The sequence below is a fragment of the Bacillus altitudinis 41KF2b genome (genome assembly GCF_000691145.1).
Taxonomy (GTDB): Bacteria; Bacillota; Bacilli; order Bacillales; family Bacillaceae; genus Bacillus; species Bacillus altitudinis.
On sequence record NZ_ASJC01000014.1, the window covers coordinates 1 to 55,639 of the forward strand.

A 55,639-nucleotide genomic window follows, 5' to 3' on the forward strand; every position below is an offset into this window, starting at 1 on the left:
CTCTCCGAAAAAGTTCAAAACCGAAGTTTTGTTTTTCGCCAGTTTGACTGACTACCTATGAAATATCATAGGATTTTTTTATAAAAACTCGAATTAACAGGTACGTTTTGTCTTGTTTAGTTTTCAAAGATCATTTTCTTTATCGCTCGTAAGCGACTTTAATATCTTAACATTTCGCTTCGGTTGAAGTCAAGAACTTTTTTCATTTTCTTTTTTCAACCTCGTTGCTGTTTTGCGGCAACGAATAATAATATACCATCTGGATTCTTTCCTTGCAATAGTTTTTTTAAAAAAAGTTTCATTTTATGAAAAATAGAAAGCGCCATAAATAAAATGGCGCTTTGGTTGATGTATTAGCGGTTTCTCATTTGTGGGAAAAGCAGTACATCTCTGATTGATGGAGAATTTGTTAAAAGCATGATTAATCGGTCGATTCCGATTCCTAGACCACCTGTTGGAGGCATACCGTATTCTAACGCTTCAACAAAATCGTCATCCATTAGATGTGCTTCGTCGTTTCCTTCTTCACGTTCTTTTAATTGAGCTTCAAAGCGTTCTCTTTGATCGATCGGATCGTTTAGCTCTGTGAATGCATTTGCATGCTCGCGGCGTACGATAAACAGCTCAAAGCGATCAGTAAAGCGCGGGTCTTCAGGATTTTTCTTAGCTAATGGAGAAATCTCCACTGGGTGTCCGTAAATGAATGTAGGCTGAACCAATGTTTCTTCTACTTTTTGCTCGAAGAACTCATTGATAATATGACCTACTGTCATATTTTTCGTGATTTCAACACCATGATCAGCCGCATGCTGTTTTGCTTCTTCAACAGACATCTCCTGCCAGAAGTCTACACCTGTTGCTTCTTTGACCGCTTCAACCATATGAAGTCTCTTCCATTCAGGTTTGAGATCAATTTCATCTTCTCCATATTGAATGGTTGTTGTCCCTAGCACCTCTTGGGCAATATGAGCAATCAGGTTTTCTGTCAGATTCATGATGTCTTTGTAGTCTGCGTATGCTTCATACAGCTCGATCATAGTGAATTCTGGGTTGTGACGAGTCGATACACCTTCATTACGGAATACACGGCCAATCTCATATACTTTCTCTAGACCACCGACAATCAGACGTTTTAAATGCAGCTCGATCGCAATACGCATATAAAGCGGCATATCAAGTGCATTGTGATGAGTAATGAAAGGACGCGCTGATGCACCACCAGGGATGCTATGCATTGTTGGTGTTTCAACTTCTAGGTATCCTTTTGAATCTAAGTATCTTCTCATTGATTGAATGATTTTGCTTCGCATGATGAACGTCTGCTTACTTTCTGGATTGACAATCAAGTCAAGGTAACGCTGACGATAGCGTTGTTCTACATCTTTTAGTCCGTGATATTTATCAGGGAGCGGGCGAAGTGCTTTTGTAAGAACCTCAAAGCTAGTCGCTTTAATTGAAAGTTCTCCTACATTCGTTTTAAATACGGTTCCCGTCACACCGATAATATCGCCTAGGTCCGAGCTTTTAAATAATTCGTAAGCTTCTTCTCCTACACTATCTTTACGTACATAGATTTGAATTTGTCCTTCTAAGTCTTGGATGTGTGCAAAGCCAGCTTTCCCTTTTCCACGCTTTGTCATCATACGGCCAGCAATTGTTACTTGAGCTGCTTTTTCTTCTAAGTCTTCTTTTGAAAACTCGTCATATTCAGCAATAATTTGTGCAGATTGATGAGAACGGTCATATCGTTCACCGAATGGATCGATACCCTCTTCTCTCATTTTATTCATTTTGTCACGTCTTACTTGGAATTGATCATTTAATTCTTCGTTATTAAGCCCTTCATTACTCATTTATATCACTCCAATAATGTATTTTGCAGAGAAAAGCAGAAAAACTGCCAGTACGTGCACTAGCAGTGAGCTACAAAAAGAAAGATAGTCTTATCCTACTTTTATTCTTTGAAGCTCTTTTGCCTCGGCTTCGATCGTAAAGTCATCTAGAACTTTTACAAGCTCCGCTCTCGTTTCACTTTGATTGATTTGGTTTCTTACATCTGCATTGCCTCGGACACCTTTTAAGTACCATGCTGCATGTTTTCTCATTTCTCTGACAGCCACATGCTCGCCTTTCAGGTCTATGAGTCTGTCTAAGTGAAGTTTGCACACAGACATTTTCTCACGCACATTAGGCTCTTCTTTTAGTTCACCCGTTTCTAAATAATGAACCGTCCGGTAAATCATCCACGGGTTTCCTAGTGCGGCTCTTCCGATCATGACAGCATCTGCACCCGTTTCATCAAGCATACGTTTTGCATCCTGAGGGGTTTTGACATCTCCATTGCCGATGACTGGAATGGAAACAGATTGTTTGACCTCTTTTATAATATCCCAATTCGCTGTTCCTTCGTACATCTGCACACGTGTCCGTCCGTGAAGCGCAACCGCTTGTCCACCTGCTCGTTCAACAGCACGGGCATTTTCGATAGCGAAAATATGGTCTTCGTCCCAACCCATTCTCATTTTCACCGTAACAGGTTTATCTACAGCTTCTACGACTGCGGATACCATTTCGTAAATCTTGTTTGGATCCAGCAGCCATTTCGCTCCTGCGTCACATTTCGTGATCTTTGGTACAGGACACCCCATATTAATATCAATAATGTCCGCCGTTGTATTCTGGTCTACAAACTTGGCCGCTTCTACGAGCGTGTCCTTTTCTCCCCCAAATATCTGAAGGCTCAACGGTTTTTCACGTTCATCAATGTACAGCATGCCCATCGTTCTGGCATTATTAATCAAGATCGCTTTGTCACTGACCATTTCAGCGCAGACTAAGCCCGCTCCAAACTCTTTCACCGTGAGTCTAAAAGCAGAGTTACACACACCAGCCATTGGTGCGAGCACTACTTTGTTTTTAATTTCGATATCTCCGATTTTAAACATCTAGTCCCCTCCTTTCCTCTTCAAGTATTGGTGAAAGTTCTTCCACCGTTATATTTAAAGCATCTGCTATTTGACCAACCATTTGGTTTGTTGGTAATCGATTGCCTCGCTCAATTTCCCCTAAGACAGAGACAGAGATGCCTAGTCTTTTGGCGAACCCTTCCTGAGTATACCCTTTTAGCTTTCGGTATGCACGAATTCTTCTACCCCACATGTCTTTTTCCATATGCTTACACCTTCTTGGTCTGTTACGGCGTTTATCTGGGCTTCGCCGATTTCTGGGCAAATCTCACTCATCGGAACAAGAACGAATAAACGTTCGTACATTCTAGGATGCGGCACTACAAGTTGTTCTGTTTCAATATTTTCACGATTATAAAGTAAAATGTCAAGGTCAGCTGTCCGTGGACCCCACCTCACTTCTCTTGTTCTGCCTAACTCCTGCTCAATGTTCTGAGTCAGTGATAGAAGTTCTTCAGGACGAAGCGAGGTGGAAATCTTCACAGCCATGTTCAAGAAGTCATCCTGATTCTCGTAGCCTACAGGTGTTGTCTCATATATAGATGAAATGGATTCAACTTGAACACCTGGATGTTCGTGAAGTTTTTTGACAGCTTCTTTTAAGTAGGTTTCCTTTTTTCCTATGTTTGAGCCTAAAGCGATATATGCTGTATTGTTCATGCGCGTGATCTCGTCATTTCAATGGCAACGGACTGATAGTGTCCTGGAATTGGCGGATCTGGTTTGATTACTTTTACTGTACATTCTTGAACTGTCGAAAAGTCCTTTAACACTTGATTTGCAATTCTTTCCGTCAGCGTTTCAACGAGGTTCACTGGGTCTCCTTCTACAATATTTTTGCAGATGTTGTAGAGCTCAGCATAGTTGATGGTCTCATTTAGGTCATCCGTTTGTCCTGCCTTACTTAAATCAAGTGAAGCTGTTAGGTCCACACGAAAGCGCTGGCCTAGTTTATTCTCTTCTGCAAATACACCGTGATAGCCGTAAAATTCCATTCCGTTTACATATACTTTATCGATGATAAGCGCCTCCTTTATTCAGCATGGCATCCATCATTTTTGCCATTCTTGCGATTTCTTTTACATCGTGCACTCGGACCATCGCGCTGCCCTTTTGAATCCCAAGACAGACCGTCGCACCCGTTCCTTCAGTACGTTCTTCAGGCGGCAGGTCTAAAACTGCACCGATGAATCGTTTGCGGGATGTTGCTAGAAGCAGCGGATATCCAAGGTGGCAAAAATGTTCAAGTTCATTCATGACCATGAGGTTGTCAGTTTTATTTTTCGCAAATCCTACACCAGGGTCTAATATAATCATGTCATCACGGACACCCGCTTGTTTTACAATTTGAACACTTTCTTTCAGATCTGCAATCATATCTGAAATCAGATGGGTGTAATTCCGCTCTGGTCGATTGTGCATTAAGATAATTGGCACGTTGTGCTTCGCTGCCACATGCGCCATTTGAGGATCAGCTTTCGCCCCCCATACATCATTAATGATTGAGGCTCCCGCTTTCACTGCCTCATCTGCGACATGGGCTTTATACGTATCAATAGAAATAGGTATGTCCAATTCTTTTGTGATCTTCTCAATGACAGGAATGACCCTTGAAAGCTCCTCTTGCTCTGAGACAAGTGCCGCTCCCGGCCGAGTCGATTCACCGCCAATATCAATAATATGCGCCCCATCTTCTATGAGCTGCGCTGCATGAGCCAGCGCTTTATCCATTTGATTGAATTTTCCTCCATCTGAAAAAGAGTCCGGTGTGACATTTAAAATGCCCATGACCAATGTCTTTTCTTCATAACTAAGGGTATGGTGCTTGGCTTGTATGATTTTAGGCTGTTTTATCAATTGTTGTGTCATTGTGTCCACCTACTCTTTATAGTCTAGACGTGCTTTTGTATATTCTGTTCTCAGCTTGGTCGAAATCGTTCGGTTGTGGTTTTGCAGGACGGTGTCTCCGATATTTTTAAAAGGCACAATTCCCTGAACCGAATTGGTCATCCACGCCTCATCAGCTGAGAGCAAGTGTGAAAGTGGATATCTTCCTTCTATTAGTGGGATCCCCGAAGCTTGCAGCGTTTCGATACAATATCGACGGGTAACCCCGTTTAAAATACCGGTATCAAGTGAAGGTGTATAGATCACATCTTTTTTTCGCCAAAATAGATTTGACGTAATTCCTTCTGCCACATCGTCTTCTTTTGTTAAAAAGATCCCTTCTACCGACGGGTCGTTCCCTACTTCTCTTTTCGCCAGCAGGTTGTTCATGTAATGATGCGACTTGAGCCGTCTTGGACCTTCCGGTGTGTTTCTTCTTGTATCAAGAATGATTCCCTGTTTTTCATCTACTATTGATTCAGGCCGGAATGGGGAGATCATCACAAAAACAACAGGCTCCTCATAAGGGTCTGCAGAAAATCCATTGCCTCTGCCCGCAGAAACATTGAAGCGGATCCTCGCATGACCGCCCGTTATTTGATTTTGTTTGAATAATGTATGAATGATGTCGAGTACAAATGGTTTCTCTATTGTGGATTCGATGCAAAGGTCACGCAATGATTGATTGAGCCTTTCAAGATGCCAGTCTAACAAGAAGACTTGTCCTGCTAGAGAGGTAAATGTTTCGAATACACCGATGCCATATAGAAAACCATGATCAAAAGGAGAAAGAGTCGCGTCTTTCTCCTCTATATACTGACCGTTCAGGTAAATGATCATGCGTTTACTTCATTCCCCTTTTTACGATAGGTTTCAATGAAATTTCTGAGCATTTCTTTACCGAAGGACGTCATAATCGATTCTGGATGGAATTGAACACTTTCAATCGGAAGTTCTTTATGGCGAATGGCCATGAGTTCGCCTTCCTTTGTGCTCGCTGTTCTGACAAAGCACTCCGGCAGCGTCTCGTCTTTAACAATTAATGAATGATACCTCGTTGCGACGAGCGGATTTTGGAGTCCCGTGAAGACACCTTTGCCGTCATGTTCAATCTCTGATGTTTTCCCATGCATTAACCGCTCCGCACGAATGACATCTCCACCAAATACTTGTGCAATGGATTGATGACCTAAACAGACACCGAAGATCGGAATCTTCCCAGCAAAATGTTTGATCGCTTCCATACTAATTCCTGCTTCATCCGGACTGCAAGGTCCTGGAGAAATCATCAGGAAGTCTGGCTTGAGCTCTTCGATTTCTTGAATGGTGACTTGATCGTTTCGTTTTACAATCAGTTCTTCCCCAAGCTCACCTAAATACTGGACCAGGTTGTACGTAAATGAATCGTAATTATCAATCATTAATATCATACTCTGCTCACCTCTAACTCAAAATAGTCTCTTCTTTGCTCAACTGTAATGCTTTTTTCACTGCATAGGCTTTTTTAATCGATTCTTTGTATTCGTGCTTTGGTACAGAATCGATGACAATGCCTGCACCTGACTGCATGAAGGCTCTGCCCCCTGTACAATAAGCCGTACGAATAACGATATTAAAATGCATATCTTGATTGAATCCAAACCAGCCTATAGATCCAGTATAAAGCCCACGCCTTGTCGGCTCAAGTTCTTCTATGATTTCCATTGTTCTCACTTTTGGCGCACCTGTAATCGTGCCGCCTGGGAATACAGCTCTCATGACATCTACTGCATCACAATCATCACGCAGCTCCCCTTGGACATTTGATACAATGTGCATCACGTGTGAATATTTCTCAATGGCCATAAATTCGTTCACCTTGACTGAGCCATAAGTAGACACTCGTCCAAGATCATTCCGCTCAAGATCAACGAGCATCACATGTTCTGCGCGTTCTTTTTCATCTTCAATGAGTTCTTTTGCCAGCGCTTGATCTTCCGCATCATCCTTGCCTCTTGATCTTGTGCCAGCGATCGGTCTTGTTTCGAGCTGAATGCCTTTTTTCTTAATAAGCAGCTCTGGAGATCCACAGACAATTTGGAAATCTGGCGTGTGCAGATATGACATATATGGAGATGGATTCACGTGACGTAATGTTTTGTATAAATGATATGGGTGGGTATGAAGCTGTCCATCTTGTCTAATCGATAGGTTCACTTGGAACACATCACCGTTCGCGATATATTGTTTAATCGTTTCTACAGCTTCCCCGAAAGCTTCTTCAGTAAAAGGTGCAGCAGGTACACATTCCGAAGAAGACACGTTGACAGGTGAATGTGCTAATTCTTCTGATGTGCTTGTCCAGCTTTGCTTTAATTCTTCGAGTCTTTGATGAACTTCACTGACAGGTTCGTCTCCTTCTGTATGAGTCATCAGCCAGAGGACGTCTTCTTTATGATCAAAGACAGCGACATCATTGAATACGAGGAAATACAAATCAGGCGTCTTCAAATCATCGATGGACAGCATTTTAAAATGCTCGATATATCTTGCGTAATCATAGCTTAAAAATCCAATCGCTCCACCTTGGAAGTCAGGGTATTCGTCGTTCGTTTCGGTTTGAAGGGTTTGAAACCAATCAGCAAATGCCCTGAAAGGATCTCCCTCTTTGAAAAACACCTCACCCTGATAATGGATGGTGGTCATCCCGTCCTTCCCTTTCGCTTTAGCGATCGGATGAATGCCGGCAATACTGTATTCTCCGCCACGTGCACTTTCAAGAAGGACGTGATGTGATTCATGAGCCGTTAATTGTTCGTATCGTTTCAAGAATGCATCTTTCGTAAAAGGAATTTTGATGCCCATCGGCCTACGTTGTGTCATGTAATCATCCTTTTTTATTTTCATTAATCTTATTGTAATGCAATCCATTTTAATTAGAAAATAGTATTTGCTTTCCATCTTCAGAATTCATGAAAAAACCCCAGCAAATGCTGGGGTGTATTGTTTAATCAAATTGATAAAGCGGCGTACTAAGGTAACGTTCACCATTACTTGGAATAATCGCTAGAACCTTTTTCCCTTTACCAAGCTTCTTCGCTGTTTGAAGCGCTGCATAAATGGCTGCTCCTGAAGATATACCACCAAGGATTCCTTCTTCTTTCGCTGCCTTTCTTGCAAGTTCAAATGCATCTTCGTTTTTCACTTGGATAATGCCGTCATATACTTCTGTGTTTAAGATAGACGGAACAAACCCTGCTCCGATGCCTTGAATTTTATGCGGACCTGGTTTCCCGCCTGATAGTACAGGAGAATCTGTTGGTTCTACCGCATAAAGCTGAATAGATGGGATGGCTTCTTTCAGGACTTCACCAGCACCTGTAATCGTACCGCCCGTACCAACTCCTGCAATAAATGCATCAAGGTCGCCGTCAAACTGTTCAAGAATCTCTTTCCCTGTTGTGCGGCGGTGAATCTCAGCATTGGCTTCATTGCTGAACTGCTGAGGCATGAAGTATCCGTGCTCTTCTGCTAATTCTTCTGCTTTTTTGATGGCACCTTTCATTCCTTCTGCACCCGGTGTTAATACAAGCTCTGCACCGTAAGCGCGTAAAAGGTTGCGGCGCTCCTGACTCATTGTATCCGGCATAACTAAAATCGCATTGATTCCTTTTGCAGCCGCGACCATCGCAAGACCGATTCCTGTGTTTCCACTTGTTGGCTCAATGAGTGTGTCACCAGCTTTTAATGTACCTTTTGCTTCAGCATCTTCGATCATCGCTAACGCAATACGATCTTTTACACTGCTGCCTGGGTTCATATATTCAAGTTTCAAGTAGACATCCGCACTGTCTTCATCTACTAAACGGTTTAATTTAACGACTGGTGTATTTCCTATTAGTTCAAAAACTGAATTTGCAATACGAGCCATCACTAACACCTCTATCTCCGAGTAATTTTATTGTATTAATATTAAATTATCAATTTCGAAAAATTTTGTCAATGCTTTTAGTCCTGCTCTCCATCGTAAAACCATGTGACTTTTGCTTCTTTCCACAGGGTTTTGACATTCGCCTTTTCACCCAGATCTTCCATGGCGATCTGCCTTTTGATCTGATCTTTGACTTCTTCATAAGAGAAGGAGCGGCCATTTAATTTTTCTTTTAATTGTATGATGGCATAACCATTTTTGATCTCGATCGGCTCTTTCGTCCATTCATCTGGCTTAAGCTTTTGGGCTTCTTGTATGTATAGGGCTGGAATGCTTTCTTGCTCTTCTGTGACAAATCCAAGATCTCCGCCGTAAGGAGAGGTATATCGATCGGTGGATCGTTCAGCTGCTACAGCTTCGAAACTAGATCCGCCCTTTAAATCTTTTAATACACTTTGTGCCTCGTCTTTTGTTTTCACAACAATGTGGCGAATTCGGTATGAGTCATCATATTGATACAAGTCTTTGTTTTTTTCATAAAAGGATTTGGCTTCTTTTTCAGAAACGACCGCATCTCTCGTTAGAAGCTGTTCTAATAAAATTTGATAACGAATCTGCTCTTTCCATTCCTTTTCACTTGTATGACCGTCTTCATAGAAATTATTAGATACCGCTTTCAGCATCAGCAGCTCACGATTGATCTCTTTTGAAGATACCTCCAGCTTGTTTTCTTTCGCAAGCTGATTGACTACCTTCTGATTGATCATTTGTTCAAGTGTTGCCTTTCCGTAGCGGTCTTCCATTTTCTTTAACCATTCTTGACGTGTGACTTTCTCTTTCCCAATAGAAGCAATTTCTTCACCGCTCTTCCCATTTGAAGAAGCCTGCGACATTTGTGACTTTGTTAATACATATGCAATGACAACGGCATTAATCATGAGCAGAACGAGGATAAATGTCCACACCACTCTTGCTTTCAGTCTCATCTTTCGTCTCCTTTCCATTCTAAAAAGAAAACCCGCTGCTTAGAGCTTAGCGGGTTATTTCTTCACGTAGCTCTTCTAGCTCTTCTTTTGTAAATACATACGTTTCGTTACAAAAATGGCATTGAGCTTCTGCTTGTCCGTCTTGTTCAATCATATCCTCAATTTCGGCTTTCCCTAGGCTGATAATACCGTTGGCAAACCGTTCTTTTGAGCAGTTACAAGAAAATTCGACAGGTACAGTTTCTAAGATTTGAGGTTTTTCACCGAGCACTTCTTCTAAAATTTCTTCAGGAGTCATCCCTTTTTCAATCAGTTTAGAGATCGGTTCAATGGTTGATAATCTCTTTTCGAGTCTTTCGATGACTGCATCTTCAGTTCCAGGCAGCAATTGAATGATGAAACCGCCTGCTGCAAGGATCGAGTTGTCTGGATTGACAAGAACACCCACACCTACAGAGGATGGCACTTGTTCAGAGGAGACCAGGTAATAAGTAAAGTCATCTCCAATTTCACCTGAGACAATTTCCGTTTGCCCTGTAAAGTGGTCTTTCAGTCCGATATCTTTGACAACACTTAACGTTCCCGATGTTCCAACAGCACGTCTAACGTCCAGCTTCCCATGTTCATTTAAATCAAAGTGAACTTGTGGGTTTGAGACATATCCGCGCACCTGACCTTTTGCGTTTCCATCTGCAATGATGGCTCCGATCGGCCCACCGCCTTCAATTTTGACAGTTAATTTATTCTCGCCTTTCAGCATGGCTCCCATCATGACAGTCGCTGTCATTGTTCTGCCGATTGCAGCTGAAGCAGTTGGCCACGTATGGTGTCTTCTCTGCGCTTCGTTGATTGTATCTGTTGTGTTCGCAGCATACGCACGGACTTTCCCGTCATATGCTAACGCTTTAACTAAATAATCCATTTTGATTAAACCCTCCTATAATACACCGACACGATTGCGTTCATAAATTAATTGGAGTCCTTTTAATGTGAGGAACGGATCGACAATATCAATACAGTCTGATTCATTTCCAATCAATGTAGACAAACCGCCTGTTGCAATGACTTTCGGTGTTTGTTTGGCTTGCTGCTTCATCCGTTTCACTATTCCCTCGACTTGACCAACATATCCATACAGGATACCTGATTGCATCGCACTAATCGTGTTTTTCCCTACGATATGATCCGGACGAACAATTTCAATCCTTGGCAGCTTAGCCGCTCTTGTATATAAAGCCTCTGTTGAGATGGTAATACCCGGTGCAATTGCGCCACCCATGTATTGTTTTTGTTCATTGATATAGCAGTAGGTTGTGGCTGTTCCAAAGTCTACCACAATGAGAGGGGCCCCATACAGGTGAATGGCCGCCACTGCGTTTACAATTCGATCAGCGCCGACTTCCTTTGGATTATCACACATAATGTTTAATCCAGTCTTCATGCCAGGCCCAACGATTTGAGGAGTAATGTGAAAATACTTTTCGCACATTCTTTCCAGAGCAAACATCATTGGCGGGACAACAGAAGAAATGATAATCCCTTCTATCTGGTCAAACATCAGCCCTACATAGTCAAATAAGGATCGGATTGCCATACCAAATTCATCTTCTGTTTTATGACGGCTTGTTTCAATCCGCCAATGGTAGTTCAAATCGCCATTATGATAAACACCTAAAACGGTATTTGTGTTTCCTACATCTATCACGAGTAACAACTTCATCACCACTTTGAATAGTGTCTCAAAAAGAGCATTTTTCGACTTTCTATCATACCATACACGAATTGAGTTCCATTTGTAAACAATTCGAAACCGATCCATTCATGATTCGAAATAAAAAAAGCTGCCGGTGAGCCCGACAGCTTTTTATAGAAGGAGATTAAATCTCCTCGTCTTCTTCTTTTTTCTTGATGTTCACTTTCACATCATCGTTTTTCTCTTCGTCATCTGCGTATACACGCTCTGGAAGCTTTCCAGTTTCGTAAAGAGATTTGATTTGTTCAGCATCTAATGTTTCCACTTCTAGAAGAGCTTGTGCGATGATTTCTAGCTTATCTTTATTCTCAGTGAGAATTTGTTTCGCACGTTCGTAGCTTTCTTTGATGAAGCGCTGAACTTCTTGGTCAATTTCGTAAGCGATCGCTTCACTATAATTCGGCTCATTGTTGAAATCACGGCCAAGGAATACTTGACCTCCTTGTGATTGACCGAATTGAAGTGGACCAAGTTTATCAGACATACCGAACTCTGTGACCATTCTTCTTGCAATGCCTGTTGCACGCTGGAAGTCGTTGTGAGCGCCTGTACTTACTTCACCAAACGTAATTTCCTCTGCAACACGACCGCCGAGCAAGCCGACGATTTTATCAAGAAGCTCTGGCTTCGTTTGGAAATAACGGTCTTCTCTTGGAAGCATGACCGCATAACCGCCTGCCTGACCACGAGGAACGATCGTTACTTTATGCACCATGTCAGCTTCGTCAAGGACAAGTCCAATGACGGTATGACCTGCTTCATGGTACGCCACGATATTGCGTTCTTTCTTCGAAATGACACGGCTTTTCTTAGCCGGTCCAGCAATGACACGGTCAGTTGCTTCGTCGATATCACGCATATCAATTTTCTTTTTGTTTTGACGGGCAGCAACAAGTGCTGCTTCGTTTAGTAAGTTCTCAAGATCTGCCCCAGAGAACCCTGGTGTTCTGCTTGCGATGGCTTTCAAGTTGACTGTATCATCAAGCGGTTTGTTTTTCGCATGAACCTTCAGTACTTCTTCACGGCCAATGACATCTGGGCGGTCAACCGTAATTTGACGGTCAAAACGTCCCGGACGCAGCAATGCAGGATCTAGGATATCTGCCCGGTTCGTTGCAGCAATGATAATAATCCCTTCGTTGGCACTAAAACCATCCATTTCAACAAGAAGCTGGTTAAGCGTTTGTTCACGCTCATCATGACCACCGCCAAGACCTGCTCCACGCTGACGACCCACTGCATCAATCTCATCAATAAAGATTAAGCAAGGTGCATTCTTTTTCGCATTTTCAAACAAATCACGTACACGTGATGCACCGACACCGACGAACATCTCGACGAAGTCAGAACCACTGATGCTGAAGAAAGGAACGCCTGCTTCTCCTGCAGATGCTCTCGCAAGCAATGTTTTACCTGTACCTGGAGGTCCTACTAGTAAAACCCCTTTAGGGATTCTTGCGCCAAGCTCCGCAAATTTACGTGGATCTTTTAAGAATTCAACCACTTCTACGAGCTCTTGTTTTTCTTCATCCGCACCGGCAACATCTTTAAATTTCACACGTTTCTTCTCTTCTGTGTAAAGCTTCGCCTTACTCTTACCAAAGTTCATGACACGGCTTCCACCGCCTTGAGCTTGATTCAATAAGAAGAAGAACAGGATAAAGATGATGATGAATGGAATGATGGTTGTCAGAACTTGCAGCCATCCATTTGTTTCAGGTGCTGGTTCTACTTTTACATCTGTATTCTTCAGTGCACTGTAAATTTGGTCAACTCCTTGACCGTCTGGAACGTGGGTAATGAAGTATTCATCTTTCTTCGCGCCATCTAATTGACCACGAATTTCATAAACCCCTCTTACAGGCTGGATGGAGATACTCTCCACTTTTCCCGCACTTAAATTTTGCGAAAATTTGCTGTAAGACATGTTCTCAGGCTTTTGATTAGGGGATCCTAACCAACTGACAACCCCTATCACAAGTAATAAAATAAGTATATAAAAAATCGTATTACGAAAAACCCGATTCATTCCTTACCTCCTCCCACAGTAAGCACAACTATGTTCAATAGTATCATAGAAAATCATTCCAACACAACCAATAACCTCATGTAAACGTGTGCTCATTAGCCTTCGTAAACAGATGGTTTTAACACTCCAATATACGGGAGGTTTCGGTAACGTTCGGCAAAATCCAATCCATAGCCAACAACAAATGCATCTGGTACTTCAAACCCAACATAATCTGCTTTGATGTCTGCTTTGCGGCCGCTTGGTTTATCAAGCAATGTCACAATTTTAATGGAGTTTGCTTTACGGTATCGGAAAAGCTCTACCAGATAACTCAAAGTTAACCCACTGTCGATGATATCTTCCATAATTAGAATATCTCTTCCTTCAACAGAAGTATCTAGATCTTTGATGATCTTCACTTCTCCAGAAGATACGGTAGACTTTCCGTAGCTAGATACATCCATAAAATCAAGCTCTAAATATGTATCAATGTGTTTGATCAGGTCTGCCATGAATGGAAGAGCCCCTTTCAAAACACCAATAGCCAGGGGAAATTTACCATCATAATCGCTGGTTAATGTTGCACCCAGTTCCTTCACTTTTAGCTGGATCTCTTCTTCTGAGATCAAAATCTTTTCAATATCTTGTTTCATGCTTTTGCTTGCCCCCTACAAATTTTCGTGCTGTCTATATTGTAATACAATGAGATCGCTGTTTGTCATATCAATTTCTTCAAAAACGGATTTTTTCAGACCTGGGATCCAGATGATTTGATGATCCGAGTCAGTGACGATCGGCCAGCTGTCTCTTTCTGCAAGAGGCACTTTTTTATCAATAAATATATCTTTCACCTTTTTTGATCCATTCATCCCTTTAAGTTTGATTCGATCACCGTTTTTTCGTGAGCGAATGATCAAAGGAAGACGAACATGATCTTTTTGAAGCAAGAAAAAATAGTTTCCGTTCCGTGCATCCTTCGGAACATGATTTGATACCAAGATAGACTGTCCATTCGGGAGAAAAAGTTCCTCGCCAAGCTCACCTTGTAAATGATGAGTATATGACTGATCTATGACAAGCGATCGTTCAAAGGTAAACATACAGTGATCATAAGATTTGACAGCTTGTAAACCTTTTGGCAAATCTAATGATCCAGACGGTTGATCAGTATGAGATAACCAGTCCAAAGTCCCTAGAATATGCTGGTTTGAAAACGCTGATTGAGTGTTTTCATAAAGATAGTTTAATATTAGTTGAATGCCTCTTCTTTGTAAAGGCAAAGGCAGGTCAAGCAAAGGCTTCGTTTTGATCTCAATTTGCTTAGGCGTTTGATTCGTAATGACTTGATGCATTTGATCCTTTGTTAATGCCTGCAAGTACTGCTCATCCTCAGTCAGCATGTCACTTACAAACTGAAAGCTTTCATGCACATGAGGTGCCTCTTCTTTTAACACGGGAAGAACGTGTCTTCTGATCCGGTTTCTCAAGTAGTCATCGGTGTGATTGCTTTGATCAATGACATAAGGAACTTGTTCTTTTTCGCAAGCAGTGAGTACATCATCCTTAGAATATCCAATCAGCGGACGAATCAGCCACCCTTCATGAAAAGGGCGCTTTGCTTGCATACCTGCAAGTCCTATTCCAACAGTCCCCCTTGTCAGCCTCATCACCATTGTTTCTACTTGATCGTCTCCATGATGTGCAAGCGCTATAAATTGAGCGTTGTACTGTTCCATCAATTGACGAAAGAAAGCATATCTGCACTCTCTTGCAGCTGCCTGTTTGTTTAAGCGGTTTTCTTTTGCATATTGGGTGACCTGTATACGAGCCGATTCAAAAAGGATCTCATGCTCTTTACAGTACGCTTCAACAAATGCCAAATCAGCAAAGGATTCTTCTCCTCTGAACATGTGATCTACATGGGCTGCAATCAGCTGAAAGGAACCTTTTCGACGTTTGTTTAGTTCATGCAGCAAGAGCATAGAATCTGGTCCGCCAGATACCCCGACAATGACTGTCGTATTTTCAAGGAAAACATCATGTTTTTTCAAAAAAGATTCAATTCTATTCACAACTTCCTCCTCACAAAGAGCAGGTAATTTAAAGATATACATATCCTATCACTTTCATTAGCTCCAAGCAAAGAAGAAGCCTGCTTTTTTACAGCTCTATAATAGGAATAAAACCACATAGGCACAGTAAAGAGCGAGCACACTGCATAAGATGAGAATGGTTTCAAAAAGACCGCCTGATTTTTTGCGTACCGATGTTCTTTTCGCAGCAGCAACTCTTGATCGTGAAGGTGCGACCTGTTGATGTTGGGGAACAGCTGGCTTTTGCCTATTTTGCTGTGATGGCTTCTTTTGTCGTGATTTTCTTGAAGCAAGCAATTGTCCTTCTTTCAGCATCGCGCTTTTCATGTCTGCCGCTGATTGATATTTGCCTTGGAGAGCCGCTTTTAACACCCTCTCATATCGCTTTAATAAAGGATGTCCTTCAATCGCTCGATAAAGCTGTTTTTCTGGTTCTGCCCCTTTTTTAAATTCTTTTTTATAGGCACAGTTCACCATGACCATACTTAAAGCAAATAAATCATAAGAAGGTTCTGCTTTTCTTGTACCGAAGCCCCAGTAGCCGCGGTCAAAAAACTCGGTGTATTCCTTAATCGCCCTTCCTGCCTTCGTTGTTCCTCCAACATCAATACATCGAATCGTAGCTGGGGGGCCTGAAACGATGAGATTATCAGGCTTCAAGTCACCGAAGATCCAGCCTTCCTTATGTAAGTGAGCAAGGTTAGACAACAGTTGAATCATGAGAACGACGATCCATTCATCGCCTTTTTGTTTCACAAATTCAAGCAGCAATGGTCCTCTGACATACTCCATGACATAAAACGACCGTTTCTCTGACATACCAGGATAAAGAGCATCATCCATATCATAAAAAGAAGGCCCCATGGTTTTCACAGGAGCCTTTGAAAAGGATTTTAATACATTGACTTCAGATGCAATGAGCATACTGTCATCACTCACTTTAAGGGCCACTTGCCCCTTTGGCGATTCGGCCAGATAGACCACACCGTTCGCCCCTTTTCCCAGCTCTTTTACAATGCGGTAATGTTGGTGATGCCATTTTCCTTTTATCATTGTACCTAATGGGATGTTAGAAGCCGAATTCATCATGTTCTTCCTTCGCTTCAAGCAGCCCTTTTCGTGAACGAACTGATTTGAAATGCTGGAGTGCTTCTCGAATTGCTGGTCCAGTCGGTGTAATTCCTCCTGTTGTCAGCTTCGGGAAAATCGATGATAACGAATCGAACCGAGGCGTCCAGTTCAACACAATTTCTGCATCTGAGTTTTTCCCGGGAAATACACACATCCCAAACTGATTTTCACCAATTCTCGAATTTAGACTAATAGATAGATCGATGAGTGCTTCTTTGACCGTTGGCAACTTCGGTTTCATACTTGCACTCGTATCCACAAGCACAAGCACTTGAAGATGAACCGTCTCACCAAGCTCGTCCACAACCTCCATCACTTCTCCACGCTTATCTGGGGGAAGCTCTTCAATTTCAGTATCTTTGCCAAGAATTTGCTGCAATTCTTTATTCACAACACCTTGTAACGTTTGCGTCATCGCCTTTTTTGTCACCATTTGTACGGTTTGAGACAATTGCTGAACGTAGACAACCTGATGAATGCCTCCGCCTGCTAGAGCAATCCCCTCTACTTCTTTCATCGCTTCATGATCGTGTCTGTTCTCTTCCATAATGCCAATGACATTGACTGTGATCCCTTGCTCCTTTGCCAATGCGGCAATCGCAAGTGGGTCTTCCCCATGATTTGAGCAGCCATCTGTAATCAGTAAGATTTGGTTTACGTGACCTTTTCGCATCTTCATTCCTCCTGGGATTGTAACTGAATGCTTATATCCCCATCATCGCCAGAAGAAATTCATATTATACGATATTTCAAGAAATCTCTTGTTTCTGAAGATAGAATGTACCTGTCGGAATGGATGCCCATTTTGGTGTATTGTGGTCGATCCTAATGACGACAACCGTCATATCGTCATCAATTTGACCTGCTCTTGTGCGAATGACCTCCTCCATTAATAAATCAGCAATCTCTTGCGGATCTTCTGTTTTAAAGCTCTTCATTTTTCGTTTGACCCACAAATCATGATTTTCGATATGCTTTGGTCCTTCAAAGATACCGTCGCTCATCATGATAAGGAGATCTCCTGCCTTCATCTGTTCACTCACCACTTCTACTTCAAATTCATCAATAATGCCAATAGGCAAGTTGCTGGCCTGTACCTTCATCACTTGATCACCACGTTTAATAAAACTTGGAGTGGAGCCAATCTTGAGGAACTTACAGCTCGCATCCTGTAAATCAATGATGGATAAGTCTAATGTGGAATAGATTTCATCTGTTGTCCGTAAAGATAAAATGCTATTAATTGTTTTAATCGCTACTTTTTCATCAATACCAGACGCCAAAATTTTTTCTAACAACTTGATCGTTTCATTGCTTTCAAAATGGGCTCTTGCTCCATTTCCCATCCCATCACTAATAGCTGCGGCATATTTACCTGCACCCAGCTCCATCATGCTGTAGCTGTCTCCAGATACTAATCCTCCACCTTTCGCTGCATGTGCTACACCTGTAGACACTCGATACGATTTTGCAGAACCGAATACAACATGACAATAACCTGTTGGATGCTCCGCACACTGCTCTGCTTTGACTAAAACTTGTTCTTCTAAAATATCCGAGAGCATTGGAGCGATGATTTTTTCGCATTCCCCATGACCTTGGCAATAGGGAATTCTCATCTCTATATCAACATTTCCCTGTTCTAAGCTATAAATTTCAACTTGCTGAATTTCAATTCCAAAGTTCTGAAGTGCTTCTATCATCTGCTCTTCCTGAATAAAATGCTGCTCTCTTTCTCGTTTTATTTCCCGGGAAAAATCCTCCATGACTTGTGAGACACCCATAAGTTGTTCGGCCACAAGGCGCCTGCTGTCTTGGACCTTTTTCTTTAAGGTCTGGTTTGCTTTATAGTAAGCTATCTCCTCTTCAATCAATTCTTCTACATGCTTTGATTTTGAGCAGTGCTGACTGAACTTCTTTTTCAACTTCCGGTTATGCTCGTACGTTTTTTCATCAGATTCATGCATAACTTGTTTCATGAGTTCATAGGTTGTATCAAAGTTCTGCACCCAGCATTTATTTTTCTTATAGCACGTTTGACAGGAACGTTCTGTGATCGTACTTAAAAAAAGATCTACATCCTCTTCCTGCTTCTTCTCCTCAGGAATGGATTCGTAAAATGTCGCAAAACTCTCAGACAGCGCATGAAATACATTAGAGAATTGATCTACCTTTTTTGCTGTCACGTCTCGTACTTTTCTGGCATATTGCTGCTGTTCCTGTACATGCTCTACCGTACCAGGAATATATTTTGCCACCTTGGACGTTACTGACTGTGGCGTGAGCAAAAACAGTGCAACTGCGATGAGTGATTCATATAGCGTGGTCATTAGCCCTGCTGACCCTTCACCGTAGAGGGAGATTAGTAAAGAACCCACAATCAAGCCGATGGCGGCTCCTGCTTTTTTCCCCTCTTTTAGTAATCCGCCTAATAAGCCCGAAAAGGCAAGCAGACTCATCTGATAAAGGTTGCCGATGTTGGCGAGACCAAGAATTAATCCAGTTACAACACCCACTGTACAACCAATACTCGCTCCTCCAATAAAGGCAAAGCTCAGCACTACATATCGTGACAAAATATGCTCTGCCTGCATTCCTTGAAATGTGATCCCAGCCAGACCTGTTAAAACTGAAGCGATTAATATCATAAAGCAAATAATTTCTTCAACCTTTAAGGAGTGTTTGATTTTCCTGACTGTAAAAATCGGCAAACTTTGAAGAAAAATCAGTGTCAAAATGAAGGCAAGTCCAGCTTCAACCCCTGCCATCACATAGTCATAGCTTTGAACCGCACCCTGCTCGAGGTATACAAAAGCTCCCCTCGTCATCAGCATTGAGAGCACAATCACAACCGGTAATGTTTTCACCGGGTCTTTGATGATAAAAGAAACGACCTTTGACATGAGGAGGAACACGATCAATGACGCAAATACGAATAATGCATTTTGAGGTGATATCGTCATCGCCCCAGCGAGTAAAGCAAGACAAGCAAGCATCGCTTTATCCCTTTTAATGAGCAGCATGGACCCAAAGAAAGGCAATGCAAACGGCATAATTTCAGATAAGATAAAGGCTCGTCCCAATAAAAAGCCCAGAACAACATAAATAAACCCTTTATAGAAAAAAAGAGAATGCGTATGATGAAGAAACAGGTTTTTCATCTTTTTTAACCCTGCACTGATTCTTTCAAACCCGGCTCCCGTTAAATCAGTTCTTCTTTCTAGTTTTTCCATCTTTTCATCCCCCACCTGATATTCGTTGCTTGTCATTATAGCGAAGGTGAAAAAGAAATTTTGTCAAAAGAAGTTGTCGTTTCCATAAAACGTTCGACGCTTTATTTACCAAAAAGGCATACTTTCTTGAAAGTCGATGTCTTTCATCAGAATTTTACGAAAGCACAAAAAAACAGCTTTCCTGTAGAAAGCTGTTTTGAAGATGACCCGTACGGGATTCGAACCCGTGTTACCTGATATCATTTTTTAAAAATATGGCGGAGGAAGAGGGATTCGAACCCCCGCGGGCTTTGACACCCCTGTCAGTTTTCAAGACCGATCCCTTCAGCCGGACTTGGGTATTCCTCCGTATAGATGGTGGACCTTGTAGGACTCGAACCTACGACCGGACGGTTATGAGCCGTCTGCTCTAACCAACTGAGCTAAAGGTCCTTTATAGCGGCGGAGGGGATCGAACCCCCGACCTCACGGGTATGAACCGTACGCTCTAGCCAGCTGAGCTACACCGCCATGATATAAAATAATCTTTTAAAAAGTGGAGCCTAGTTGCTTATTGTTCTTTTTAAAAGGATAGCGGCGGAGGGGATCGAACCCCCGACCTCACGGGTATGAACCGTACGCTCTAGCCAGCTGAGCTACACCGCCATGATATAAAATAATCTTTTAAAAAGTGGAGCCTAGCGGGATCGAACCGCTGACCTCCTGCGTGCAAGGCAGGCGCTCTCCCAGCTGAGCTAAGGCCCCATAAAAGATGGTCGGGAAAATGTAAAATGCGCTAAGAAGCACAAGAACTATAATACAAAGGATTAGCTTGTCCGTCAATAGAAAGTTTTAAATTAAATGGCAAATGCACAAAAAACGTTGAATTTGTATTAAAAAAAGCACCCGCTAAACAGCAGATGCTTTGTTGTGAAAAATATATAGAAAGCAGCAACAAGTTAACCTCTTCTTGCTCCGCGCCCCCCACGTTTTGATTCCGTGTTACGTTTTAAAGATGTTAAGCGATCTTCGCTATCTTTTAAGAATTTGTTCATTTTTTGCTCAAACGATTCCTTCGGACGGAAATCATTTCTGCTCGGTCTTGATTGTTGTTGTTGAGGACGATCTTTTGCTTTTTTAATGGACAAGCCGATTTTACCGTCTTTTTCAACGTTAATCACTTTCACTTCAACTTGTTCACCGACTTTTAAATGCTCATTAATATCTTTTACATAGTTATCGGCTACCTCACTGATATGAACGAGACCAGTTGAACCGCCTGGCAACTCCACAAAAGCTCCAAAATTTGTAATGCCCGTAACTTTCCCTTGTAACTTGCTGCCAACTTCAATCGACATAAAAAAAGTGCTCCTCCTTAGACTTATAAAAAAATCTCATTTGTTCAATTATACATAAACTGAATTTTAAGTGTCAACAAGGCTAATCGCTCTTATTGCCCACATCAAAGATTTTTTCGCCTTTTTTAGACATATAATAGTCCCGTCGTGCCAGTTCGAGTACGTATTCTTTGCTTTTCAGCTTTTTGATTTCATCAGAAATATCTTCCTGCTTTGTTTGTAATTGCTTCAATTCTTTTTCAAGCGCAACCTTCTTCTCTTCTTTTTCTTTCAATGCAGACGATTGCGACCAGAGGGCACTTGTTACCAAAACAGCAAACATGAGCACAATGACTCCAAACACGGTAAGCCTTCTAAGGAGTCCCCGGCGTTTGCGTTTTAGGCGCTGCGCTTGCTGTTCCATTTGTTTTTGATAATCATTTTGAATTTGTGCGATATTTCTTTTTCTCTCGTTCAAGGATGAAGGCCTCCTCTCTTACTTTGTCCAGAATTGTTTCCATTTCGTTTTCATGGTACGAGATAATTTCTTGATCCCTTGTAAAATTCCTGCTCCTTTTGAGAAAAACAACCTCATTGATGTTCGCCATTTTTCGGGAATTCGATGAATAATGGTCACATTGAGTAACCAAATAAGCGGATAACAAACAATATACAGCACCTTCCACACGAGTCGAAACGCAAAACGAACAAGGCGTAAGAGCGAGTGGAACAAGAACAGAAGAGCACTTATGATCAAACCGACGATCCAGCGAATGGGCTGGAAAACCATCGACATGATCAGCCTTTTCAGGACGAGAACAGTCTGATAAATACACCTCATTACAAACTTGAGGATGTTCATATACAGCTGTTTCATCAATGCCTGGTACATCGAGAAACCTAAAGCAACAGCTAGAAAAATATAAAGCCTGAATTCTCCCTCATTGGTCAGCAGCAGGACATAAAAGAATAAGAGACCCTGCACCACCCAAAAAAGGAGGTCGTGAATGACCAGCAGCCATTTTGCTGTTTTTTCCCGGTTCACAAACAGCTTGTACGTATCCAGCGATGCGCCCAGCCAGATGCCCATCGCCGCCATCGAAAGCATCGTATAAAACTGGACCGTCAGTGTCATTTAAACAGCTTGCTAAAAAATCCTTTAGCTTTCTCCCCGTGCTGCTCATCTACATAGATTAAGTCAAAGACACGCCCTTTAATGGACACAACGCCCTTTTCTACATCTAAGTTTTTCATTTGCAGATTTTCTCCGCGAATGGCGAGGACTCCCATGACAGTCTCAAGCAGAAATTCTTCATTATCAAAGCTCTCGACTTGTTTGACCCCGGTAATATCTAAATGCTTTCTGTTGCGCATTGTGACATGATGCTCGGCTTCTGATGACAACTTCGTGCCTTGAGGTTGATTATAATATTGATTCATTTATACATCCCCCATATCTCATACTTGCATTGTTACTGCATTGTATGTGACAGGCGGGACATTTAGAACAAGCCCTATTCTGCTGTTTTCTCTTCTTTTAGCACGGTATACATGCCAGCAGCTTCTTCTTTTTTCGTTGTGTCTTTTAACTCGTTGACTTGAACAGTCACAAGCTTTTGGCCAAAGCGAATTTGAAGCTCGTCCCCTTCTTTCACGTCAGAGCTGGCTTTCGCCTGCGTGCCATTAATGGAAATTCTCCCTTGATCAGCTACTTCTTTTGCCAATGTTCTTCTTTTAATTAGACGAGACACTTTTAAGAATTTATCTAGTCTCATGTATGTTCACCTCTTTCTATACGTTTGGCATCGTTCCACAGATCGTCCATTTCTTCTAAGGTCAAGTCCTCTAGTGAACGCCCTATGTCCTTTGCTTTTTGTTCAATATGCTGAAAGCGCCGCATAAATTTTGTGTTTGCAGAAGAGAGGGCGGTTTCAGGCTCTAGATGATAAAATCTTCCAATGTTGACGAGAACAAACAAAAGATCCCCAAATTCATCCTTCATTTGCTTTGTTGCACCTTCATCCGTCTTATCTGCCACTTCCACAAGGAATTCCTGCTTTTCTTCTTCGTATTTGTTCCAAATATCCTCTACTTCTGTCCAGTCGAAGCCCACTTTTGCTGCTTTCTTTTGGAGCTTATAGGCTTTTGTTAAAGCTGGAAGAGTCGTTGGAATGGATTGCAAAATAGATGCTGCACGCTCCGGTTTTTCCTGCTGCTTGATTTTTTCCCAGTTGGCGACGACATCTGATGCTTCAGACACATCCGTATCACCAAACACATGCGGATGTCGTCGAATCATTTTTTCTGTGACATGCTGGATGACGTCATCCATTGAGAAATAACCATCATCTTCACCAATTTGGGCATGGAGTAAAACTTGCAGCAGTACATCTCCGAGTTCTTCAACCATATGATCTGGATCGTCTTCATCTATGGCTTCCAGCAGCTCATAACATTCTTCAATTAAATATGGTTTGAGCGACTCATTCGTTTGTTTTTGATCCCAAGGACAGCCGCCAGGACCTCTTAATATACGAATGACTTCGCGGAAAGTGTCAAATTGCTGATAGAGCAGCTTTTCATCTTGAATGGGAGGTACATAAACACTCGTTAAGTTATTTATCGACACATCTCGATCAAGTTCAAATAAAGGAACACCTGTAATCTGCTCCTGACTGCTTCCAGCTGCCGTTACGATAAAGACTTCATAATCGTCAGGTAGCTTTTCCATGAGGGTCAGCTTCACATTCGAGGCTGTCATCTGATCATATACCTGACAGATCAGCACATGCTGGGTCAACTTCAGATCATCCGCTCTCATATCCCCTGCGTCAACGAATTGAAGCCCTTCGATTGGGTCAATCTGTAAGGAATTAAACGTCGCATCCAAAAAGCTTTGTCCACCAGCCACGTACACCTCAACCCCGCGCTTCTTCTGTTGTGAAACAAGAAGCTGCACTGTCTTTTCCGCCACAAACGGGTGACCTGGTACTGCATACACAATATCTTTCTCCTCAGCCTCTCGGAAGAGAATGTCTGTGATTTCCTCATACACTGCATCAAACTGATCATGCTTTTCATAAATCTCATCAAAAAAGGTCAGAGACGGGACCTCCTGCATCAATTCTGCGGTGAGTGGATGATCCTGCGTTCTCATGTATACTTCTTTCGCCTGCTTCAGCTGCTTATATACACCGAGCGTCAGCTGATCCATGTCGCCTGCCCCAAGACCAACGACTGTAATCTTACCTGCCATTTCGATTCCCTCTCATCTGTTTAAAATATAAAATCTTTTCTCCTAATGGAATGAGTCTCCATTCCTCTTCCGTAAATACGTCTAGCTTAAGAATACTATATAAAAAGGCGAAACCACCAATAAAAACTGAAGTCAGGCTCTCTAAAACAGAAAACGGACGTTTCTCAAAGGGAATGACCCAAGAAAACAATGCCTGATATCCAATTAAAACGACAGCCATGAATGCTGCTGATAAAAGAATTTTCACTGGGAATAGCTCTCTTATTGAAATCCACCCTTTATGCTTCAAATACACCGCATTGAGCGCAGCGGCGGCGAGAAACCCACAAACAGTCGACCATGCGGCTCCATAAATGCCGAATAACGGGACAAGAGCCAGCGTCAGCCCCCATTTCACCAGTACACTGATCAGGACCACAACAGCTGGGTACACGGTATGTCCCAGACCCTGAAGTAAAGCGGTTTGCGTAATCGCCATTGATGTAAAGGCAATGGATATGCAAAATATTTGCAGCGCATCTGTCCCTAAGTCATTACGAAAAAGCATGATGTTCACAGACGATAAAATACATATAAGACCGACAGCTGAACCAATCCCCAGCACCGATGTTGCCTTAAACGATGTACGTACTTTTTCACGAATTGCTTCATGCTGCCCTTTTCTTAAGGCCGACGACAAAAACGGAACAAGAGACGTCCCGATACTAATTGCAAACACCGTCCCGAGCTGCAGGAACGGCTGACCTCGGTCATATACGCCTTTTGCCGCCTTTGCAGCTGCTTCACTCAGTCCCTCACTGCGCAGTAGCGCATACAAGTGAAAAGCATCGATCATTTGCATCCATAGGATCAGCAATCCACTCACACAAATCGTCAATGTATACAGCACCAAACTCTTCAGCACATCTTTTTTCCGCAGTGTAGCCTGTTTTAATGTCTTGCTCGCTGCCGACCGCTTCCGATAGGTCAGCCAAAGGAAAAGAAGCAAAATGAGTGAAGCCGCACTTCCAGCTATAGAAGAGAACACCGCACCCGCTCCTGTTTCATAAAGCGAATAGCTATGTCTCACAAAATAGAAAGATAAAACAAGCAGGACGCTTACTCTGATGAGTTGCTCAGCCAATTGAGAGACCGCAGTGGGGAGCATCAGCCCATCACTCTGAAAAACACCCCTCAGCATCACGGTAAGCGGCAGAAATAAAAACACAAACGAACTCATCTGGATGAGCAACATTAATTGACTGTCCGCCATGAGATTCGCAATTGTGCCTGCTCCTATGTATAAACAAAGAAATAAGGCCAAGCTCAGCAAAGTGATATACACCAAGGATACCTTTGTAATGATTCGGCGATTCTCCTCACCATGCTCGCTCAGAAGCTTGGACACCATTACAGGAAAACCAGTGGTGCCGAGCATGATCGCAATGCCAAGAAAGGGATAGACCTGCTGATAAATATAAAAACCTGTGTCTCCTACGATATTTTGAAAAGGGACACGATATACGGCACTCAGTACCTTTGATAACAAGCCTGCGATGGTTAAAATCACCGCACCTTGGAAAAGCCAATGCGGCTGATTCACAGCATTTTTCATGGATGACTCCTTTATGTTCAATCAAAAAATATACCTACATTTAAACGCACTCATTATATCATACGTGACTGGCAAGCCGTTTCTTTCTAAGGAGTAGACGATACATTCATTGTTTTGTTTCATCCCATATAAAAAACGCCGACAAAATCAGATGATCTCATCGGCATTCTTTCGTTTTATCAAAATGATATAGAATTATTAGACCTAATGTTCCATTTGACGGGCTAAGAAGCCAGCTGCCGTTTCTGCCGCTTTATGCTCCACTTCTCCCATTGAACGCTCTTTAGAAAATAAGACGACGGCGCCAATTGGATCTCCGTTTGCAACAATAGGTGCAATGGTATAAGCTGATACATCATCATCAATACCATCCACAAGCTGAATTTCTTTCTTGCTGTCCTCTAATACAGAATTACGCTGATCCATAGTTCGTTCAAGTAAATCACTAATGGATTTGTTTAAGTACTCTTTTTTTGAACTGCCGGATACAGCAATATACGTATCACGATCACAGATGAGGATAGAATGACCCAAACTGTCGAATAAAGCATCAGCATATTCCTTCGCAAAGTCTCCTAGCTCACTAATCGGTGAATACTTCTTCAAAATCACTTCTCCATCGCGGTCGACGAAAATCTCAAGCGGATCTCCTTCCCGGATGCGCAATGTTCTGCGAATCTCCTTCGGTATAACCACTCTACCTAGATCATCGATGCGGCGTACAATTCCAGTTGCTTTCATTCACTGCTGCCTCTCTTTCGTTTGATGATGTGTTGGGTGAATGGAACAAAAGCGTCCACTTTATGCAACATTCACCACTTGACCCTGAGATTAGTATCCGTCACATCAAACGTAATATACACGAGAGACCAACAAAATTTTATGAAGATGGAATGGTTTCTTTTTTCACATCTTGAAGACCTCGAAGCATACGAAGAACGACTTCAAGCCACTCCTCCGTTTTCTTGCCTTTTGTTTGGACAGAAATAATCAGCTTGCTGCCTTCCATGCCAAGACCGATATCACGTCCATATTGACTGCCAAGCTCAAATAATTTTTGACCATCGATGTCGCTGCTAGCTTTTTCATCGAGAGTGAGTCTGACAATGCCTTTCTCCATCTTGATCAACTCGACACGTTCCTGCACAGCGTACACCTTCATCGTCGCAATCGTGAACAAATCAGCCACTTCTTGCGGATATTCTCCGAATCGGTCAATCATTTCATCTTGAAGCTCTTTCCGCTCTTCTATAGATCCAATCGCTCTAAACTGTTTATACATCTCGATTTTTTGCTTGCCGTCAGAAATATAAGTATCTGGAATGTAGGCATCAATTTGGAGATCAATTTCCGGCTCAAATTTTTCTTGAGCAGTCGTATCGCCTCTTCTTTCTTCAATGGCTTCTTTCAGCATTTGAGAGTAAAGGTCGAATCCAACAGAATCAATAAATCCATGCTGCTGTGCACCAAGTAAATTTCCTGCTCCTCGAATCGTTAAGTCACGCATCGCAATCTTAAAGCCTGATCCGAGCTCGGTGAATTCTTTAATGGCTTGAAGCCTTTTCTCTGCAACTTCAGAAAGCACTTTGTCTTTTCGATAAGTGAAATAAGCATAGGCCACACGATTCGAGCGCCCAACTCGTCCTCTTAACTGGTACAGCTGGGAAAGCCCCATTTTATCAGCATCGTGAACAATGAGCGTGTTCACATTTGGTATGTCTACGCCCGTTTCGATAATGGTTGTACTGACGAGTACATCCGATTCACCTTCTAGGAAATTAATCATCACGGATTCCAGCTCGTTCTCACTCATTTTCCCGTGTGCGTAGCTTACTTTTGCGTCTGGAACAAGCATCGAGATTTCATCTGCTTTTCGTTCAATATCCTCCACTCGGTTATAAAGGAAGTACACTTGACCGCCTCTTGCCAGTTCTCGCTCAATGGCTTCTCTAACTAACGCACCATTGTACTCGACAACATAGGTTTGAACTGGGAAACGGTTCTCAGGTGGTGTTTCAATAACAGATAAGTCACGTACGCCAAGCATCGACATATGAAGCGTGCGGGGAATTGGTGTTGCCGTTAACGTCAGCACATCAATATTGGCTTTCATTTGCTTAATTTTCTCTTTATGCGTTACACCGAAGCGCTGCTCTTCATCGATAATTAACAGTCCTAAATCCTTGTACACAATGTCTTTTGAAAGAAGACGATGCGTTCCAATGACCATATCAATCGTTCCGTTTTTCAGCCCTTTTAAGGTTTCTGTTGTTTCTTTTCGTGTACGGAAGCGGCTAAGCTGAGCAATTTTAACAGGATAGTCTTGGAATCTGTCCATAATCGTGTCAAAATGCTGCTGCGCTAAGATCGTTGTTGGTACAAGCAGTGCCACCTGTTTCCCGTCAGCAATGGCTTTGAAGGCCGCTCGAATCGCCACCTCTGTTTTTCCATAGCCCACATCTCCACAAAGCAGACGATCCATCGGGCGCTCCCGCTCCATGTCTTGCTTGATTTCATGAATCGAGCGAATTTGATCGTCTGTTTCTTGGTAAGGGAATGCAGATTCAAACTGGCGCTGCATCTCATGGTCAGGCGAGAAGGCATACCCTTTGCTTGCTTCACGTTCTGCGTACAGCTTAATTAGATCATCTGCAATGTCCTGCACAGATGATTCTACTTTTTTCTTCACGCGCTTCCAGTCGCTACCGCCTAGTTTGTATAGCTTTGGTTCTTTTCCTTCTGACCCAACATACTTCTGCACCTGATCAATTTGTTCAACAGGGACATAAAGCTTATCGCTTCCTTGATAATGAATATTTAAATAATCTTTATGAATGCCGCCAATTTCAAGCGTTTCAATTCCTAAATACTTACCGATCCCGTGGTTAATGTGCACCACATAATCGCCCACTTGCAGCTCTGAATAGCTTTTGATTCGCTCTGCGTTCGTCAGCTTTTGCTTACGTGCCTGCTTCTTCACACGTTTCTTGAAAAGTTCACCCTCTGTAATGACAGCAATTTTGGATAAAGGTAGTTCAAAACCGGTTTGAAGCTCACCTTGTAAAATATATACTTGCCCGCTGACAAGCTCAGCATCAGGTTTAGCAAGAGCTGCTTCAATGTCATAATCATGCAAGACAGATGACAACTTCTCTGTCCGCTCTTCATCCGCACCTAAAAAGACAACCGTATAATTCTGCTTTTTGTAGCGTTCAATTTCACTTGCAAGCACATTCATCTGGCCGTGGAAATTCTGCATTTGCTTACTAGATACATTGACGATATTTTGCGGATTGGTCTGCTGAACATGTCTCAAAAATAAGGAATAGTACAGAATCGATCTCGATTGCTGATTGAACAGCTCTTGAAATGGGAAGGAAAGGGCTAGATCATGCAGAATATTCCCTTCTTCCAGCAGACTAATTGTCCAATCTGCTTCTTCCTGTTCAAGCTGTTCTTCCATCTCCTGAATTCTGCTGATTTCATCTAGAATGATAATCGTATCCTGCGATGTATAATCTAGCAAACTAGCAGGCTTTTCATAGAAATAGGACAGATACTTCGTCATTTCTTGTGTCACAATACCTTCTAGCAGCTTCTCACGATCAGCAGAAATATTCTGATGGAGCAGTTCTTTTTGTTTATCCGAGTTGAATTTCTTTAAGCTACTGGCAAGACCTTCGTCAAGCTGTTCAATCGCTCTCACTCGTTCAGGCCCTCTTACAATCAGCTCTTTCGCCGGGCCAATCTTGATTTCTTGAAGTGTTTCCAATGAACGCTGCGTGTCAGAGTGGAAGGACCGAATAGAATCCACTTCTGTATCAAACAGCTCTATACGGATCGGGTGGTCTTCCGTTAACGCATAAATGTCAATGATTCCTCCGCGCACACTAAAGTCTCCGGGCGCAGCGACCATGGACGTCCGGTCATAACCGATTTGCACGAGTTGTTTTGAAAACGCCTCCAAATCAATTTCTTCACCAACCTTTAAATGGATCTGACTCTCCTTCCAGAGCTCTACAGGAGGAAGCATTCTACGCACTGCAGCTGCTGGGGTCACGACAATCGGATTTTCTCCATTCGCGAGACGATTCAATACATCAAGACGCTGCGCTCTAAGCTCAGGGCTTGCCACAGCAATTTCAGATGCAATGAGTTCATTGACAGGATAAAGAAGGACCGAACGATCTGGCATCACACTTGCTAGATCATCTGTGACCTTCTGCGCTTGATATAAGTTATGTGTCACAATAAACATCGGCCGCTTTAATTCGTCTGATATGGCGGCTGTAAATAAAGATCTGACGGAGCCTGATAGTCCGGCGAGCAGCTGTTCTTTTAACCCTTCTTTTAGTCCGTTAAAAATGGACTGAAAATCATCACTTTGTTTGATAAATGATTGTATATTTTTCATTTGGCTCCTCCTCCCTGCTTGTTTAAAACAGAAAAACGCTTTGGTCTATTATCTACACCAAAGCTTTTTATTGAATAAAGGTATGATACTGATGGTAATCAGGATTTCTTTCGAGCGCCTCTTGGCAATCCTCACAAATGGTTTGTACATGTAAATCACCATTTTCCCTATAAGAAATCATATCGTTTCTTTCCTCATTTGTTAAGTGATGAAATCCAAGTGCTTCACTTTGGACAGCGGATTCATCTAGACTGCCAACCTTTACACCACAGTGCCGGCAGTAATAGTGCAAAGCCATACGTGATCCTCCCATGCTGAGATTTTATGATCAGTATGTGCTTTGCTTATCATTCTTATACCTTCTTGTTAAAATCATTCATCACTTCTAAAAATGGCTTTGTTAAAGCCGCTTCACAAGCTTCAACAGATGCTTGAATAGCAGATGAGATATCAGGCTGTTCTTCCTCTGAGAAGCGTCCTAGTACGTAATCGACGACCTTCATGCCGTTTTGTGGACGGCCAATGCCGATACGGAATCTGTCAAACTCTGGTGAACCTAAATGCTGAATCAACGATTTGATTCCGTTATGTCCGCCTGCACTTCCTTTTGTACGCAAACGAATCCGTCCCGTTGGCAAATCAAGATCATCATAGATGACCTTCAAATGTTCAAGGGGAATATCATAGTAATCCATCAGCGGACGCACACATTCCCCTGATAAGTTCATATATGTAAGAGGCTTCACAAGTAGAACCTTTTGCCCCGAAACAAACCCAGTTCCATATTGTCCATGGAATTTTGATTGATTTAATGGGATGTCCCATTTTTTTGATAGTTCATCTATTGTCATAAACCCGACGTTATGTCTTGTTTTTTCATATTCTTTTCCTGGATTACCCAATCCAACGAACGCAATCATGAAACCAATAACCTCCTTTGTCGCACATGCACACGCCTAAAAAATGAGCCAATGTGATTGCCTCATGCAAAACGTATGAATTCTTTTCATTCTAGCACAAAAGACGTAACCGCGGGAGGGTTACGTCTCTAATTGACCAGTTATTCTTCGCTATCATCTTTTTCTTTAATGGCCTCAGGCTCTTGCGTTTCCTCTTCACTATCTGGCTCAGGAACCTCTGATTGCTGAGGCGGTAAGATCGAAGCAACAACTTCTTCTGGATCATTATTAATTTGATACGTAGATTGAACAGTCAGATCACCAACTGTTAGTACGTCATTTACTTCTAAGTTTGTAATATCAGCTTCAATATTTTGCGGGATATCCTTTGGTTTCGCTGTAATGGATAGCTCAAATAGTGGCTGCTGAAGCACACCGCCATCCTTTACACCTTTGGATTCGCCAATGAGTTGTACAGGTACATCTGCGTCAATTTCTCGCTGTAAGTCGACCACTTGGAAATCAGCGTGGACAAGCTCATTTTTCAACGGATCTGTTTGCAGTTCTGTTACCATCACAGATTTTGTTTCACCGCCAACGTCTAATGTGATGATTGTGTTTTTTCCTTCATCACGTAATGTCTTTAATAAATCAATACTGTCTAATGAAACAGCCAGGTTGTCTGTATTTTTTCCGTATATGACACCAGGAACGTGTCCTGAATGACGGATTTTTTGCAGTGTGGAACGTTTGAAATCAGTTCTTTTATTTGCTTTTAAAGTTGCCATATTCAGCACCATCCTATTTCTTTTTTGTCACTACTTTCATAAATACCCATAACTGAATCATTTTAAACATGTTTGACTTTCATTTATCACAGCAAAAAGACCCCAAGCTGATGCCTAGGGCCTTTTTCAATCAGAAAATTAGCTGAAAAGGTAGCTCACAGATTCTTCTTCATGTACACGGATGATGGCTTCTGCAAGCAAAGGCCCAACTGAAAGCGGAATGAATTTTCCAACTTTCTTGTCATCTGTTAAGTGAATACTGTTTGTCACAACTAATTCTTTAATTTTAGAGTTTGTAATACGTTCTACTGCTGGTCCAGACAATACTGGGTGAGTACAACAAGCATAGACTTCAGCCGCTCCATTTTCCACAAGTGCATTTGCAGCAAGTGTAATCGTACCAGCTGTATCAATGATATCATCGATGAGAATCGCCGTTTTGCCTTCAATGTTCCCAATGATGTTCATCACTTCAGCCACGTTCGGCTTCGGACGACGTTTGTCGATAATGGCGATTGGTGCTTTCAGGCGGTCCGCCATTTTGCGCGCACGCGTAACACCACCGTGGTCAGGAGACACAACAACGATATCATTCAAGTTTTTCTGTTCAAAATAGTTTGTTAAGATTGGCACAGCCATTAAGTTATCGATTGGAATATCAAAGAAACCTTGGATTTGCGGCGCATGAAGGTCAAGTGCAATGACACGTGTAGCACCTGCTGTTTCAAGTAAGTTCGCAAAAAGCTTCGCCGTGATTGGCTCACGAGGTTTCGCCTTACGATCTTGACGTGCATATCCGTAATAAGGGATGACAATATTGACCGTTTTCGCAGAAGCGCGTTTTAGTGCATCTACCATAATGAGTAGCTCCATAATGTGCTCATTGACTGGCGCACTAGTAGATTGAATAACATAACAATCACAGCCACGGATACTTTCTTCAATATTGATTTGGACTTCACCGTCACTAAAACGTTTAACAGAGCTCTTTCCTACATCAACTCCGATACGATCGGCAATTTCTTTGGCAAGTTCAGGGTTTGAATTCAAAGAGAATATCTTTAAATTCGCATCAGCATAACGATTAGACATGGTAAACCTCCGGGTATTTGGATTATTTTTTATGAATATTTTTCACATAATCTTCTTTATTGACTTGTCTTGCTCTAGCAATAGACAATGCATCCTGCGGTACATCTTCTGTAACCGTTGAACCGGCTGCAACATATGCCCCTTTTCCGACAGTGACTGGTGCAACGAGATTTGAATTACAGCCAATAAATGCGCCATCTTCAATCTTCGTTAAGAATTTGTTCTTCCCATCATAATTAACTGTAATAGATCCACAACCAAGGTTTACATCCGCTCCGACCTCTGCATCTCCAATATAGCTGAGATGAGACGCTTTGCTTCGGTCACCGAAAACTGTTTTCTTGATTTCGACAAAATTCCCGATCTTCACTTCATCGCCAATTTTCGACAATGGGCGAATATGAGCAAACGGTCCAATTGTCACATCTACCCCAACTTCACTATCGCAGACAACAGACTGCTTAATGACTGTCCGATCTCCAATTACGCTATCAACAATTTCAGTGTTCGGACCGATTGTGGCATCTGCACCAATCTTTACATTCCCTTTGATGACCGTCCCAGGATAAATCATTGTATCTTCACCGATGACTGCATCGGGCGAGATATACGTGTTCTCAGGATCAATCAAGGTTACACCATTCTTCATATGCTGATGATTAATACGTCGCTTCATGAATTGCTCTGCTTGTGATAGAGCGATACGATCATTGACTCCAAGTGTTTCTTCAAAATGTGGTGTTTGATACGCTGCAACCGTCTGTCCTTCATTCTTTAGAATTTCAATGACATCCGGCAAATAGTATTCACCTTGTGCATTTTCATTTGACACTTGCTCAATCACACGGAAGAGATCTTCATTTGAAAAGCAATAGGTTCCAGTATTAATTTCATTTACTTGACGTTCAGCATCATTTGCATCTTTATGCTCGACGATTTTTACTACAGCACCTGTTTCATCACGAATAATACGTCCATAACCTGTTGGATCATCCGCGTGTGCTGTCAAAATCGTCACTTTCGCTTGTTGTTTTTGATGCTCGCTTAACATGGCTTCCATTGTTTCCGCTGTCAATAATGGTGTATCTCCACAAATGACAATGGTTGTTCCCTTTTCCTGCGCGAGGAACGATTTGGCTTGTTTGACGGCATGTGCTGTTCCCAGCTGTTCTTCTTGAAGTGCATATTCACTTCTGTCCCCAAGCTGCTCCTTGACGTCCTCAGCTCCATGACCGACAATCGTCACAAGCTTGGCTAAAGATAGCTTTAACGCTTGATCTGCCACATGCTCGACCATTGGCTTTCCGCAAACTGGATGAAGTACTTTGTATAACTTTGACTTCATTCTTGTTCCTTTTCCCGCTGCTAAAATCACTGCGAACCGCTTATCCATTGATTGGCCTCCAATATCCCTATTATCCATAGAAAAATATATCCTAAATAAGGACTGATTTCAAGGATACAAGAGGAAGTACATTAATTTTCTAATGGTTGAAACTTAAAAGAATCATGAGGAAAAACGCAAAAAAGACAGCATTTAAAAGAAAACATTCATTTTCTCTTAAAGCTGTCTTTTTAGGTTCACATATCTTTAAGAAGCTCCAGCTTCTTCATATTCAATTGTCTCTTCCTCTTCGCCTAAGCGATGATACTCATTTAAAACAGCATCTTGGATTTTACCCCGAGTGCTTGAATTAATTGGATGTGCAATGTCGCGAAACTCTCCATCAGGCGTACGTTTGCTAGGCATTGCAACAAACAAGCCATTGTTTCCATCAATCACACGAATATCATGAACAACAAATTCGTGGTCCAGCGTGATGGATGCAATCGCCCTCATGCGACCATCGGTATTCACGCGGCGTAATCTTACGTCAGTAACTTCCACAGTAGTTCACCACCTTTTCCCAATATAAAAGCATTAATTAGGTATTCAACGATTGTGGTGATTCTCCTGCTCTTTTTTTAAACTTTTTTTGAAATATCGGGATATTTATACATTTTTTGTCATTTTGATGACGGCGCTTACATCGGTTGCGTAAAAAAAGACATCATGCCGATGCCTTTTCATACATATAATGAAACCAAACGGCCTCCAAAGAGATGGTCTGTTTATTTCACTAATGCCACAACTTCAATTTCTACAAGTGCATCTTTTGGAAGTCTGGCTACTTCTACACATGAACGAGCTGGCTTATGTGTATGGAAGTATTCACCGTACACTTCATTCACTTCAGCGAATTGTTCCATATCTTTAATGAAAACCGTTGCTTTCACGACTGTTTCAAAGGAAGCACCCGCTGCTTCAAGGACGGCTTTAAGATTATGAAACACTTGATGTGTTTGTTCTTTAATATCTCCATTCACAAAATCTCCAGCTGGCGTTAATGGAATCTGCCCTGAGCTGTAAAACATGTTATTGACGATAATCCCTTGAGAGTAAGGTCCAATGGCTGCTGGCGCGTTTTTGGTTTGAACAACTTTTGTCATATCAATCTCTCCCATTCAAATACATGTTTGATCAAAACTTAAGCTTTCGAATGAAAAAACTCGTGGAAATTACCTTCATTAATCTCAATGATTTTCTGCTTCATATCAATGGTTGAAAGCTTTAAAAGTGATACATATTCATCGACAAGACGTTCATCTACGCCTTCATCTTCTAATAAAACACCGATCCCTGCAACATTTGCATTAAATTCCTCTAGAAGATTCATCATGCCATTAATGGTTCCGCCTGCTTTCATAAAGTCATCAATAATCAACACATTGGATCCTTTATCTAAGCTTCGCTTTGCAAGTGACATGGTTTGAATTCGGTTAGAAGAACCTGATGCATAATTAATACTCACAGTTGATCCTTCAGTTACCTTATTATCTTTTCTAACGATCACAACAGGCACATTTAAATAACCTGCAACAGAATAGGCAATCGGAATACCTTTCGTCGCAACAGTCATGACAACATCAATCGGTCGATCCGAAAAAATGGTCGCAAAAAGCTTACCGATTTTCGCAAGAATCGATGGATTTCCTAAAACATCAGTTAAATATAAATAACCGCCAGGAAGCACACGTTCAGGAGTTGATAATGCCTCTCCGATATCGTTTACGACTTCGTCTGCTTCTTTTAAATGAATCTTTGGAATATATTTCACTCCGCCAGCAGCGCCAGGTACAGTAAGTAAAGTCCCTATTCCCTGCTGTTCGAAGGTCTGTTTGATAATCGTTAAGTCTTCACTAATAGAGGACTTTGCAGATTGATATCGCTCTGCAAAAAAAGTTAAAGGTACTAGTACGTGCGGGTGGGTTAACAAATAATTTGTTAAGTCCACCAATCTGCCGCTTCGACGAAACTTCATGAACTTACCCCCAGAACCCGAATAATTTATGAATAATATAACTTAATATACGGATTTAATCAAGGGTATTTTGTTCGCCGATCATGCGGACAGCGTAAACCTGATCACAAAATCCTCTCAGTCCGTTATATATTCTTTGTACCTTCGATTCATATTGAATCAAGCCAAATACAGTTGGCCCGCTGCCGCTCATTAATACAGCATCTGCTCCGAAACGCTTCATCTGTCTCTTAATCATATCGACTTCCGGATACATCTTTAATGTCACAGATTCCAACACGTTACCGAGTGAGCCGCACATCTCTTTATAATCTTTCGCTTCAATTGCTTCAATCATACGCTGTACATTTGGGTGTTCTACTTTGCTTGCGTCATATTGTCTGTAGACCTCAGCTGTAGATACCCCAATCACCGGCTTCGCTAAAATCACCCAGCAATGCGGCGGTGTCGCAATATGCTTTAGTTTCTCTCCACGTCCTGTCGCTAGCGCTGTCCCTCCGTGTACACAAAAAGAGACATCTGAGCCGATCTCCGCTCCAAGCTCAGCTAGTTCATCTAACGTGAGATTTAACTTCCACAAACGGTTTAAGCCGCGAAGCGCTGCTGCGGCATCACTGCTGCCTCCAGCTAAACCTGCTGCGACGGGAATTGCTTTTGTGATGACAATCGATACGCCTTTTTGAATACCGAATCTTGTTTTTAATAATTTAGCTGCCTGATAAGCCAAATTCCGTTGATCATCTGGCACAAAACGATTATGAGATGATACACGGATTTCGTCTTTGTCCAGCTCCGTCAGCTCTAGTCGATCTGCAAGATCTATTGTTGTCATCACCATCTCCACTTCGTGATATCCATCCGGTCTTTTTCCATGAACATCAAGTGAGAGATTAATTTTTGCCGGTGCTTTTTCTAAAATACGCAAACATTTCACCTACTTCTCCATCTAAACATAAGTATCAATATTGTATCACATTTGATGGATCTGATGAATATTGGCTTTTGCCCCCAGCACACTCACTTTTTCAAGCAAAAAAGACCAGAGACACCCGAGGTATCCCTGATCATTTCTTTATCGTTGATTCTCTTCTTGAGCCATGTGCTGTTGAGCTAATTCAATGGCACGTTTGACCATATTTCCTGCGTCACGCGCACGAATCTCTCCCCAGCCTCCATTTTTGACGGTATCATAAAATCCAAGATCCTTCGCCAGCTCGTATTTGAACTCATCTGACATAATGCCTCGGCGTCTACCCAAACGAAACAGCCCCTTTGGTCGAGAATTCGAATCATCGCCACTCCTTTGTGGCTTTCTTATTTTGCATCGATTCCTGCCTTTTACCCCTTTCAAATAATGGACAGCCTCCCATACAGAAAAAAAGGCAAAACAAAAAGCAGTAAACAAAAAGTTCACTGCCCATTAATAGGCGACTGAGCTAGCGGTATCATCGAACGTTAATTCGACCGTCTCAGTCAGTATATCTGCATAACTGTAAGAAACTCTTTCAAACGAATTCTCATCTTGATCTAATTGAATCACAAAAACAGAAGGGTACGTTTCAGCTAAAATGCCCGAACGCTCAATTGTTTTTCGGCGGCCTCCGTTAGCCTTTAACGTCAAACGTTTACCTAAGTTACCATCAAGCGATCTTTTGATGTCGGACAAAGTCTTCGCCATTGCATCCACCTCACTGAGATAATTATACAACAACGGCCCATTTTTGTCAAATAAAAATTAAATTATATCAACCAACACGAGCCATTGTCAACAAAATAATTTTGACAAACTTCTACCTTTTCTCCTCCCTATTTTTCTCAAATTCCGGTGAATTATGTATTCATATGAAATTTCTTTTTGAGCATAAAAAAAACCAGACTGAAATCAGTCGGGTTATGTCGATTCATGGTCTCTTTTATATGGCATACCTACCCTTAAAACACCCCTTGTTTCAATCCCTCCGAGACCTTTTTCTCTCGTCAGTGTATTTCGGAGCACATCCCACACGTTGATTCGATCTACAAATGGAGTGAAGCTGATCTTGGCAACAATATAGACGGGGTCAAGTGCATGAATGTTGACACGTGAGGGTGAGCTTGCAAAATTAGCACCTGCTTGAATTAATGATTCAAAATGAGATTGGCAGGCACCTGCAAAGATCACGAGCTGATCTAAATGCGGAACCTTCCTTCTTGCCTTTTGAACCGTTTCAACGAAATGACGAGAATGACGATATGCACCGATATCGTGTACACCGCCCTTTTGTTTAGAATACGCATCATGTCCTGTGATGACCAAAATATCAGGCCGGTATTGATCAATTAATGAATCAATCATGCTTGGCATTTTCTTCTCGTGGCAATGCACACCATACACAGGTACACCAATTCTTTCATATACATCTAAGCATTTCTTTAAGTATGAAGCATCTCCATCTAAATGCAGAACCTTTCCGGGCATATGAAAATACTGCTCCTGATGCTGATATTGTCCAGACGTATAATACTCTTGTTTTTCACGAAGCAGCTGATAATCTTGCCTGAGTAAGTCGAGCGATTCGTTAATTTTCCGTTCATCGTCTTTCTCTCTTGTCAGTTGCTCCTCTTTTTGAATCAAGACCAAATCTGACATCTTCGCATCGGCGATCAGCCTCACTTCATTCCCATGCAAAATGGCGGTGGCTTCGTGCTGGTCTGTCTCATCAATTCGAATGATACGAAACATAATATCCATCTGATAGGATGCCCTCGTCACCATATCTCCTATTTGAAATTGCATGCTTTTCACTCCACAATCAGGCTCTTATCCTGTTGGTATCGTCTTACGCTACACTTGTTCTTCTTTCAGGTGTGTTGTTCTTTCTAGCCTATGCCTGAACAGGTGAAGTGGTGAAAACCAAAAGAAAAAAGCCCTTATGAAAGGGCTTTGTGTAAAACATTGGACAAACGGGCAAATTCATCGATTGATAATGATTCACCACGGCGTTTCCCATCAACCTCAGCTGTTACAAGGGCTTCTTCAATGATCGCTTTATGTTTCTTGCCATCTGGCAGATTGTTCATCAAATTATTCATCAATGTCTTCCGGCGTTGGCCAAAACTCGCACGAATCAGTTGAAAGAAAAACGTATCATTGTCTACTGAGACCGCAGGCGTTTCACGAACAGTTAGTTTGATTACCGCTGAATCCACATTTGGTTGTGGGACGAAAACCGTTTTCGGCACAACCATGACCGTCTTCGCTTCTGTATAAAATTGCACTGCAATCGACAAAGAGTTGTATTCTTTTGATGAAGGAACAGCAGCCATGCGATCTGCTACTTCTTTTTGCAGCATGACAACGATTCCTTTCAATGGAAGGTTTTCTTCAAGCAATTTCATAATAATTGGTGTCGTCACATAATAAGGAAGGTTTGCTACGACCATTACTTCTTTACAGTCAGCAAACTGTTCTTCAATCACCTTTCTTACATCTGCCTTCAATACGTCTTGATGTATAATGGTGACATTATCGTATGGAGAAAGCGTATCGTTTAAAATCGGCAATAGGCGCTGGTCGATTTCAAAAGCCGTGACTTTCTTTGCCCGTTTAGCGAGCTGTTCAGTCAACGCACCGATACCAGGGCCAATTTCAATCACACCTGTCTCATCCGTAATCTCTGCATGATCGACAATGCGATCTAAAATATTCGTATCAATTAAAAAGTTTTGCCCTAAGCTCTTTTTAAAAGAGAAACCGTACTTCTTCAGTATTTCCTTCGTTCTGATGGGCGTCGCAATATCTTTATTCATCGGCTTCCTCCTGCATGACGGTCTTTAAGGCCGCAATAAAATCCTCTTTCGTTATTTGGAACATGTGAAGACGCTTTTGCAGCTGCTTCGCATTTGTATATCCTATATTTAAAAGCACACCTAATCGTTCGCGGCGGCGTTTTGATGCTTCGCCTCCGATAAGGCCTGCGTCAAATAAATCGTCTAACGTAATCTCGCTTTCTGATTCTTCCATTTCCTCATGGACATGAGCAAGGCATTCTCGAATACTATCCAAGGAAGCATGCTCAACACCAATTCCTTTGTCCCGCTTCGCTTTCGCAAGGTGTTTTGGTAAAAAGGCGTGCTTACAGCCAGGGACAGCCTCTGCGATGGTTTTACGGATCTTTTCCCCAGGGAAATCAGGATCAGTTAAAATGATAACCCCCCTCGTCTCCTGAGCAAGACGCACTTGTTGAATGACTGTATCGCCAATGGCAGATCCATTCGTTTCAATCGTATCTGCATCAACTGCCATCTTTACTCTAGCAGTGTCGTCACGACCCTCCACCACAATGATTTCTTTGATTTTCATGTATTCCTCCGCTTGCAAAAACAATCTACATTTTTTTGTCAAAAAATGAAACCTTCCATGCTGCTTTTGCGTCTAATTAATTAGAAAACAGTGCTTCTATTATAACCAAAAAAACAGAGGGTGCGCAAAGCCCTCTGTTCATATAAATGATTTGATGTGTTTATTTGAGCACTCTAATTTTCACTCGTTTATTTCCCCATTGATAAGCTGCCGACTTACTTGGGACGAACACATCAATTTTATTCCCTTTTATAGCAGATCCAGTGTCTGATGCAACGGCATACCCATAGCCTTCCACATACACTTTAGAGCCCAGCGGAATGACACTCGGATCTACTGCTATGACCTTCGCACCTGGATTTGCTTTTAAATTAAAGCCTGTAGACGTTCTGCCCGTACATCCAGCACAGCTCGCTGTATAGGCTGTAGACGTCACATAGAACTCTTTTCCTGAAGATTCATTACTTCTTGAAACCGCAGGTGACGCTTTAGGTTCCTTCTTGGACACTTGTGTACCAACGGCCACTAAACGATCCTTACTGTCTTTTGCAGTAACCTCTTTAATTAATTCTTTAGACACCACTTTGCCGTTTTCTTTCACAATGGCATAGTGCTTCTTTAATTTACCTTCTTCACCTTTTTCAAGCACCTTCTCTTTTCCTTTTTCAAGAGATCGATCCTTTTTATGTTTGGTATCAAAAGCAATTTTCTCTTCCACTACATCGGTGACTTTTTCCACCCGAGTGATCTTCACATCTGCGCTTTTTTTAGAAAGGTGACTATGTAACGCAGGTTTGATCTTATCGTGCTTCTTGAGCTTCAGCTCTTGTTGCTTTAAAAAGTCAGCGACCGTAGTCGAAGTGGTCCACACTTTCTTATCCTTTCCTCCATCGTTTAAGCTGACCTGGAAGGCCTGCTGAACCACAAGATCCATATTCTTTTTAATCTTGTCATTCTTTCCTGGAGTTACTTGATCGTGCTTCCCAATATCTATCTTCTCATTCTTCAATAATGCTCCAACCGTCTGATCTGTTGTCAATATCGTTTTCTCTTTCCCATCTAGGGTGAGATGAACCGGTATAGCCGCATCATACACAATGTTCATGTTGTCTTGAATCTTTGTATTTAGACTTGGAGAGATATGATCCTCCGCCCTGGTCCTTATTCCAAGGTCTGAAAGCAGCTGTGCTACTGTCTCTTCATGTGTACGAATTGTCTTCTCTTTGCCATTGATTGAAATGGTAATAGACTGCTTGGTGAGCTCATGCGCACCGTAAGCCGTCCCAGTTCCAGCTAAAAGCAAGCAAGCGACTAGAAATAAAACCTTGCCTTTTCCTAGCTTGACAGAAAACAGATTTTTCATTTTTTGTACGATGAAAAACGCCTCCTTCTCCTCGGAGAGATTATATAGAGTATCTCAAAACCTGTCAACCCTTCCACCCACTGTACAAAAATGCTCGATTGTAAACCTATTATGGGAGATTTTTGGAAGGAAGGGAAGAAAGACTTATCGACAACTTATCCTATGAGGAGGCGCAAACGTGTAGAACTTTTTCGTTATGTTTCACAATTGGACAAGCTTAAACAAGGATTGACATCATATACTGTCAGTTTATACGGAAAACTTTTTTCGCATTTTCTGTTGTCAATGCAGCAAGCTCTTCAAAGCTTATTTCTCGCAATTCAGCAATTTGTTCTGCGATATATTTCACATAGCTCGGCTCATTTCGTTTCCCTCTAAATGGCGCTGGAGTTAAATACGGGCAGTCTGTCTCAATCAGAAGACGATCACTTGGAATATCCTTGACAACTTCTTTCGGTTTTTTCGCATTTTTAAATGTCACAGGTCCACCGAATGAGATATAAAAGTTCATTTCCATACACGCTTTTGCAATTTCGAGGCTGCCAGTAAAGCAGTGCATAATTCCTCCGACTTCTGCCGCTCCTTCTTCTTTTAAGATCGTCACTACATCTTCCGTAGCGTCACGGTTATGAATGATGATTGGCAGATTCACTTCTTTTGCAAGAGCAATTTGACGTCTAAAGACTTCTTTTTGCACATCTTTTGGCGACTTGTCCCAATAGTAATCTAGACCCATTTCTCCAATGGCAACAACCTTTTCATGCTGAGATAATTCTTTGATCCAAGCCAAATCTTCATCTGTCATATCAATGGCATCAACAGGATGCCAGCCGATGGCTGCATACATAAAATCATATGCTTCAATTAGCTCCATCGCTCTCGTAATGGTTGGACGATCAAACCCGACCACCACAATCTTCTCTACTTTTTCACTTTTGGCTCTTTCAATCACCTGCTCTAAGTCTTCATTATATTGTTCAGCATTTAAGTGGGCATGTGTATCAAATAACATGGTTGATTGCTCCTTTCGACAATTCTTCTGAAAAACAAAAGGTGTTCGACGAAATGTTACACGTGGAACACCTTTGTTAAATTATAAAATTTTCGTTCCATTTGCTAGAGATTGATCTACTTCAAGAACCTGCAATTTACCACTAGTTTCTCCAGTTAAAATCATTCCCTGGGAAATTTCCCCTCTTAGTTTAACTGGTGTGAGATTCGCTACGCAGACGAGCTTCTTCCCTACCAATTCTTCTGGTTGATAATGCTTGGCAATCCCTGAGACAATTTGTCTCTTTTCAAATCCAAAATCAAGCTGAAGCTTTAAGAGACGATCAGCTTTTTTCACTGGTGCTGCTTCCAATACTTGTGCTACACGAAGGTCAACTTTCGAAAAATCATCGAAGGCGATTTCGGCACCCAGCTCAGGTAATTCAGTTTCTTCTATTTCAACTGTCTCTTCTTCTACCTTAGGCGCACTTCCCTGCATCTTCTCTTTAATGTATGCCACTTCTTCTTCAACCTCTAAACGAGGGAACAACGGCTCACCTTTTTGTACCGTCGCTTTTTGGATCGCACCGAAAGAAAGAATGCTTTCCCAGCTTTTGAGTTTCTCTTCTTCAATTCCAAGCTGGAAGAAGATTTTCTCAGGTGTTTTTGTTAAGAATGGCGTTAACAACACAGCTGTGATTCGGAGTGATTCTGCTAAATGGTACATCACCGAATGCAGTTCTTTTCGTTTTGTTTCATCCTTTGCTAACACCCATGGAGCTGTTTGATCAATATATTTATTTGTTCTGCTGATTAATGTCCAAACATTTGAAAGAGCCACTGAGAATTCGAGGTTTTCCATCGCTTCTTCATAGGCTTTCACCGTTTGTTCAGCTACAGCTTTTAGTTCCTCATCAAACTCATTGACTGGTCCCTTATAGCTGCTTAATGTACCGTCGAAGTATTTTTGCACCATCGCCACTGTACGATTAAGCAAGTTTCCTAAATCATTGGCAAGGTCATAGTTTACACGTTCCACGAATCCTTCTGGTGTAAACACACCGTCTGCACCAAATGGTACTTCGCGTAGCAGATAATAACGAAGAGCATCAAGACCATAACGATCAATTAACGTAACAGGATCTACTACGTTCCCTTTTGATTTAGACATTTTGCCATCTTTCATGAGCAGCCAGCCATGTGCAAAAATTTGTTTTGGCAACGGCAGATCAAGTGCCATCAGCATAATTGGCCAGTAAATTGTATGGAATCGTACAATTTCTTTCCCAACTAGGTGTACGTTGGCAGGCCAATATTTTTTATATTTTTCATCTTGATCGGTTCCGTAGCCAATCGCTGTTAAGTAGTTGAATAACGCATCAATCCATACATAGATGACGTGCTTCGGATTATTAGGTACTTTAATGCCCCAATCAAAGGTTGTTCTTGATACAGCTAAATCCTCTAACCCCGGTTTAATGAAGTTATTAATCATTTCATTCTTTCTTGATTCAGGCTGAATGAACGACGGGTTCTTTTCGTAATAGTCTAGTAAGCGATCAGCATACTTACTCATACGGAAGAAATATGATTCCTCTTTAATCAATTCAACAGGGTGTCCACTGTCTGGGCTTTTCCCTCCAATGACTTCCCCTTTCTCATTTCGCTCAACATCAACAAGCTGTGTTTCCGTATAGAATGTTTCATCAGGAATACTGTACCAGCCCTCATATTGATCTAAATAAATATCTCCTTGATCAAGCAGCTTTTGAAAGACTTGCTCAATGATTTTCGTATGTCTTTTTTCCGTTGTACGAATGAAATCATCGTTTGAAATGTCGAGTTTCTTCCATAATGATTTAATGTCAGCAACGACCGGATCTAAATACTCAATCGGTGTAATATTTTGTTCTTCAGCTTTTTGCTGAATTTTTTGTCCGTGCTCATCAGTACCCGTTAAATACATCACATCATAGCCTTGCAGACGTTTATATCGAGCCATGGCATCCCCTGCCACTGTCGTATAAGCATGTCCAATATGTAATTTTCCGCTCGGATAGTAAATTGGTGTAGTCAGATAAAACGTTTTTTTCTTTTCCGGCATGTCGGAACCTCCTGCTTGTGTGTAAATGTCAAAAACTCCCGCCCAATGGACGAGAGCGGTCATCATACTTCATTAAAATGTGTCAGATCATTTCATTATGTTTTGCACTTGTGCTTTCTCTATGATACCATCTTAGCCTTTAAGATCAAGCATATATACATAGAACAGATTGAAATGAACGAAAAAGATGAGTTTTTCGAAAAAAACGACAAAACGCTCGACATTTTGTCGAATATTGTCGTATGAAATCTATTTCCAGATTTACAATTGGCTAAATTAGGGCAAAAGTCTTGTTAATCTGTTATCGTCATTTTTCATATTTTTATAGATAAATTCTGAAAAATCCTTATACACCGGTAGTTTCAAGGTCCTTTGACTTTAAGAGTCATATTTTACAAACAATAGTAAACAAAATGATTGACGATTTATGGAAACCTTGTTATGCTAGGAATGTAAGGAATTTGTCGAATAATGACGAAGATAATATTATATTAAGAATAAGAACTTTTTGGGAGGAGAATGAAGATGAAATCTACAGGTATTGTACGTAAAGTTGACGAATTAGGACGCGTGGTGATTCCAATCGAGCTTCGCCGTACGTTAGGAATCGCAGAAAAAGACGCTTTGGAAATTTATGTTGATGATGAAAAAATTATCCTAAAAAAATATAAACCAAACATGACTTGCCAAGTAACAGGTGAAGTATCAGACGATAACCTTAAACTTGCTAATGGTAAATTAGTTCTTAGCCGTGAAGGTGCAGAGCAAATCATTAACGAAATCCAAAACCAACTTCAATCACAAAAATAAGTTTTATATAAAAAGGTTCTTGCACCGTTTGCAAGAACCTTTCTTTATTGTTCAATATGATACGCATCATAGATCGTCCGCTTTGGCACACCACGTTCGACCGCAGTACGTTTAATAGCCTCTTTTGACGTTAACCCTTCCTCTATGTAATGGATCACGTGCTCTTTTTCAGATAAAGAATTCCACCAAGCTTCTTCATTCAGTTCTTCTTCATCCTGATCATTTCCTTGTACGACGAGACAGAATTCACCACGGATTTGTTGTTCTGTCACCCAAGTCAGCGCGTATTCTAAATCTCCACGAATAAACTCTTCAAATTTCTTTGTCAGTTCTCTCGTAATGGCAATATTCCGGTTCCCCCACACTTCTTTCATCACAGTCAGCGTTTCTTTTAACCGATGGGGCGCTTCATAGAAAATAATTGTTTCTTGGCGTTTCTTCAATGCTTCCAACTGTTTTTTCTTTTCCTTTTTTTGACGATCAAGAAAACCGTAAAAGAAAAATGGCTGTGGTGCGATTCCTGACGCAATAAGCGCCGTAAGTGCTGCGTTTGCACCAGGTAACGGAATGACATAGCCTCCGATGTTCGTAAAGTCGCGAACCACTTCGGCTCCTGGATCAGAGATCGTCGGTAAACCCGCATCGCTCACGAGTGCAATATTCTTTCCTTCTTTTAACCATTCGATTAACTTGTGACCACTGCTATCTTTGTTATGTTCATGATAACTCGTTAATGGGGTATCAATTTCATAGACATGACAAAGCTTTTTCGTTTGTCTCGTATCTTCTGCGGCAATATAGTCTACATCTTTTAACGTTTGTATCGCTCGAAATGTCATATCTTCTAAGTTTCCAATCGGGGTTGGTACGAGATAAAGAATACCCATTTCTGATTGACCATCAAAGCTTTTCTGTGTCTTTTTCATGTGCCGCCTCCTTTTTGATTCGCTTTTCTTCTATATACATATCCTTTTTTCGACGTGTCCACGTTTTGAAACGATATTCCTGTTGCATGGCTTCTCTTTTGGTTGAAAAACATTCGTGATAATAAAGTTCCACCGGCCGTCTGGCTCTCGTATACTTTGCACCCTTCCCACTATTATGGGCAGTCAGCCTTTTTTGTAAATCATTTGTATACCCAGCGTACAAACTACCATCTGCACATTTCAATACATAGAAATAATGACTATGCTTCTCCATACAGTATCGTCCTGATTTCTTTTGTATACTCTTGGTCTTCTCCATAAACAAAAAGCGGCGGGAGAATTTTCAAATCCGGCTTTCCATCTTTCATGCCTTCCACTAAAATGGTATTCGCTTCTTTTCCTTGTTTCGGATATACAAATTGAATTCGTTTTGGCTCAATTCGGTATTTCTTCATCATTTCAACAATCTCAAGCAGCCGTCCAGGACGGTGAACCATTGCCAGTTTGCCTCCTTGCTTTAGCAAAGTGGAAGAAACACGAATGACATCTTCTAATGTACAATGAATCTCATGACGTGCGATCGCCAAATACTCATTTTCATTGATTTCATCCTTAGAAGGAGTCTTAAAATATGGCGGATTACAAGTAATCACGTCTACTTTGTGGTTTCCGTACCGTTTAGGCATATCATTTAAATCACCATGGATCAACTCAATCTGCTGCTCCAGTTGATTATGCGCCACACTTCTCTTTGCCATATCAAACAGGCGTTCTTGAATTTCAACCCCTGTAATAGAGGCTTTAGATCTCGTCGAAAGCAGCAATGGAACGATGCCATTTCCCGTACAAAGATCAATAATCTCCCCTTTTTGAATCGGCACATACGCAAATTTTGCTAATAACACTGCATCCAATGAAAAGGCGAACACCGTTTTACTTTGAATAATTTTCATATCTTCTGCAAGCAAGTAGTCTAAACGTTCATCTTCTCTTAACGAAACCATGATGTATCCTTTCTTTTCCTGTGAAAAAGGCTCCCGATTCAGCGGAAGCCTTTTCTCATTTTTTATTTAAAAATGACAGACAGAACAAACAGTCTCCCTCTTTCCGAATGCTCCCATAATGTACATTACAAATATGGAAGCCCTCCTGATATAAACGAGCTAGGTTATCATGACCTTCTCCTATATCAGAATGACTTGGCTTCTGGGCAGAATCATGCTCTGCCTCAGACGATTTATCTCGATCGGATTGATCCAGACGTTCACGCAAGTGCTGATTCTCCATCTGCAGCTGATGATTTTCTTCAATCACTTCACCGATATGATTTTTCAAATCACCTAGCTGGCGATAAAGAGAACCGATTTGTTCTTCTAAATTAATCACCGTATCAAATAGTTCCTTTTTATCCAAGGTGGCACACCTCGTTACTCAGTTGTTTGTGCAGATACAACGCCTTCTTGTAATAATTCTTCCCAAGTATATTCTATCACTTTTTCTTGCCCGGTTAATTCAACTTGCAAAATTCGTTCTAAAATATTAAGCCCTACTACCTTTGCAGAGCCATTAGACGTCTGAATCGTTTCACCGATGTCCGGTAATTGTTCTTTTGCTGTTTCGTACTCATCATTCTCATATTTCAAGCAGCACATTAAACGGCCGCAAAGCCCTGAAATTTTGGTAGGGTTTAACGAGAGGTTTTGATCTTTTGCCATTTTAATGGACACAGGTTCAAAATCTCCTAAGAAAGTTGAACAGCAAAGCATACGTCCACACGGACCAATGCCGCCTAGCATTTTTGCCTCGTCTCTTACACCGATTTGACGAAGTTCAATTCTCGTCTTAAAAATAGATGCAAGATCCTTGACCAGCTCACGGAAATCTACTCTGCCATCCGCTGTAAAATAGAAGATGACCTTGTTGCGGTCGAATGTAAATTCGACATCGACCAGCTTCATTTCCAGGCCGTGTTCACTTACTTTCTGAAGACATGTGTCAAAGGCTGCCATCGCTGCTTCTTTGTTCTCCTCAACGATGAGCCGGTCTCGTTCGTCTGCGACGCGAATCACCTTACGCAAAGGGAGAACCACATCGTGTTCATCTACTTTTTTATTGGCGATGACCACTTGCCCGTACTCAACACCTCTGACTGTTTCTACAATGACACAACTATCATTTTCTATATGAAATCCATTAGGATCGAAATAATAGATTTTGCCCGCTTTTTTAAAGCGAACACCAATTACGTTGTACAAGCTTATCCCTCCTGCAACATCAACACCAATTGCTCCATTAGCCCTTGGGCATTCACGTTGGATTGAAGTCTCTTTTTCGCTTCTAATACAGCAAGGATCTGATTCGTCACCATCTGCTGTGTGGAATGCAGCGCGTGCTGCTTCATTGTCTGGAATAAGTCTTGATAAATGACTTTATCTTCATTTCCTATTTGAATCGACAATACATCACGATATATAAATAAAAGCATATCAAGACCAGTTTCTTGAAGGTCTTTCTCTTTGAAAAAAGGCATCCATTGATCTTGTATATAAAAAAATGCATGTTCTTTTCGCTGGTGTAAGACTTCATACAATTTTATCACTTTCGCTCTAGACTCTGCAAACTGATCATTTCGACTTAATTCGAGTGCTTCTGCTAAATTATTGGTTAAATTCGACAAAAGCCTTGCAAGATCCTGAGACACGCCTTCTTGTAAAAGCTGCTGCTCCAAAGATTGCGGCTGTAGCGGCTGAAAGCTAAGCATCTGACATCTTGAAATAATCGTATCCAGCATTTTATGCGATTGTTCAGTGATTAAAACTGCCATCGTTTCCCGGTTGGGCTCCTCTAGGAACTTTAATAAACTGTTCGCAGCATTGACCGTCATTTTGTCCGCATGGAGAATGATATACATTTTCCGATGCGATTCTACGCCTGCTTTTGTAAATTCCTCCTGCAAAGCCTGCACTTGTGCCTTCTTAATTGATTGACCGTCAGGCTGCACTAGATGTAAATCAGGATGGTTGCCAGACTGAATTCTTTTGCAGTTTTGACAGGACTCGCATGGTTTCACTCCTGCTTCCAAACAAAAAAAGCTCTTCGCTAAAAGCATCGCAGCATCTAGCTTTCCTGTCCCTTTTTTTCCTTCAAATAAATAAGCATGAGCCAGTCGGTCTTTATCAATACTATTAAAAATCAGCCGCATGACGCGCGGCTGTAACTCATTCATGTCATCCCAGCTAATTGCCATGTTATCACTCTCTATGTGTAAAGGTTAATCAATAAACCTTTTATTTCTCCAATACGTTCAAGCAAATCAATCGAGGGTTTCTCCTGATTCATCATATCCTCTGTTAACTCAATCAGCTTTTCATCTAATGCTTTGACTAAAGCGAGTGTTCGCGTGTTGCCATAAATGTCAAAGCTCCTTGATGTCTCTATATTTAATCCATTATCGACTGTTTCTTTTACAAAGCGTTTCACAAGTCCTTTAAACCTAGCCAAATCTTTAAGGTTTCGTGACTTTGTCAGTTTCTTGCCGAAGACTTCGATATCGCTCAGCATGACTGTCAGCTGCTCTAAACGCATTTTACCACTTTGTGTCTCCATCGATGATTTAAACGATGCTGAAGTTTGGCTTCCTTTCATCGCTTGAAGTTCACGCTTTTCTAAAAGCAGCCGCATATCTTGATTAATTTTCACAGCAACCCATCCTTAAAATTGATGAAATTGTTCAACTGGCAGAATAAAGACGGTAGCTCCACCAACTTCAACCTCAACAGGGTATGGTACATATGAATCTGCATTTCCACCCATTGGTGATACAGGCGCGATCATTTGATCACGTTTACGGCAATTTTCCTTGATTAGCTGTAACGCTTTATCCACTCGGACATCATCACAACCAATGATAAAAGTCGTATTCCCAGACTTTAAAAATCCACCAGTCGAAGCTAATTTTGTCACGCCGAATTGATGTTCGGTCAATATTTTCAATAACTTGCTGCTATCTTGATCCTGTACAACGGCAACAATTAATTTCATTTGATTGGCCTCCTTCATTTTAGGCACAGGTGACATGCCGATGTCTTCCTCTATATTATAACAACGATTGGGAATGAGGTCATATTTGATTTTTCTTTAATGTGTCCTGAATCAGCTGAAACACTTCATTAAAGACATCCTGAACAGGCTGAGACGCATCTACTACACGGAATCGTTCTGGTGATTGCGCAATCAGCAGCTCATATCCTTCTCTGACCATTTGATGAAAATTCAGTGTTTCCATGTCTAATCGATTTTTTTCTCTTCCTTGATTGGCATCAATTCGCTTTAGACCTTCCTCTGGTGTAATGGAAAAGTAAATGGTCATTTGCGGCATCGTGCCATCAATGGCAAAATCATTAATGGATTTGACTTCTTCAATCCCAAGCCCTCTCGCATAGCCCTGATAAGCAAGGGAGCTGTCGACAAAACGATCACATAAAACAGTTTCCCCCCGCTTCAATGCCGGTTCTACTTTTTCAGCCAAATGCTGCCTTCTAGCTGCTGCATAGAGCAATGCCTCTGTTTTTGCATCCATTTTTGTATTTTTTTCATTTAAAATAACTTCACGAATTTGCTCTGCAATGTCAATGCCTCCGGGCTCACGTGTCGCCATCACTGCATAGCCTTGACGTTCCATTTCTTCGTACACTTTTCGAATCACTGTCGTTTTTCCAGCACCCTCTGGCCCTTCAAACGTAATAAACATACCGCTCATAGTGTCTCCTCTTCTATATAAACATATAATTTTCTCTGGTGAATCACCTGACTTGCTTGCACATGAACTTGATGCCCAAGCAAACGGCTTAACGTCTCAACTTGATCTGATTCAATAGGTTCTCCTTTGATCATCAAAGGAATGCCAGGCGGATAGGGAATGACCGATTCTGCACTAATCCGGCCAGCTGCTTTTTCGAATGGAACAGCTTCTACATCTCGCTTTTGCTGATCGTGCTCTAAGAAGAGCGATCCCGTTTGAGGCTCTTTTTTTATAAGCAATGAATCACTTTGCTGAAGAGCCTGCTCTATAGCTGTAAAAGGAACGTCCTTTGTCTGTCCTAGACCAAAAACGAGTAAGACTTGATGTTCATCCGCAAGTTCTGGGTGAACCTCCACCGACTCAAGCACCTTTTTTAGTTCATAGCCTGTCAGCCCTTTTGTTGAACGAATGACACATTTTAATGGATCCATAGGTAAAGAGTCAGACTCAACCACTTCGAGATTGGAGATCATATTGAACTGTGCTTTCAGATTTGCCAAGTCTCTCATGATTTCGTCCATTAACCCTTTTCCCTTCAACTCCTCCACATAAGCTCTCGCCACATCTAACGAAGCCATAATTGGATAGGAAGGTGAACTGCTTTGAAGCATCGTTAATAACGTCTTTATCCGCTTCACATCAATTCGGTCTCCTTGAAGATGAAGATAAGACCCCATCGTCATTGCCGGAAGGGTTTTATGTGCTGATTGTACCACCACGTCTGCTCCATAGGAAAGGGCAGATGGAGGAAAGGCACCGCCTAATACAAAATGAGCACCATGCGCCTCATCAACTAATACAATGATGCCAGCTTCATGACACATTTGAATGAGCCCTGATAAATCCGCTGCATGTCCGTAGTAGTTCGGATATGTCAAAACGATTGCCCGGCAGTTAGGATGTGTCGCCATAGCTTGTTTGACTGTTTCCTCCGTCACGTGAGTTGGGACGTGCAAGTACGGATCACTCTCAGTTTCTAACATAATAGGCGTCGCTCCCGCAAGCTCAATCGCATGGAACACAGACTTATGACAATTTCGCTGAACGAAAATGCCCTCCCCAGCCTGACACGCAGACATCACCATTGCCAAATTGCCAACGGTTGTGCCATTCACAAGGAAAAAACTTTGTTTAGCTCCATATAGCTTTGCCAATAAATCCTCTGCCTCTTGAATCACCCCAGTCGGATGGTGAAGATCATCTAGACCTTCAAGTTCTGTCACATCCAGCTGAAGAATGGATGCATAATAGGACCGTGCCTCATCAAAAAAGACATCTCCATTGTGATGTCCCGGAACGTGAAAAGAATAGGGCTTCTTTTCCGCATGTTGTGATAATGCTGTATATAAAGGTGTTTTCAAACAAATCGACCCTTTTCACTTAAACGATATCTTATATCTATTATAACGTTCAAACAAGTGAACTGAAAGATGGATTCTCATTCCTTTATTGGTTTATGATTCACCAGCTTCTGCTCTGCCTCATACATGCTGCTTTTTAATTGTGCTCGTTCTTGGCTCCCATGTTCTTTTACCTCCAACGTTTCCTGCAATGTTTCGGCCAATTGGCGCTGAACCTTTTTCAACGTATCTATAGGCGTTAAGGATGCATCTTCAAGAAGCTGTCCTTGCTGCTTCGATACCTGTTCATATGTTTGCTGGATACGCTGCTCAAGCGCTGAATTGGCTCGCTGCTGAATATGATTGAACGCAATCGACATTTGGTTGATCCATAAAGGAATTGATGCGGAAACAGTTGATTGAATATGATTGGCTAATGTATGGTTTGTATGCTGAATCATTCGAATTTGGGCATTACATTGCAGTGCAATTTGACGGCTCAACAGCAAATCATACTTCCGTTCTTTTAATCTCTCCATATATTCTTCTTCATCGACTTCCCGACTCATCAATTGCTCCTCTAATGTCCGATCATGTGACTGTGTTGATTCTGTTAGGGCATGTCGCTCTAACAGCGTCAATTTTGCTTCAACTGCTGCAACCTGTAACGTCATCTCTTGAAAGTATGATTGATTTTCTTCAAATAAACGCTCCAATAACTTATGGTCCGAAATTAACACGCCTCTGGCGTAACGAAGCCTTGCTGACAATCTCTCTATCTGTGCTTCTGCTTGTTTAAAACGAGATATGATCTCCTGAGTAGAACGCTTTTCTCGCTGAAAAAACCTTAAAAAAAAGCCTCGCTTCTTTGGCAATAAATCCTCTGGCTCCACTAAATGCAGTTGCTGCAAAAAAGCTTCTAGAACGTCTCCGATTTGATCAATATCTTTTTTCTCCACATATTGCATCATTTGTTTTGATTGTTCTAACAATCGTTCCTGCACACGTGTGCCATAGAAAAGCAGTTTTTGTGGATGGTCAGGGATCTTCTCAGCTCGCTGTAGCGCCTCCTGCTTTTCCTCATCAGATAAGGTATCAAACACCCGAAACGGAAGATCTGTAGTAGATGAGGCTGGTGGTATGACTGGATCTTCTGGTTTCATCGAGTTTGACTCCTTTCATGTCTATTTTTTAATCATTTTATCGGCCACTTCAAGTTCAATATGAAGTGCTTCTATATCTCTTCCTAAAACTTGCTGTAAATCATTCGTCAATTGCTTTTGCAGTTCAGTCAGCGTGACTCGAGTTTGGCTTAATGTCATTTCAAGCTCATGGCTACGATTCGGCTGATTATACAGCAGTGCATATTTCTCAGTTAATTCAACAACAGAATCCAAACTCTCAAAATAAAACCGCTGTGCATCATAAAACCGGTTCGGTTCCTTTTTTGTTATCGTATAGATGCGTCGTGCAAGCCGAAGAATTTCATAATTATGCTTGATCGTCTGTACGTTCTTCACAGCAAATAAAGCTTTCTTCAAACGAACCAGCTTTTGCCCGGCTTCTTTTAGATGCTGTTTAATATATACATAATCACTGCGAGACAGTCCGTGTTTCTTCAAAAACAACTGGAAGGCAGCCCATCGGCTTCCTGCAAACATCACACCCCACCCAATCATCGCATACAGTATCGACAATCCAACATGATGATGGAAAACACCAATACTGACAGTTAAAATCACCAGCGAAAAAAGAGTAGAGAGAACGGCCCATACAAATGTGTAAAAAATTGATTTCATGTTCATCGACTCCTATGAATAATCAGGCTCTCTGTTTATCTTATTATTTATTACGGTTGATGTCCAAACTAAGTTCCAAAAAACAGGCCCAATCCCCGATTGCCCATAAAAAAAGACCATCTAATGGTCTATGAATACAAAGGCGGCGTATGAAGATTTTTAAGCTTTCTTACATAATCAGCATAACTAGGATCCGAGGTTGATGTAGAAATTAACTTCCGTTCACAATCTCGGCATAAAAACTGATGATATAAATAAATTCCCTTTGTTTTTTTCTCTTCACAAATCAAACAAATTGCTTCTCGCTCTTTTTTGCTCATTGTGACACCTCCACTTATAGCTTCAGTATGCCCTAGCGCTTTCAATTGTATACAAAATTAAGAATGTTTTAGATGATAGTTTAGTATATGTATCCATGCCAGATCGAGTGTTTGTTCCTTTTTTAAAACACAAAAAAGACCAGTTCCGATTGG

At 41.6% G+C, this 55,639-nt stretch carries 58 protein-coding genes, 5 tRNA genes and 1 pseudogene; 1 reads left to right on the forward strand and 63 read right to left on the reverse strand.

All coding sequences use genetic code 11. The features are described 5' to 3' along the window. Nucleotides 1-353: 353 nt before the first annotated feature. The 50 genes and pseudogenes from lysS to metG all read right to left on the reverse strand — a co-directional run bounded on the left by lysS (nt 354) and on the right by metG (nt 45,490). Nucleotides 354-1,853, reverse strand: a complete 1,500-nt coding sequence (gene lysS, locus BA79_RS16600; protein WP_025206611.1) for a lysine--tRNA ligase — start codon at nt 1,851-1,853, stop codon at nt 354-356. 90 nt (nt 1,854-1,943) lie between these two features. Further along, the gene (gene dusB, locus BA79_RS16605; RefSeq protein WP_035704043.1) at nt 1,944-2,945 is read right to left on the reverse strand and encodes a tRNA dihydrouridine synthase DusB; all 1,002 of its coding nucleotides are present in this window, start codon (nt 2,943-2,945) and stop codon (nt 1,944-1,946) included. Continuing rightward, on the reverse strand, nt 2,938-3,171 hold the full coding sequence (locus tag BA79_RS16610) for a helix-turn-helix domain-containing protein (protein ID WP_017366448.1): 234 nt from the start codon (nt 3,169-3,171) through the stop codon (nt 2,938-2,940). The genes dusB and BA79_RS16610 overlap by 8 nt, the downstream gene beginning before the upstream one ends. After that, nucleotides 3,123-3,626 carry a 2-amino-4-hydroxy-6-hydroxymethyldihydropteridine diphosphokinase gene (gene folK, locus BA79_RS16615; RefSeq protein ID WP_007496156.1) on the reverse strand — a complete coding sequence of 168 codons (504 nt, stop codon included), beginning with the start codon at nt 3,624-3,626 and terminating at the stop codon, nt 3,123-3,125. Before folK ends, BA79_RS16610 begins: the two co-directional genes overlap by 49 nt. Beyond that, nucleotides 3,623-3,985: a dihydroneopterin aldolase gene (gene folB / locus BA79_RS16620; protein WP_035704045.1), complete on the reverse strand. Its 363-nt coding sequence runs from the start codon at nt 3,983-3,985 to the stop codon at nt 3,623-3,625. The genes folK and folB overlap by 4 nt, the downstream gene beginning before the upstream one ends. Continuing rightward, nucleotides 3,978-4,835, reverse strand: coding sequence for a dihydropteroate synthase (gene folP / locus BA79_RS16625; RefSeq protein WP_035391541.1), 858 nt, complete (start codon nt 4,833-4,835; stop codon nt 3,978-3,980). The genes folB and folP overlap by 8 nt, the downstream gene beginning before the upstream one ends. A 9-nt stretch (nt 4,836-4,844) precedes the next feature. Beyond that, nucleotides 4,845-5,693, reverse strand: coding sequence for an aminodeoxychorismate lyase (gene pabC, locus BA79_RS16630; RefSeq protein ID WP_035704048.1), 849 nt, complete (start codon nt 5,691-5,693; stop codon nt 4,845-4,847). After that, a complete protein-coding gene (gene pabA, locus BA79_RS16635; RefSeq protein ID WP_008341810.1) occupies nt 5,690-6,283 on the reverse strand; it encodes an aminodeoxychorismate/anthranilate synthase component II in 594 nt (197 codons plus the stop codon). Before pabA ends, pabC begins: the two co-directional genes overlap by 4 nt. A gap of 13 nt (nt 6,284-6,296) precedes the next feature. Then, nucleotides 6,297-7,715: an anthranilate synthase component I family protein gene (locus BA79_RS16640; protein ID WP_035704051.1), complete on the reverse strand. Its 1,419-nt coding sequence runs from the start codon at nt 7,713-7,715 to the stop codon at nt 6,297-6,299. A gap of 124 nt (nt 7,716-7,839) precedes the next feature. Next, complete coding sequence (cysK, locus tag BA79_RS16645; protein WP_008341814.1) at nt 7,840-8,763, reverse strand: cysteine synthase A; 924 nt, start codon at nt 8,761-8,763, stop codon at nt 7,840-7,842. A gap of 77 nt (nt 8,764-8,840) precedes the next feature. After that, nucleotides 8,841-9,749 (reverse strand): peptidyl-prolyl cis-trans isomerase, encoded by a 909-nt coding sequence (locus tag BA79_RS16650; protein ID WP_035391546.1) that lies wholly within the window; start codon nt 9,747-9,749, stop codon nt 8,841-8,843. A 46-nt stretch (nt 9,750-9,795) separates the two neighbouring features. Further along, the gene (gene hslO / locus BA79_RS16655) at nt 9,796-10,671 is read right to left on the reverse strand and encodes an Hsp33 family molecular chaperone HslO (protein ID WP_007496169.1); all 876 of its coding nucleotides are present in this window, start codon (nt 10,669-10,671) and stop codon (nt 9,796-9,798) included. Between the two features lie 15 nt (nt 10,672-10,686). Then, nucleotides 10,687-11,463 carry a type III pantothenate kinase gene (locus BA79_RS16660; RefSeq protein ID WP_008341820.1) on the reverse strand — a complete coding sequence of 259 codons (777 nt, stop codon included), beginning with the start codon at nt 11,461-11,463 and terminating at the stop codon, nt 10,687-10,689. Between the two features lie 163 nt (nt 11,464-11,626). Continuing rightward, on the reverse strand, nt 11,627-13,531 hold the full coding sequence (ftsH, locus tag BA79_RS16665) for an ATP-dependent zinc metalloprotease FtsH (RefSeq protein ID WP_035704054.1): 1,905 nt from the start codon (nt 13,529-13,531) through the stop codon (nt 11,627-11,629). 95 nt (nt 13,532-13,626) lie between these two features. Continuing rightward, nucleotides 13,627-14,166: a hypoxanthine phosphoribosyltransferase gene (gene hpt / locus BA79_RS16670; RefSeq protein WP_007496175.1), complete on the reverse strand. Its 540-nt coding sequence runs from the start codon at nt 14,164-14,166 to the stop codon at nt 13,627-13,629. Next, nucleotides 14,163-15,585: pseudogene (gene tilS, locus BA79_RS16675) on the reverse strand (tRNA lysidine(34) synthetase TilS). Before tilS ends, hpt begins: the two are co-directional and overlap by 4 nt. Nucleotides 15,586-15,681: 96 nt before the next feature. Further along, nucleotides 15,682-16,692 (reverse strand): protein kinase domain-containing protein, encoded by a 1,011-nt coding sequence (locus BA79_RS16680; RefSeq protein WP_081298187.1) that lies wholly within the window; start codon nt 16,690-16,692, stop codon nt 15,682-15,684. Next, the gene (locus BA79_RS16685; protein WP_008341829.1) at nt 16,676-17,410 is read right to left on the reverse strand and encodes a vWA domain-containing protein; all 735 of its coding nucleotides are present in this window, start codon (nt 17,408-17,410) and stop codon (nt 16,676-16,678) included. Before BA79_RS16685 ends, BA79_RS16680 begins: the two co-directional genes overlap by 17 nt. A 76-nt stretch (nt 17,411-17,486) precedes the next feature. Then, nucleotides 17,487-19,970 carry a stage II sporulation protein E gene (spoIIE, locus tag BA79_RS16690; protein WP_035704062.1) on the reverse strand — a complete coding sequence of 828 codons (2,484 nt, stop codon included), beginning with the start codon at nt 19,968-19,970 and terminating at the stop codon, nt 17,487-17,489. A 255-nt stretch (nt 19,971-20,225) separates the two neighbouring features. Continuing rightward, nucleotides 20,226-20,318, reverse strand: a tRNA-Ser gene (locus BA79_RS16695). A 7-nt stretch (nt 20,319-20,325) separates the two neighbouring features. Beyond that, nucleotides 20,326-20,402 (reverse strand) — tRNA-Ile (locus BA79_RS16700). A gap of 4 nt (nt 20,403-20,406) precedes the next feature. Then, nucleotides 20,407-20,480 (reverse strand) — tRNA-Met (locus tag BA79_RS16705). Nucleotides 20,481-20,541: 61 nt separating this feature from the next. Beyond that, a tRNA-Met gene (locus BA79_RS16710) sits at nt 20,542-20,615 on the reverse strand. Nucleotides 20,616-20,641: 26 nt separating this feature from the next. Beyond that, nucleotides 20,642-20,714 (reverse strand) — tRNA-Ala (locus tag BA79_RS16715). A gap of 194 nt (nt 20,715-20,908) precedes the next feature. Continuing rightward, nucleotides 20,909-21,307, reverse strand: coding sequence for a S1 domain-containing RNA-binding protein (locus BA79_RS16720; RefSeq protein ID WP_003217901.1), 399 nt, complete (start codon nt 21,305-21,307; stop codon nt 20,909-20,911). An 82-nt stretch (nt 21,308-21,389) separates the two neighbouring features. Further along, nucleotides 21,390-21,764, reverse strand: coding sequence for an FtsB family cell division protein (locus BA79_RS16725; RefSeq protein WP_007496186.1), 375 nt, complete (start codon nt 21,762-21,764; stop codon nt 21,390-21,392). Nucleotides 21,765-21,782: 18 nt separating this feature from the next. Next, entirely contained in the window at nt 21,783-22,421 is a 639-nt protein-coding gene (yabQ, locus tag BA79_RS16730) for a spore cortex biosynthesis protein YabQ (protein ID WP_017359315.1), read from the reverse strand. Beyond that, nucleotides 22,418-22,726: a sporulation protein YabP gene (gene yabP, locus BA79_RS16735; protein ID WP_007496190.1), complete on the reverse strand. Its 309-nt coding sequence runs from the start codon at nt 22,724-22,726 to the stop codon at nt 22,418-22,420. Before yabP ends, yabQ begins: the two co-directional genes overlap by 4 nt. A 74-nt stretch (nt 22,727-22,800) precedes the next feature. Further along, nucleotides 22,801-23,061: an RNA-binding S4 domain-containing protein gene (locus tag BA79_RS16740; protein ID WP_008341839.1), complete on the reverse strand. Its 261-nt coding sequence runs from the start codon at nt 23,059-23,061 to the stop codon at nt 22,801-22,803. Continuing rightward, complete coding sequence (yabN, locus tag BA79_RS16745; protein WP_035704064.1) at nt 23,058-24,542, reverse strand: bifunctional methyltransferase/pyrophosphohydrolase YabN; 1,485 nt, start codon at nt 24,540-24,542, stop codon at nt 23,058-23,060. Before yabN ends, BA79_RS16740 begins: the two co-directional genes overlap by 4 nt. Beyond that, entirely contained in the window at nt 24,532-26,136 is a 1,605-nt protein-coding gene (locus BA79_RS16750) for a putative polysaccharide biosynthesis protein (RefSeq protein WP_035704066.1), read from the reverse strand. Before BA79_RS16750 ends, yabN begins: the two co-directional genes overlap by 11 nt. Before the next feature lie 204 nt (nt 26,137-26,340). Further along, complete coding sequence (spoVT, locus tag BA79_RS16755; protein ID WP_007496196.1) at nt 26,341-26,877, reverse strand: stage V sporulation protein T; 537 nt, start codon at nt 26,875-26,877, stop codon at nt 26,341-26,343. Nucleotides 26,878-27,016: 139 nt separating this feature from the next. Beyond that, nucleotides 27,017-30,550 carry a transcription-repair coupling factor gene (gene mfd / locus BA79_RS16760; RefSeq protein ID WP_035704068.1) on the reverse strand — a complete coding sequence of 1,178 codons (3,534 nt, stop codon included), beginning with the start codon at nt 30,548-30,550 and terminating at the stop codon, nt 27,017-27,019. A 67-nt stretch (nt 30,551-30,617) separates the two neighbouring features. Beyond that, nucleotides 30,618-30,848, reverse strand: coding sequence for an anti-sigma-F factor Fin (gene fin / locus BA79_RS16765; protein ID WP_003217967.1), 231 nt, complete (start codon nt 30,846-30,848; stop codon nt 30,618-30,620). A gap of 55 nt (nt 30,849-30,903) precedes the next feature. Beyond that, on the reverse strand, nt 30,904-31,470 hold the full coding sequence (gene pth / locus BA79_RS16770) for an aminoacyl-tRNA hydrolase (protein WP_007496201.1): 567 nt from the start codon (nt 31,468-31,470) through the stop codon (nt 30,904-30,906). A 140-nt stretch (nt 31,471-31,610) separates the two neighbouring features. After that, nucleotides 31,611-32,237 (reverse strand): 50S ribosomal protein L25/general stress protein Ctc, encoded by a 627-nt coding sequence (locus BA79_RS16775; RefSeq protein WP_017359319.1) that lies wholly within the window; start codon nt 32,235-32,237, stop codon nt 31,611-31,613. A gap of 138 nt (nt 32,238-32,375) precedes the next feature. Then, a complete protein-coding gene (locus BA79_RS16780) occupies nt 32,376-33,329 on the reverse strand; it encodes a ribose-phosphate diphosphokinase (RefSeq protein WP_003217907.1) in 954 nt (317 codons plus the stop codon). Nucleotides 33,330-33,351: 22 nt separating this feature from the next. Then, nucleotides 33,352-34,722: a bifunctional UDP-N-acetylglucosamine diphosphorylase/glucosamine-1-phosphate N-acetyltransferase GlmU gene (gene glmU / locus BA79_RS16785; RefSeq protein ID WP_035704071.1), complete on the reverse strand. Its 1,371-nt coding sequence runs from the start codon at nt 34,720-34,722 to the stop codon at nt 33,352-33,354. A gap of 198 nt (nt 34,723-34,920) precedes the next feature. Further along, a complete protein-coding gene (gene spoVG, locus BA79_RS16790) occupies nt 34,921-35,217 on the reverse strand; it encodes a septation regulator SpoVG (protein WP_008357439.1) in 297 nt (98 codons plus the stop codon). Nucleotides 35,218-35,441: 224 nt separating this feature from the next. Next, nucleotides 35,442-35,819, reverse strand: a complete 378-nt coding sequence (ridA, locus tag BA79_RS16795) for a 2-iminobutanoate/2-iminopropanoate deaminase (RefSeq protein WP_008341860.1) — start codon at nt 35,817-35,819, stop codon at nt 35,442-35,444. A gap of 38 nt (nt 35,820-35,857) precedes the next feature. Beyond that, complete coding sequence (purR, locus tag BA79_RS16800) at nt 35,858-36,691, reverse strand: pur operon repressor (protein WP_007496210.1); 834 nt, start codon at nt 36,689-36,691, stop codon at nt 35,858-35,860. 55 nt (nt 36,692-36,746) lie between these two features. Then, on the reverse strand, nt 36,747-37,616 hold the full coding sequence (gene ispE, locus BA79_RS16805; protein ID WP_017359321.1) for a 4-(cytidine 5'-diphospho)-2-C-methyl-D-erythritol kinase: 870 nt from the start codon (nt 37,614-37,616) through the stop codon (nt 36,747-36,749). Nucleotides 37,617-37,763: 147 nt separating this feature from the next. After that, nucleotides 37,764-37,949, reverse strand: a complete 186-nt coding sequence (locus BA79_RS16810; RefSeq protein ID WP_017366434.1) for a small, acid-soluble spore protein, alpha/beta type — start codon at nt 37,947-37,949, stop codon at nt 37,764-37,766. Between the two features lie 162 nt (nt 37,950-38,111). Beyond that, entirely contained in the window at nt 38,112-38,369 is a 258-nt protein-coding gene (veg, locus tag BA79_RS16815) for a biofilm formation stimulator Veg (protein WP_003217979.1), read from the reverse strand. A 213-nt stretch (nt 38,370-38,582) separates the two neighbouring features. After that, complete coding sequence (gene yabG / locus BA79_RS16820) at nt 38,583-39,467, reverse strand: sporulation peptidase YabG (protein ID WP_007496216.1); 885 nt, start codon at nt 39,465-39,467, stop codon at nt 38,583-38,585. Between the two features lie 134 nt (nt 39,468-39,601). Then, a complete protein-coding gene (rsmA, locus tag BA79_RS16825; protein WP_008341873.1) occupies nt 39,602-40,480 on the reverse strand; it encodes a 16S rRNA (adenine(1518)-N(6)/adenine(1519)-N(6))-dimethyltransferase RsmA in 879 nt (292 codons plus the stop codon). Next, nucleotides 40,473-41,033, reverse strand: a complete 561-nt coding sequence (gene rnmV / locus BA79_RS16830; protein WP_008341876.1) for a ribonuclease M5 — start codon at nt 41,031-41,033, stop codon at nt 40,473-40,475. The genes rsmA and rnmV overlap by 8 nt, the downstream gene beginning before the upstream one ends. A 160-nt stretch (nt 41,034-41,193) precedes the next feature. Then, nucleotides 41,194-42,396 (reverse strand): resuscitation-promoting factor, encoded by a 1,203-nt coding sequence (locus BA79_RS16835; protein WP_035704073.1) that lies wholly within the window; start codon nt 42,394-42,396, stop codon nt 41,194-41,196. Nucleotides 42,397-42,640: 244 nt separating this feature from the next. Further along, a complete protein-coding gene (locus BA79_RS16840; RefSeq protein WP_017359325.1) occupies nt 42,641-43,408 on the reverse strand; it encodes a TatD family hydrolase in 768 nt (255 codons plus the stop codon). Between the two features lie 81 nt (nt 43,409-43,489). Next, nucleotides 43,490-45,490: a methionine--tRNA ligase gene (gene metG / locus BA79_RS16845; protein ID WP_035704074.1), complete on the reverse strand. Its 2,001-nt coding sequence runs from the start codon at nt 45,488-45,490 to the stop codon at nt 43,490-43,492. A 519-nt stretch (nt 45,491-46,009) separates the two neighbouring features. Between metG and abrB the strand changes: the two genes are divergently transcribed. After that, nucleotides 46,010-46,300 (forward strand): transition state genes transcriptional regulator AbrB, encoded by a 291-nt coding sequence (abrB, locus tag BA79_RS16850; RefSeq protein WP_087975202.1) that lies wholly within the window; start codon nt 46,010-46,012, stop codon nt 46,298-46,300. 44 nt (nt 46,301-46,344) lie between these two features. Here the strand turns inward: abrB and rsmI are convergent, their stop codons facing one another. From rsmI to BA79_RS16915, 13 genes are all read right to left on the reverse strand, one after another. Next, nucleotides 46,345-47,226 (reverse strand): 16S rRNA (cytidine(1402)-2'-O)-methyltransferase, encoded by an 882-nt coding sequence (gene rsmI / locus BA79_RS16855; RefSeq protein WP_008341890.1) that lies wholly within the window; start codon nt 47,224-47,226, stop codon nt 46,345-46,347. Further along, complete coding sequence (locus BA79_RS16860; protein WP_017359327.1) at nt 47,201-47,500, reverse strand: GIY-YIG nuclease family protein; 300 nt, start codon at nt 47,498-47,500, stop codon at nt 47,201-47,203. The genes rsmI and BA79_RS16860 overlap by 26 nt, the downstream gene beginning before the upstream one ends. Continuing rightward, a complete protein-coding gene (locus tag BA79_RS16865; RefSeq protein ID WP_017359328.1) occupies nt 47,487-48,230 on the reverse strand; it encodes a tRNA1(Val) (adenine(37)-N6)-methyltransferase in 744 nt (247 codons plus the stop codon). Before BA79_RS16865 ends, BA79_RS16860 begins: the two co-directional genes overlap by 14 nt. Nucleotides 48,231-48,285: 55 nt before the next feature. Continuing rightward, the gene (yabA, locus tag BA79_RS16870) at nt 48,286-48,639 is read right to left on the reverse strand and encodes a DNA replication initiation control protein YabA (RefSeq protein ID WP_007496228.1); all 354 of its coding nucleotides are present in this window, start codon (nt 48,637-48,639) and stop codon (nt 48,286-48,288) included. A gap of 14 nt (nt 48,640-48,653) precedes the next feature. Next, nucleotides 48,654-49,481 (reverse strand): competence/sporulation regulator complex protein RicT, encoded by an 828-nt coding sequence (gene ricT, locus BA79_RS16875; RefSeq protein ID WP_007496230.1) that lies wholly within the window; start codon nt 49,479-49,481, stop codon nt 48,654-48,656. 2 nt (nt 49,482-49,483) lie between these two features. Continuing rightward, a complete protein-coding gene (holB, locus tag BA79_RS16880; RefSeq protein ID WP_007496231.1) occupies nt 49,484-50,473 on the reverse strand; it encodes a DNA polymerase III subunit delta' in 990 nt (329 codons plus the stop codon). A gap of 11 nt (nt 50,474-50,484) precedes the next feature. Next, entirely contained in the window at nt 50,485-50,925 is a 441-nt protein-coding gene (locus tag BA79_RS16885) for a YaaR family protein (protein WP_008341898.1), read from the reverse strand. Nucleotides 50,926-50,937: 12 nt separating this feature from the next. Continuing rightward, nucleotides 50,938-51,267 (reverse strand): cyclic-di-AMP receptor, encoded by a 330-nt coding sequence (locus BA79_RS16890; RefSeq protein WP_012008640.1) that lies wholly within the window; start codon nt 51,265-51,267, stop codon nt 50,938-50,940. A 79-nt stretch (nt 51,268-51,346) separates the two neighbouring features. Next, complete coding sequence (tmk, locus tag BA79_RS16895; protein WP_007496237.1) at nt 51,347-51,985, reverse strand: dTMP kinase; 639 nt, start codon at nt 51,983-51,985, stop codon at nt 51,347-51,349. Continuing rightward, a complete protein-coding gene (locus BA79_RS16900) occupies nt 51,982-53,388 on the reverse strand; it encodes an aminotransferase class I/II-fold pyridoxal phosphate-dependent enzyme (RefSeq protein WP_035704076.1) in 1,407 nt (468 codons plus the stop codon). Before BA79_RS16900 ends, tmk begins: the two co-directional genes overlap by 4 nt. A 77-nt stretch (nt 53,389-53,465) precedes the next feature. Continuing rightward, a complete protein-coding gene (locus tag BA79_RS16905) occupies nt 53,466-54,530 on the reverse strand; it encodes a toxic anion resistance protein (protein WP_035704077.1) in 1,065 nt (354 codons plus the stop codon). 21 nt (nt 54,531-54,551) lie between these two features. Then, the gene (locus BA79_RS16910) at nt 54,552-55,166 is read right to left on the reverse strand and encodes a 5-bromo-4-chloroindolyl phosphate hydrolysis family protein (RefSeq protein ID WP_017359333.1); all 615 of its coding nucleotides are present in this window, start codon (nt 55,164-55,166) and stop codon (nt 54,552-54,554) included. Between the two features lie 128 nt (nt 55,167-55,294). After that, nucleotides 55,295-55,486, reverse strand: coding sequence for a sigma factor G inhibitor Gin (locus tag BA79_RS16915; RefSeq protein WP_017359334.1), 192 nt, complete (start codon nt 55,484-55,486; stop codon nt 55,295-55,297). Nucleotides 55,487-55,639 lie beyond the last annotated feature (153 nt).

Excerpts from the sequence above, each read along its gene's own strand:
- lysS (WP_025206611.1), bottom strand. The coding sequence starts at position 1,853 with ATGAGTAATGAAGGGCTTAATAACGAAGAATTAAATGATCAATTCCAA.
- dusB (WP_035704043.1), bottom strand. The coding sequence starts at position 2,945 with ATGTTTAAAATCGGAGATATCGAAATTAAAAACAAAGTAGTGCTCGCA.
- BA79_RS16610 (WP_017366448.1), bottom strand. The coding sequence starts at position 3,171 with ATGGAAAAAGACATGTGGGGTAGAAGAATTCGTGCATACCGAAAGCTA.
- folK (WP_007496156.1), bottom strand. The coding sequence starts at position 3,626 with ATGAACAATACAGCATATATCGCTTTAGGCTCAAACATAGGAAAAAAG.
- folP (WP_035391541.1), bottom strand. The coding sequence starts at position 4,835 with ATGACACAACAATTGATAAAACAGCCTAAAATCATACAAGCCAAGCAC.
- pabC (WP_035704048.1), bottom strand. The coding sequence starts at position 5,693 with ATGATCATTTACCTGAACGGTCAGTATATAGAGGAGAAAGACGCGACT.
- pabA (WP_008341810.1), bottom strand. The coding sequence starts at position 6,283 with ATGATATTAATGATTGATAATTACGATTCATTTACGTACAACCTGGTC.
- BA79_RS16640 (WP_035704051.1), bottom strand. The coding sequence starts at position 7,715 with ATGACACAACGTAGGCCGATGGGCATCAAAATTCCTTTTACGAAAGAT.
- cysK (WP_008341814.1), bottom strand. The coding sequence starts at position 8,763 with ATGGCTCGTATTGCAAATTCAGTTTTTGAACTAATAGGAAATACACCA.
- BA79_RS16650 (WP_035391546.1), bottom strand. The coding sequence starts at position 9,749 with ATGAGACTGAAAGCAAGAGTGGTGTGGACATTTATCCTCGTTCTGCTC.
- hslO (WP_007496169.1), bottom strand. The coding sequence starts at position 10,671 with ATGGATTATTTAGTTAAAGCGTTAGCATATGACGGGAAAGTCCGTGCG.
- ftsH (WP_035704054.1), bottom strand. The coding sequence starts at position 13,531 with ATGAATCGGGTTTTTCGTAATACGATTTTTTATATACTTATTTTATTA.
- hpt (WP_007496175.1), bottom strand. The coding sequence starts at position 14,166 with ATGAAACAAGATATTGAAAAGATTTTGATCTCAGAAGAAGAGATCCAG.
- BA79_RS16680 (WP_081298187.1), bottom strand. The coding sequence starts at position 16,692 with ATGAATTCGGCTTCTAACATCCCATTAGGTACAATGATAAAAGGAAAA.
- BA79_RS16685 (WP_008341829.1), bottom strand. The coding sequence starts at position 17,410 with ATGCGAAAAGGTCACGTAAACCAAATCTTACTGATTACAGATGGCTGC.
- spoIIE (WP_035704062.1), bottom strand. The coding sequence starts at position 19,970 with ATGGAAAAACTAGAAAGAAGAACTGATTTAACGGGAGCCGGGTTTGAA.
- BA79_RS16720 (WP_003217901.1), bottom strand. The coding sequence starts at position 21,307 with ATGTCGATTGAAGTTGGCAGCAAGTTACAAGGGAAAGTTACGGGCATT.
- yabQ (WP_017359315.1), bottom strand. The coding sequence starts at position 22,421 with ATGACACTGACGGTCCAGTTTTATACGATGCTTTCGATGGCGGCGATG.
- yabP (WP_007496190.1), bottom strand. The coding sequence starts at position 22,726 with ATGAATCAATATTATAATCAACCTCAAGGCACGAAGTTGTCATCAGAA.
- BA79_RS16740 (WP_008341839.1), bottom strand. The coding sequence starts at position 23,061 with ATGAGACTAGATAAATTCTTAAAAGTGTCTCGTCTAATTAAAAGAAGA.
- yabN (WP_035704064.1), bottom strand. The coding sequence starts at position 24,542 with ATGGCAGGTAAGATTACAGTCGTTGGTCTTGGGGCAGGCGACATGGAT.
- BA79_RS16750 (WP_035704066.1), bottom strand. The coding sequence starts at position 26,136 with ATGAAAAATGCTGTGAATCAGCCGCATTGGCTTTTCCAAGGTGCGGTG.
- spoVT (WP_007496196.1), bottom strand. The coding sequence starts at position 26,877 with ATGAAAGCAACTGGAATTGTACGCCGCATCGATGATCTAGGTAGAGTG.
- mfd (WP_035704068.1), bottom strand. The coding sequence starts at position 30,550 with ATGAAAAATATACAATCATTTATCAAACAAAGTGATGATTTTCAGTCC.
- fin (WP_003217967.1), bottom strand. The coding sequence starts at position 30,848 with ATGGCTTTGCACTATTACTGCCGGCACTGTGGTGTAAAGGTTGGCAGT.
- pth (WP_007496201.1), bottom strand. The coding sequence starts at position 31,470 with ATGATTGCGTTCGTTGGATTGGGTAATCCAGGAAAAGAATATGAAAAA.
- BA79_RS16775 (WP_017359319.1), bottom strand. The coding sequence starts at position 32,237 with ATGGCAACTTTAAAAGCAAATAAAAGAACTGATTTCAAACGTTCCACA.
- BA79_RS16780 (WP_003217907.1), bottom strand. The coding sequence starts at position 33,329 with ATGTCTAATCGTTATGCTGATGCGAATTTAAAGATATTCTCTTTGAAT.
- glmU (WP_035704071.1), bottom strand. The coding sequence starts at position 34,722 with ATGGATAAGCGGTTCGCAGTGATTTTAGCAGCGGGAAAAGGAACAAGA.
- ridA (WP_008341860.1), bottom strand. The coding sequence starts at position 35,819 with ATGACAAAAGTTGTTCAAACCAAAAACGCGCCAGCAGCCATTGGACCT.
- purR (WP_007496210.1), bottom strand. The coding sequence starts at position 36,691 with ATGAAGTTTCGTCGAAGCGGCAGATTGGTGGACTTAACAAATTATTTG.
- veg (WP_003217979.1), bottom strand. The coding sequence starts at position 38,369 with ATGGCGAAGACTTTGTCCGACATCAAAAGATCGCTTGATGGTAACTTA.
- yabG (WP_007496216.1), bottom strand. The coding sequence starts at position 39,467 with ATGCAATTTCAAATAGGAGATATGGTGACGAGGGCATCCTATCAGATG.
- rsmA (WP_008341873.1), bottom strand. The coding sequence starts at position 40,480 with ATGAATAAAGATATTGCGACGCCCATCAGAACGAAGGAAATACTGAAG.
- rnmV (WP_008341876.1), bottom strand. The coding sequence starts at position 41,033 with ATGAAAATCAAAGAAATCATTGTGGTGGAGGGTCGTGACGACACTGCT.
- BA79_RS16835 (WP_035704073.1), bottom strand. The coding sequence starts at position 42,396 with ATGAAAAATCTGTTTTCTGTCAAGCTAGGAAAAGGCAAGGTTTTATTT.
- BA79_RS16840 (WP_017359325.1), bottom strand. The coding sequence starts at position 43,408 with ATGTTATTTGATACACATGCCCACTTAAATGCTGAACAATATAATGAA.
- metG (WP_035704074.1), bottom strand. The coding sequence starts at position 45,490 with ATGCCGGAAAAGAAAAAAACGTTTTATCTGACTACACCAATTTACTAT.
- abrB (WP_087975202.1), top strand. The coding sequence starts at position 46,010 with ATGAAGATGAAATCTACAGGTATTGTACGTAAAGTTGACGAATTAGGA.
- rsmI (WP_008341890.1), bottom strand. The coding sequence starts at position 47,226 with ATGAAAAAGACACAGAAAAGCTTTGATGGTCAATCAGAAATGGGTATT.
- BA79_RS16860 (WP_017359327.1), bottom strand. The coding sequence starts at position 47,500 with ATGGAGAAGCATAGTCATTATTTCTATGTATTGAAATGTGCAGATGGT.
- BA79_RS16865 (WP_017359328.1), bottom strand. The coding sequence starts at position 48,230 with ATGGTTTCGTTAAGAGAAGATGAACGTTTAGACTACTTGCTTGCAGAA.
- holB (WP_007496231.1), bottom strand. The coding sequence starts at position 50,473 with ATGGCAATTAGCTGGGATGACATGAATGAGTTACAGCCGCGCGTCATG.
- BA79_RS16890 (WP_012008640.1), bottom strand. The coding sequence starts at position 51,267 with ATGAAATTAATTGTTGCCGTTGTACAGGATCAAGATAGCAGCAAGTTA.
- tmk (WP_007496237.1), bottom strand. The coding sequence starts at position 51,985 with ATGAGCGGTATGTTTATTACGTTTGAAGGGCCAGAGGGTGCTGGAAAA.
- BA79_RS16905 (WP_035704077.1), bottom strand. The coding sequence starts at position 54,530 with ATGAAACCAGAAGATCCAGTCATACCACCAGCCTCATCTACTACAGAT.
- BA79_RS16910 (WP_017359333.1), bottom strand. The coding sequence starts at position 55,166 with ATGAAATCAATTTTTTACACATTTGTATGGGCCGTTCTCTCTACTCTT.
- BA79_RS16915 (WP_017359334.1), bottom strand. The coding sequence starts at position 55,486 with ATGAGCAAAAAAGAGCGAGAAGCAATTTGTTTGATTTGTGAAGAGAAA.